Origin of the sequence: Galactobacter caseinivorans (assembly GCF_003640665.1) — a bacterium.
In the GTDB taxonomy this organism is placed as follows: domain Bacteria; phylum Actinomycetota; class Actinomycetes; order Actinomycetales; family Micrococcaceae; genus Galactobacter; species Galactobacter caseinivorans.
Genome location: NZ_QQXL01000003.1, coordinates 342075 through 385502, shown reverse-complemented (window position 1 = coordinate 385502; position 43428 = coordinate 342075). Strand labels below are relative to the sequence as shown.

43 protein-coding genes and 1 pseudogene (1 of these 44 cut by a window edge) are annotated in these 43428 nt (G+C 67.4%); 21 read left to right on the top strand and 23 right to left on the bottom strand.

The features are described from left to right. Positions 1-453: 453 nt before the first annotated feature. Together tyrS and DWQ67_RS07220 are read right to left on the bottom strand one after the other, a co-directional pair. Positions 454-1767, bottom strand: a complete 1314-nt coding sequence (gene tyrS / locus DWQ67_RS07225; protein WP_199712637.1) for a tyrosine--tRNA ligase — start codon at positions 1765-1767, stop codon at positions 454-456. 13 nt (positions 1768-1780) lie between these two features. Further along, the gene (locus DWQ67_RS07220; RefSeq protein WP_121484894.1) at positions 1781-4075 is read right to left on the bottom strand and encodes a HelD family protein; all 2295 of its coding nucleotides are present in this window, start codon (positions 4073-4075) and stop codon (positions 1781-1783) included. 145 nt (positions 4076-4220) lie between these two features. On the opposite strand from DWQ67_RS07220, the gene DWQ67_RS07210 reads away from it, so the two are divergent. Further along, positions 4221-5081: a hypothetical protein gene (locus DWQ67_RS07210; RefSeq protein WP_147433645.1), complete on the top strand. Its 861-nt coding sequence runs from the start codon at positions 4221-4223 to the stop codon at positions 5079-5081. 2 nt (positions 5082-5083) lie between these two features. On the opposite strand, the gene DWQ67_RS07205 is transcribed toward DWQ67_RS07210, so the two are convergent. After that, complete coding sequence (locus tag DWQ67_RS07205; protein WP_199712636.1) at positions 5084-5626, bottom strand: adenine phosphoribosyltransferase; 543 nt, start codon at positions 5624-5626, stop codon at positions 5084-5086. 12 nt (positions 5627-5638) lie between these two features. After that, positions 5639-7090, bottom strand: a complete 1452-nt coding sequence (argH, locus tag DWQ67_RS07200) for an argininosuccinate lyase (protein WP_121484890.1) — start codon at positions 7088-7090, stop codon at positions 5639-5641. A gap of 229 nt (positions 7091-7319) precedes the next feature. Between argH and DWQ67_RS07195 the strand changes: the two genes are divergently transcribed. After that, on the top strand, positions 7320-7787 hold the full coding sequence (locus tag DWQ67_RS07195) for an ankyrin repeat domain-containing protein (protein WP_121484889.1): 468 nt from the start codon (positions 7320-7322) through the stop codon (positions 7785-7787). Here the strand turns inward: DWQ67_RS07195 and DWQ67_RS07190 are convergent. From DWQ67_RS07190 to DWQ67_RS07180, 3 genes are read right to left on the bottom strand one after another with little or no spacing between them, the layout of a single operon-like run. Then, entirely contained in the window at positions 7784-9928 is a 2145-nt protein-coding gene (locus tag DWQ67_RS07190) for an amidase (protein ID WP_121484888.1), read from the bottom strand. The genes DWQ67_RS07195 and DWQ67_RS07190 overlap by 4 nt on opposite strands. Continuing rightward, on the bottom strand, positions 9925-11037 hold the full coding sequence (locus DWQ67_RS07185) for an agmatine deiminase family protein (RefSeq protein ID WP_233555959.1): 1113 nt from the start codon (positions 11035-11037) through the stop codon (positions 9925-9927). The genes DWQ67_RS07190 and DWQ67_RS07185 overlap by 4 nt, the downstream gene beginning before the upstream one ends. 7 nt (positions 11038-11044) lie before the next feature. After that, on the bottom strand, positions 11045-11716 hold the full coding sequence (locus DWQ67_RS07180; RefSeq protein ID WP_121484887.1) for a TetR/AcrR family transcriptional regulator: 672 nt from the start codon (positions 11714-11716) through the stop codon (positions 11045-11047). A 204-nt stretch (positions 11717-11920) separates the two neighbouring features. Between DWQ67_RS07180 and DWQ67_RS07175 the strand changes: the two genes are divergently transcribed. From DWQ67_RS07175 to DWQ67_RS07165, 3 genes are read left to right on the top strand one after another with little or no spacing between them, the layout of a single operon-like run. Continuing rightward, a complete protein-coding gene (locus tag DWQ67_RS07175) occupies positions 11921-13339 on the top strand; it encodes a flavin monoamine oxidase family protein (protein WP_121484942.1) in 1419 nt (472 codons plus the stop codon). Then, positions 13336-14298: a universal stress protein gene (locus tag DWQ67_RS07170; RefSeq protein WP_121484886.1), complete on the top strand. Its 963-nt coding sequence runs from the start codon at positions 13336-13338 to the stop codon at positions 14296-14298. Before DWQ67_RS07175 ends, DWQ67_RS07170 begins: the two co-directional genes overlap by 4 nt. Beyond that, the gene (locus DWQ67_RS07165) at positions 14295-15818 is read left to right on the top strand and encodes an APC family permease (RefSeq protein WP_121484885.1); all 1524 of its coding nucleotides are present in this window, start codon (positions 14295-14297) and stop codon (positions 15816-15818) included. Before DWQ67_RS07170 ends, DWQ67_RS07165 begins: the two co-directional genes overlap by 4 nt. 89 nt (positions 15819-15907) lie before the next feature. Here the strand turns inward: DWQ67_RS07165 and DWQ67_RS07160 are convergent, their stop codons facing one another. Next, a complete protein-coding gene (locus DWQ67_RS07160) occupies positions 15908-16399 on the bottom strand; it encodes an SRPBCC family protein (RefSeq protein ID WP_147433644.1) in 492 nt (163 codons plus the stop codon). 6 nt (positions 16400-16405) lie between these two features. Further along, on the bottom strand, positions 16406-17308 hold the full coding sequence (locus tag DWQ67_RS07155) for a VOC family protein (protein WP_121484883.1): 903 nt from the start codon (positions 17306-17308) through the stop codon (positions 16406-16408). A gap of 143 nt (positions 17309-17451) precedes the next feature. Between DWQ67_RS07155 and DWQ67_RS07150 the strand changes: the two genes are divergently transcribed. The 4 genes from DWQ67_RS07150 (at position 17452) to DWQ67_RS07135 (ending at position 20577) form a co-directional block, all read left to right on the top strand. Then, entirely contained in the window at positions 17452-18267 is an 816-nt protein-coding gene (locus DWQ67_RS07150) for a serine hydrolase domain-containing protein (RefSeq protein ID WP_121484882.1), read from the top strand. Continuing rightward, positions 18264-18917 (top strand): class I SAM-dependent methyltransferase, encoded by a 654-nt coding sequence (locus tag DWQ67_RS07145; RefSeq protein WP_121484881.1) that lies wholly within the window; start codon positions 18264-18266, stop codon positions 18915-18917. Before DWQ67_RS07150 ends, DWQ67_RS07145 begins: the two co-directional genes overlap by 4 nt. Before the next feature lie 112 nt (positions 18918-19029). Next, a complete protein-coding gene (locus DWQ67_RS07140; protein ID WP_121484880.1) occupies positions 19030-20058 on the top strand; it encodes a DUF7822 domain-containing protein in 1029 nt (342 codons plus the stop codon). 84 nt (positions 20059-20142) lie between these two features. Beyond that, positions 20143-20577: a DUF6892 domain-containing protein gene (locus DWQ67_RS07135; RefSeq protein WP_121484879.1), complete on the top strand. Its 435-nt coding sequence runs from the start codon at positions 20143-20145 to the stop codon at positions 20575-20577. A gap of 36 nt (positions 20578-20613) precedes the next feature. On the opposite strand, the gene DWQ67_RS07130 is transcribed toward DWQ67_RS07135, so the two are convergent. Together DWQ67_RS07130 and DWQ67_RS07125 are read right to left on the bottom strand one after the other, a co-directional pair. Then, on the bottom strand, positions 20614-21393 hold the full coding sequence (locus DWQ67_RS07130) for an alpha/beta fold hydrolase (protein WP_233555958.1): 780 nt from the start codon (positions 21391-21393) through the stop codon (positions 20614-20616). Continuing rightward, positions 21386-21640 (bottom strand): DUF1272 domain-containing protein, encoded by a 255-nt coding sequence (locus DWQ67_RS07125; protein ID WP_121484940.1) that lies wholly within the window; start codon positions 21638-21640, stop codon positions 21386-21388. The genes DWQ67_RS07130 and DWQ67_RS07125 overlap by 8 nt, the downstream gene beginning before the upstream one ends. A gap of 58 nt (positions 21641-21698) precedes the next feature. Here DWQ67_RS07125 and DWQ67_RS07120 point away from each other — a divergent pair, with 58 nt between their 5' ends. Beyond that, positions 21699-21812, top strand: a complete 114-nt coding sequence (locus tag DWQ67_RS07120) for a DUF2332 family protein (protein ID WP_121484878.1) — start codon at positions 21699-21701, stop codon at positions 21810-21812. A 34-nt stretch (positions 21813-21846) separates the two neighbouring features. On the opposite strand, the gene DWQ67_RS14020 is transcribed toward DWQ67_RS07120, so the two are convergent. Together DWQ67_RS14020 and DWQ67_RS14015 are read right to left on the bottom strand one after the other, a co-directional pair. Next, positions 21847-22116, bottom strand: coding sequence for a dihydrofolate reductase family protein (locus tag DWQ67_RS14020; protein ID WP_233555957.1), 270 nt, complete (start codon positions 22114-22116; stop codon positions 21847-21849). A gap of 13 nt (positions 22117-22129) precedes the next feature. Next, entirely contained in the window at positions 22130-22456 is a 327-nt protein-coding gene (locus DWQ67_RS14015) for a dihydrofolate reductase family protein (protein ID WP_233555956.1), read from the bottom strand. 71 nt (positions 22457-22527) lie between these two features. Between DWQ67_RS14015 and DWQ67_RS07110 the strand changes: the two genes are divergently transcribed. Continuing rightward, positions 22528-23109 (top strand): TetR/AcrR family transcriptional regulator, encoded by a 582-nt coding sequence (locus DWQ67_RS07110; protein ID WP_121484877.1) that lies wholly within the window; start codon positions 22528-22530, stop codon positions 23107-23109. 292 nt (positions 23110-23401) lie between these two features. Here the strand turns inward: DWQ67_RS07110 and DWQ67_RS07105 are convergent, their stop codons facing one another. Beyond that, positions 23402-24334 carry a PQQ-dependent sugar dehydrogenase gene (locus DWQ67_RS07105; RefSeq protein WP_325049618.1) on the bottom strand — a complete coding sequence of 311 codons (933 nt, stop codon included), beginning with the start codon at positions 24332-24334 and terminating at the stop codon, positions 23402-23404. 315 nt (positions 24335-24649) lie between these two features. On the opposite strand from DWQ67_RS07105, the gene DWQ67_RS07100 reads away from it, so the two are divergent. Next, a complete protein-coding gene (locus tag DWQ67_RS07100) occupies positions 24650-25471 on the top strand; it encodes an SDR family NAD(P)-dependent oxidoreductase (protein ID WP_233555955.1) in 822 nt (273 codons plus the stop codon). 3 nt (positions 25472-25474) lie between these two features. Here the strand turns inward: DWQ67_RS07100 and DWQ67_RS07095 are convergent, their stop codons facing one another. After that, positions 25475-26461: a helix-turn-helix transcriptional regulator gene (locus DWQ67_RS07095; RefSeq protein ID WP_121484874.1), complete on the bottom strand. Its 987-nt coding sequence runs from the start codon at positions 26459-26461 to the stop codon at positions 25475-25477. 99 nt (positions 26462-26560) lie between these two features. Between DWQ67_RS07095 and DWQ67_RS07090 the strand changes: the two genes are divergently transcribed. Further along, entirely contained in the window at positions 26561-27106 is a 546-nt protein-coding gene (locus DWQ67_RS07090) for a DinB family protein (RefSeq protein WP_121484873.1), read from the top strand. A 30-nt stretch (positions 27107-27136) separates the two neighbouring features. Here DWQ67_RS07090 and DWQ67_RS07085 read toward each other — a convergent pair whose 3' ends face one another. From DWQ67_RS07085 to argC, 6 genes are all read right to left on the bottom strand, one after another. Further along, on the bottom strand, positions 27137-27676 hold the full coding sequence (locus DWQ67_RS07085) for an arginine repressor (protein WP_121484872.1): 540 nt from the start codon (positions 27674-27676) through the stop codon (positions 27137-27139). Beyond that, positions 27673-28728, bottom strand: a complete 1056-nt coding sequence (argF, locus tag DWQ67_RS07080) for an ornithine carbamoyltransferase (protein ID WP_121484871.1) — start codon at positions 28726-28728, stop codon at positions 27673-27675. The genes DWQ67_RS07085 and argF overlap by 4 nt, the downstream gene beginning before the upstream one ends. Continuing rightward, on the bottom strand, positions 28729-30060 hold the full coding sequence (locus DWQ67_RS07075; RefSeq protein ID WP_121484870.1) for an acetylornithine transaminase: 1332 nt from the start codon (positions 30058-30060) through the stop codon (positions 28729-28731). It lies immediately after the preceding gene. After that, entirely contained in the window at positions 30057-31019 is a 963-nt protein-coding gene (gene argB, locus DWQ67_RS07070; protein WP_121484869.1) for an acetylglutamate kinase, read from the bottom strand. The genes DWQ67_RS07075 and argB overlap by 4 nt, the downstream gene beginning before the upstream one ends. A 17-nt stretch (positions 31020-31036) precedes the next feature. After that, a complete protein-coding gene (gene argJ, locus DWQ67_RS07065) occupies positions 31037-32194 on the bottom strand; it encodes a bifunctional glutamate N-acetyltransferase/amino-acid acetyltransferase ArgJ (RefSeq protein WP_121484939.1) in 1158 nt (385 codons plus the stop codon). 62 nt (positions 32195-32256) lie between these two features. Next, a complete protein-coding gene (gene argC / locus DWQ67_RS07060; RefSeq protein ID WP_121484868.1) occupies positions 32257-33288 on the bottom strand; it encodes an N-acetyl-gamma-glutamyl-phosphate reductase in 1032 nt (343 codons plus the stop codon). Positions 33289-33457: 169 nt separating this feature from the next. On the opposite strand from argC, the gene DWQ67_RS07055 reads away from it, so the two are divergent. The 6 genes from DWQ67_RS07055 to DWQ67_RS07030 all read left to right on the top strand — a co-directional run bounded on the left by DWQ67_RS07055 (position 33458) and on the right by DWQ67_RS07030 (position 41909). Beyond that, positions 33458-34381, top strand: a complete 924-nt coding sequence (locus DWQ67_RS07055) for a quinone oxidoreductase family protein (RefSeq protein ID WP_121484938.1) — start codon at positions 33458-33460, stop codon at positions 34379-34381. A 314-nt stretch (positions 34382-34695) separates the two neighbouring features. Then, entirely contained in the window at positions 34696-35283 is a 588-nt protein-coding gene (locus DWQ67_RS07050) for a TetR/AcrR family transcriptional regulator (protein ID WP_121484867.1), read from the top strand. 196 nt (positions 35284-35479) lie between these two features. Then, positions 35480-39376: a Pls/PosA family non-ribosomal peptide synthetase gene (locus DWQ67_RS07045; protein ID WP_233555954.1), complete on the top strand. Its 3897-nt coding sequence runs from the start codon at positions 35480-35482 to the stop codon at positions 39374-39376. A gap of 55 nt (positions 39377-39431) precedes the next feature. After that, a complete protein-coding gene (locus tag DWQ67_RS07040) occupies positions 39432-40772 on the top strand; it encodes a M1 family metallopeptidase (protein ID WP_121484865.1) in 1341 nt (446 codons plus the stop codon). Between the two features lie 10 nt (positions 40773-40782). Further along, positions 40783-41523, top strand: coding sequence for a VOC family protein (locus DWQ67_RS07035; RefSeq protein ID WP_121484864.1), 741 nt, complete (start codon positions 40783-40785; stop codon positions 41521-41523). Between the two features lie 122 nt (positions 41524-41645). Then, on the top strand, positions 41646-41909 hold the full coding sequence (locus DWQ67_RS07030; RefSeq protein WP_121484863.1) for a hypothetical protein: 264 nt from the start codon (positions 41646-41648) through the stop codon (positions 41907-41909). Here the strand turns inward: DWQ67_RS07030 and DWQ67_RS14345 are convergent. Further along, on the bottom strand, positions 41884-42198 hold the full coding sequence (locus DWQ67_RS14345) for an SDR family NAD(P)-dependent oxidoreductase (RefSeq protein WP_407645797.1): 315 nt from the start codon (positions 42196-42198) through the stop codon (positions 41884-41886). The genes DWQ67_RS07030 and DWQ67_RS14345 overlap by 26 nt on opposite strands. Before the next feature lie 38 nt (positions 42199-42236). On the opposite strand from DWQ67_RS14345, the pseudogene DWQ67_RS14340 reads away from it, so the two are divergent. Both DWQ67_RS14340 and DWQ67_RS14335 read left to right on the top strand, forming a co-directional pair. Further along, positions 42237-42359: pseudogene (locus tag DWQ67_RS14340) on the top strand (helix-turn-helix domain-containing protein); the annotation flags it as partial. Next, positions 42341-42763 carry a TetR-like C-terminal domain-containing protein gene (locus DWQ67_RS14335; protein WP_121484861.1) on the top strand — a complete coding sequence of 141 codons (423 nt, stop codon included), beginning with the start codon at positions 42341-42343 and terminating at the stop codon, positions 42761-42763. The pseudogene DWQ67_RS14340 and the gene DWQ67_RS14335, both read left to right, overlap by 19 nt. Before the next feature lie 40 nt (positions 42764-42803). On the opposite strand, the gene DWQ67_RS07010 is transcribed toward DWQ67_RS14335, so the two are convergent. Beyond that, positions 42804-43428, bottom strand: the 3' portion of a protein-coding gene (locus DWQ67_RS07010; protein ID WP_121484860.1) for a hypothetical protein. It continues 128 nt past the right edge of the window; only the last 625 of its 753 coding nucleotides appear in the window; its start codon lies beyond the right edge, outside the window; it ends in the stop codon at positions 42804-42806.

Sequence of the window (43428 nt, the reverse complement as noted above, 5' to 3'; positions counted from 1 at the left end):
AACACACAAACAAACACCACTTCAATAAATAAAACGGTGTCAACAAACTTGGCACACTATTGAGTTCTCAAACAACGGACGCTTTCCGACTCTGCATCATCCCGATGGACAATGTTTCACTCGAAAGCGCTAGATCAGCTTATCCCACCGCGTGTCGCTGCGCAAATCCACCGTTCAGGTGCTGTACGCCTCGCCGTCATCTTGTCGCCGATCCGGGACACGATGAATCCTGGACCAGAAGTCCGAGGAGGTGAGTGGTTGTCCGCGCTCCGCCGGATCTTCCCTTCCGGGTGATCCCTGCGGCCGTTGCGGCAACGAGATGGAACTCTATAGGAGGTTTTGGCCGGACGCAAATCGGGTGCACCCGCCGGACACAGCGGAGGGCGGTGACCCCTTGGTCACCGCCCTCCACTCGCGTGTTCCAGCCGGGCCGCCCAGTGCAGCCAAACAACATCAGCCCAGCCGGGCAGCCGCCAAGTTCTTCTTGCCGCGGCGCACCAGCAGGGTGCTCCCGTGCAATGCATCCGCCGTGCCAAAGGTGGCCTCGGGATCCGTGATTTTCACGTTGTTCACGTACGCGCCGCCCTCCGCGATGGTCCGGCGCGCCTCCGAGTTGGACGCGGAGAGCCCCGTCTTCGTCAGCAACTCCACGATCCCCACGCCCTGGCTCACCGCAACTGCCGGCAGCTCGGCGGTCATGGACTGCACGGTCTGCGCGTCGATGCCGGCCAGATCGCCACCACCAAACAATGCCTGGGACGCGGCGATGACCTGCTCGGTCGCCTCCACCCCATGCACCAGAGCGGTCACCTCAAACGCGAGGGCCTTTTGCGCCTCACGGGCAAAGGGACGCTCGGCCACGGCCTGCGCCAGCGTCTCGATCTCCTCACGCGAGCGGAACGTGAAGATCTTGAGCCGCTCCACCACGTCCGCATCCGCTGTATTGACCCAGAACTGGTAGAACGCGTACGGCGAGCACAGCTCGGGATCAAGCCAGATGGCGTTGCCCTCAGACTTACCAAACTTGGTGCCGTCCGAGTTGGTGATCAGCGGAGTGCCGAGGGCGCTGACGTGCTTGCCTTCCACCTTGCGCACCAGTTCGGTACCAGAGGTCAGGTTGCCCCACTGATCGGAACCGCCGGTCTGCACCGTGCAGCCGTAGCGGCGGTACAGCTCCAGGTAGTCCATGCCCTGCAGGATCTGGTAGCTGAACTCGGTGTAAGAGATGCCCTCATCTGAGTTGAGGCGCTTGGCGACAATGTCCTTCTTCATCATGGTGCCCACGCGGAAGTTCTTGCCGATGTCTCGCAGGAACTCCAGCGCCGACATGGACCCGGTCCAGTCAAGGTTGTTGACCATGCGGGCCGCATTCTCTCCCTCAAAGGAGAGGAAGCGCTCAATCTGTCCGCGCAGGGACTGCACCCACTCCTGCACCAGCTCCGCCGGGTTCAGAACCCGCTCGCTGCTCTGGCGCGGGTCACCGATCATGCCGGTGGCCCCGCCGACCAGGCCAAGCGGCTTGTGCCCGGCCAACTGCAGCCGGCGCATCAGGAGCAACTGCACCAGGTGCCCAAGGTGCAGGCTGGCTGCCGTGGGATCAAAACCGCAGTAATACGTGACGGACTCTTCGCTGAGGACTCGTTCCAGTTCCGCCTCATCCGTGGACACCTGGACAAAGCCGCGCCACTTGAGTTCCTGGAAGACGTTTGCAAAGGTCTGGTCGTTACGCTGCGCGGACAGGTCCACGGCGGATTCAGTCTTGGTCACGGGAGAAAGACTATCAATCGGCGACCGAGAGCGCGGATTGCGCCGACTGAAGCAGAGCCGCCGGAGCGTCCTGCCCCACGGACACGACGGCGAGCCGCTGGGTGGTGCGCGTCAGCGCCACATACAGATTGCCCACCACCCCGTCTGACTCGCGCACCACGGCACCCGGATCCGCCACCACCACGGCGTCGAATTCCAGGCCCTTGGCCTCGGTGGCGCTCAGCACCAGCACATCTCTGCCGCTGGCCGCGTCCCCCGCGCCCTCCCCCACGCGCCCGGCAAAACGCTCCTGGGCCGCGGCCCGCAGGGCGTCCACGTCCTGCGCAGCCGTGACCACGGCGCACAGCCCGCCAGGGACCTGCGCCAGGCTCAGCGCTACCTGATCCATGACCGCGGAACCCAACCCAGCGGCGTCGGGCACAGTCATCAGCGCCGTCTCCAGCTCCGCGTCACGCACCGCCTGCCCGCGCGAGAAGCGCAGCCCGGCGTCGCTCGCGACGCGCTCCGCCAACTCCACGACCTGGCGCGGCGTGCGGTAGTTGACCGTGAGCTCCGCCAACGTGAAGCGGTCCTCCACGAAGGGCTCCAGGGCCTGCGCCCAACTGCTCGACGCCGCGGGGGCGTCTGCCTGAGCCATGTCACCCACCACGGTGAAGGACTTGATGGGACAGCGGCGCATCAGCAGGCGCCACTGCATGGGAGAGAGCTCCTGGGCCTCGTCCACCACGACGTGACCGTAGGTCCACGTGCGATCCTCGGCGGCGGCCTCCGCCGCCGTGGCACGGCCGATTCCTACCTCGTTGTACCCGGCCAGGGACTCGGCATCGATGAAACCCTCGATGCCCTCCTCCGAGAGCTGCGCGTGCACATTGCGCACCGCCTGCTCGGCGTTTTCCAGGTCGCGCTTGCGCTGGGCCTCCAGCTCAGCCGCGGCCCGACCAGCCGTGGGATCCAGCTGGCCCAGCAGATCCGCCGCCTCATCCAACAGCGGCACATCAGACTCTGTCCAGGCGTGGCCCGGCTCGCGGCGCAGGGCGGCGCGGTCCTTCTCGCTCCAGCCCTTGGTGACGGCCTGCAAAATCCGTTCGTCGCTGAAAATCCCCTCCAGCAGGCGCTGCGGCGTCATGGGCATCCAGCACAGGTTCAGTGCCACGCGGACGTCACCCGAGGTACGCACATCCTCAGCCAAATAGGACCGATCGGCGTCGTTGCCGCCGCCGCTGCTGGCCTCCAGCGCCGCTTGCAGCTGATCCGCCAGCTCCCGCACCAGGATCTTCACGAAGGTCTCGCGCGCCTCGTTGTAGGGCTTGTGAGTCTGACGAGCGCGGTCGCGAGCCCGCCGCACCTGCTGCGGGGTGAGGACCAGCTTGGTCCCCTCCACCACCACGGTGCGCGGACCGGCCGGGACGCGCTGGCGCTGAGCCACGGCTGCCTTGATGGCCTCCGCCATGCGCAACGATCCCTTAACCCGCGCGGTGTGGCGCTCCTGCTCCGGGGCCGCATCCAGCCCGGGCCAGAGCCTGCCGAGGCTGGACATGACCACGCCGGTCTCACCGAGCGAGGGAAGGACACGATCGATGTAGCGCAGGAAGGCATCCGAGGGGCCAACCACCAGCACACCGGCCCGGCGCAGGCGCTCGCGCTGTTCGTAGAGCAAAAACGCGGCACGGTGCAACGCCACGGCGGTCTTGCCCGTGCCGGGGCCGCCCTGAACCACCAGCACACCCGGCAGCGGCGCGCGAATGATGCGGTCCTGCTCGGCCTGGATCGTGGCGACAATGTCACCCATGCGCCCCGTGCGGCGAGCGTTCAGCGCAGCCAGCAGAGCGCCGTCGCCCTGGCCTGAGCCCTCCGCCAGAGCCCGCTCCGGATCAAGGACGTCGTCCTCGATCGACACCACGTCGCGGCGCTTCAAGGTGAGGTGGCGCCGCAGGCTCACGCCGCGGCGATCAAAGGCCGTTGCCTGGTAAAAGGCGGCAGCCTCCGGGGCGCGCCAGTCCACCAGAAGCCGGGTCTGGTCATCCTCCGTCAGGCCAATGCGACCGATGTAGCGGCTGGGCTCCTGCGCGTGGTCCTGATCCAGGTCAAGCCGGCCAAAGGCCAGACGCTCCTCCACGGCGTCCAGCTGCGCCAGCCGGTCCTCATACAGCGTGGCGAAGGCATCGCGCTCCGACTGGTTCTGCCGCGAACCAATGGCCCCCGTTGAACGCACACGCTCCAACTGATCACGCTTCTGATCCCGCAGAGCGTCCAGGCGCCCGTAGAGATGGTGGACATACTCCCGCTCGTGCTCCAGCTCGTCAGCCAACGCGTTCCCCTCACCATCGAAACAAGACGCATCAGTCTACGCCCTACCCCTTGCCCCACAGAGGGAACCCGGGCGACTAAGCTTGCCGCACACCTCGTCCACGCTCATCGCGAGCCGGGCGTCTTTCACGAAGCTAGGACCCATCGTGCGCAAGTCCCTCAAGCCCCTGTCACTCGCAGCCCTCGTGGTGGCCTCCGCCGTGGTGCTCAGCGGCTGCGCCGGCGGCGGCGCGTCCAGCGAATCGTCAGCACCGACGACCTCCGCTGCATCGTCCAGCAATCCCGCCAGCGCCCCAGCCCAGTCGGGTTCGACGGGGCCCTCCGGGATGCCAGGCTCGGCGTCCGCGAACAACGCCGCCCCCAGCGCCGCATCGGCCGCCGCCCCGGCTTGGTCCAGCGTTGCTCCAGCCATCGTGGAGAACCTCAAGAACGCGAAGTCGCTGACCGTGACCGGCGGCTCCGGCAAGGGCAACCAGAAGATGGACATGAGCGCCAAGGGGGCCGTGAGCAAGACCGGGGACTTCGAGATTGTCATGAAGCAGACGGACATGAACGTGGACTTCAGGATGATGCGCGTGGACGGCAAGGCCTACATGAAAGGCAACGAGGCCGCGTACACCGAGATGATGGGCGACGAGTCCGGGACCACCGCCAAGCTGGTGGGAGATAAATACTTGCTGCTCTCCGACGAGATGCTGCGCAGCTTTGGGGAGAGCCTGAACCTGGCCGGACTCCGTGACGAGCTGGTCAAGATCACCCCCAAGCCCAGCACCAAGATGAGCGCCAAAGTGGGCGAATACGACGGCTCCCCCGCCCACGTGTACGCCGATTCAAAGGTCACGGTGTATGTGGCCACGGACGGCTCCAACCGCCCACTGGCCTACCAGGAAACCTCGGGAACACAGAGCTACGTGATCTCCGAATGGGACAAGGACTACAGCCTTGCCACGCCGGATCCGGACAAGGTCATGTCCATGGAGGAGCTGCAGAAGCAGGCTCAGCAGTAGGTCTACGCCAGCTGCAGCGCGTTGATCTCCCGGCCGGCCAACTTGGCGCGGCCACCCAGACCATCCAGTTCAAGGACCACGGCCACGCCGGCCACGGCGCCGCCGGCCTGCTCCACGAGCTGCACTGCTGCGTCCATGGTGCCGCCGGTGGCCAACACGTCATCCACGAGCAGCACTCGCGCGCCTGGCTTAAGAGCGTCCTGGTGAATCTCCAGGGAGGCGCTGCCGTACTCCAGCTCGTAGTCCCTGCGGAACACCTCCCGCGGGAGCTTGCCGCCCTTGCGCACAGTCAGTAGGCCGGTGCCCGTGGCATAGGCCACGGCGGAGGCCAGCAGGAAACCGCGGGCCTCCATGCCCGCCACCGCATCGAAACGGCCCTCAAACGGCGCCGCCAGCGCGTCCACCACCCGGCGCAGCCCCTCGCCATCGGCAAACACCGGGGTCAGGTCCTTGAAGGAGATGCCGGGTTCTGGGTAGTCCGGAATCACGGCGCAGAGCCGATCCAGCAGGGCCTCGATGGACTCTGGCACATTTTCCTTCGTCATGAGCCTCACCGGTTACGACCTGGGCCCAAAGGTCTGCGCCTGCAGCCTGGCATCCGCGTAGCCGCGCACCGCGTCCAGCTGCTGCGTGAGCGCGTCCAGCTGGGCGGCGACAGCGGACGGCGCCGTTCCGCCCTGGCCGGCGCGGGCATTGAGCGAACCCTCCGTGGAGAGCACCGAGCGCAGCGCGGGCGTGAGCTCCGGTGAGATGCCCGCATAGTCCTCATCCGTGAGATCCCACAGCTCGACGCCGCGTGATTCAGCCAGTGCCACGGCCTCACCGGAGAGCTCGTGGGCCACCCGGAAGGGCACACCCTGCTTCACGAGCCACTCGGCAATATCCGTCGCCAGGGCAAAGCCCAGCGGCGCCAGCTCCGCCATGCGGGCGGTATTGAAGGTCAGGGTTGCGATCTGACCGGAGACGGCCGGCAGCAGCAGTTCAAGGGTGTCCGCGGCGTCGAACACCGGCTCCTTGTCCTCTTGCAGATCGCGGTTGTACGCCAGCGGCAGGCCCTTCAGCGTGGCCAGCAGGCCGGCCAAGTCGCCGATCAGGCGGCCGGACTTGCCGCGCGTGAGCTCCGCAACGTCAGGGTTCTTTTTCTGCGGCATGATCGAGGACCCGGTGGAGTAGGAATCATGCAACTTCACGAAGCCCACCTCCTTGGTGGCCCAGAAGATGATTTCCTCAGAAATCCGTGACAGATCCACGCCGATCATGGCGCACACCCAACCGAACTCGGCAAACACATCGCGGGACGCGGTCCCATCGATGGAGTTCCACACGGCGGAGTCAAAGCCGAGCTCTGCGGCCACCGCGTTGGGATCCAGCCCCAAGGTATTTCCGGCGAGCGCACCAGAGCCGTAGGGGGACACGGCTGCGCGGGCATCCCAATCCGCCAAGCGCTGCACATCCCGCAGCAGGGCCCAGGCGTGGGCCAGCAGGTGATGGCTGAGCAGGATGGGCTGGGCGTGCTGCAGGTGCGTGCGCCCGGGCATGGGCGCGTCCGGGTGGGCCTTGGCCTGCTGCACCAGCGCGTCCACCGTGGCGATCACACCGCGGGCAATCAGCCGGGCGTGGTCTCGCAGGAACATGCGGCCCAACGTGGCGATCTGGTCATTGCGGGAGCGGCCGGCGCGCAGCTTGCCACCCAACTGCGTGCCCGCACGCTCAATGAGCCCGCGCTCGAGGGAACCGTGCACGTCCTCGTCGCTCTCCGAGGCCACGTAGGCACCCGAGACCACGTCTGCGTCCAACTGTTCAAGGGCCTGGAGCATGCCCTCCAGCTCCTCGTCGTTGAGCAAAGCGGCGGTGTGCAGCACGCGCGCGTGCGCCTTGGAGCCGGCAATGTCGTAGCGAGCCAAGCGCCAATCAAAGTCCGTTGACTTGCTCAGCGCGGCTAGCGCGTCCGCCGGGCCCCCAGAGAAGCGTCCGCCCCACAGGGCTCCCTCGTTTGTGCCGTGGGACATGGTGTGCCGCGCTCCTCTTCCTGTGCCGAATCCGACGCGGGCCGGGGCCACGCATCCTTTACGCCTCATCCTATCGAGACACCCCGGGGCGCCGTGACCTCGTGACGGGCGCTCTGGGCACCGGGCCCGCTGTCCCGCAGGCGGGCTGGCTGTGGGGGGCCGGCTGTGGGGTCGGGGCTGGGGTGGGGGCTGGGGGAAGAACGGTCGGCCAACTCGTTAGGCTGGGACCATGACTTCCACGCCGCATCATGACGAGTACGAACGCGCGATCACGGCCCCGGCCCAGGTGGGCGGGAGCCAGGATGGCCCGGAGCTGACGGATGATCAGGTGGCGTTTTTGAACCAGCTCTTTGACCTGGCCCGCCACGGTGACGCCCGCCTGATCGAATTCATTGGGCAGGGCATCCCCGCGAATCTGGCGGATCACAAGGGAGATACCTTCCTGATCCTGGCCGCTTACTCCGGCCAGTCCGCCCTGGTGGAGTCCCTCTTGACGGTCGGCGCTGACGTCAACGCCCAGAATCAGCGCGGCCAGTCGCCCCTGACCTGCGCTGTGTTCCGCGGGGATGAGTCCCTGGTGCGCACCCTCCTGGCCGCCGGCGCCGATCCGGAGGCCGGCGTGCAGAACGCGGTGGCGACCGCCAAGGCGTTTGGCCAGGAGGGCATGCTGGAGATCCTCCAGCCCCAGAACGGCTAGCAGCCGCCCAGGGTCCGGCTGGTGCCCAGCTCCACCGTGCTGCCATCCTCCAGTTCGAGCGCCGCTACGGCCACCACGAGGTGGCCATAGCGGGCGCGCCACTGGCTGTGGAAGCGCTGGCTTGCTGGCACCAGGGCCGCGAAACTCCCTTCTGACTGCTGGGTGGCCAACACGCCGTCCACCGAGACGGTGGCAGCACGCACCGACGCCCCGCCCGCCGCCGCAGCGACCGCCTCAGCGGCCGCCTCAGCGGCCGCCTCAGCGGCCGGCGTCCCGGCGACTCGCACAGGCTGAAGCCTGAGAACAACACGGTTCCACGCGGCGTCGAGCGCTTCCGCCGTCGCCGTGCAGCCCAACTCCCAGGCGGTCCCGCCAGCGGCGCCGCCGCCCTCAGTGCCGGGCTCAGTGCCTGCCCCAGTCCCGCCAACAAAGTGGCCCAGCTCCGGCACCCCGGCGGGCACCTGGCGCCTGGCGCCGGTGGCCTCAAAGCCGGCCGCCCAGCCAAGCAGGCGCGCGTCATCCCAGCCCCGCCCGGCCCAGGTCAGGCCAAAGGGCATCCCGATATCCGCCGCCAGCCCCATCGGAACCGTCACAGTCGGAATGCCCAGGTGACGCCACAGCAGATTGCCGTTGGCGACCCAGGTGCCATCGCGCCAGGCCAACTCGTGCCCGGCCGGGTCCTGGTCCGCGTCCGCCGGCGCAATGTCAGCGCTGGTGGGCAGGATGATGGCATCAAGGCCCTCCGCGTCCAGCCACTCGTCAAAGAGCTCACGGCGAGCGCGGTCCAGGCCGCGCAGCCCCTCATCCAGCCCGGGCAACTCGGCGGGGCCGTGCACGCCGCGCTCCTGCACAAAGCGGACGTAGTCCCCCATGCCAAAGTCCTCGCCAAACTCGTCCTCGATCTGTCCGATCGGGGTGGGGAAGACCTTGTCCGGGTCCACCTCCAGCAGGGTCTTGGGCCCGCGGGCGCCGGGCATGTCAGCGTTGGCGCGCAGGAAGTCCTCCAGCGCCCAGGCCGCCAGGTCAATGAGCTCGGTGCGAAGGTAGCCCTCCGGCTGGTAGCCCAGGTCCTCCAGCCCGCCCTGGAAGCCGCCGCCCTCACCAAGGAACGCGTGCGTGCCCTCATACGCGGTGAGCGCGGGCAGGTCGCAGTCCACCACCGTGGCGCCTGCCGCGGTGAGGTCGGCGATCGCGGCGTCCAGCAGCCCGACGACGCTTGGCCGGGTCTGCACCGCGGCCTTGCCGTCCGTGCCGTCCACGTTTTTGTAGATGCGGGGCACGCCAAGGCGCAGCCCGCTCAGCGACGCCGCGGCGCCGGGCAGCAGGCCGGTGTAGGAGGCCGGGCGCAGCTCCGAGGAGGCGGGAATCGCCACGGCCTGCTGCACGCGCCAAAAGTCGCCGCGGGTCTGCGGATCATCTGCCACCATCTGATCCAGCACCAGCAGCAGGTCCTCCATGGAGCGTGCGTGCGGCACCACCACGTCCATGGTGGGCACCAGCGGCCAGTTGCCGCGCATGGAGATGACTCCCCAGCTGGGCGTGTAGGCGCAGAGTGAGTTGTTGTTGGCCGGGGCACGGCCGGAGGACCAGGTCTCCTCCCCCAGGCCAAAGGCCCCAAAGGAGGCGGCGGTCGCGGTGCCGGAGCCGTTGGAGGAGCCGGAGGCCCACGCGCTGGTCAAGTACGCGGCGTTGTACGGGGACTCCGCGCGCCCGTGCAAACCGCGCTGCATTCCGCCGTTGGCCATGGGCGGCATGGTGCTCAGGCCGAGGCAGATGGCCCCGGCCTCTCGCAGGCGCGAGATGGAGAAGGCGTCCTCCCCCGCGATCAGTTCCTCAAAGGCCGGGGAACCGGCAGAGACGGGAAGGCCAAAGACCTTGTAGCTGTCCTTGGCTGTGAACGGGATCCCGTCCAGCGGGGAGCGAACCACACCCACTGCCCGACGCCGATCGGCCTCGCGGGCCTCACGGAACGCCGCGGGGTTCAGGACCGGAACGGAGTTCAGGACCTGCCCGTGGCGGTCATAGGCGCCCAAGCGCTCAAGGTAGGCGGCCACCAGGCGCACCGAGCTGACCCGACCCGCATCCAGCGCGGCGCGCAGCTGAGCGACAGAGGCCTCCAGCACGCCGTCGAACGCGCTCACCGGACCCCGCCCTGTGTGGTGTGCGAGGTCTGGGCGGCGGCGCTGGCGGCGCCCTGACCGTTCAGGGAAGCCAGCGCCGCCGGCCCGGAGACGGGCTGGTGCTGGGTGATGCAGTGGATGCCGCCTCCGCGGGCAAAGAGCTCGCGTGCGTCCACGGTAACGACCTTGCGGCCGGGGTAGGCGGCGGCCAGGATCTCGCGGGCCCGAGCGTCCGCTCGGTCCTCGCCGTAACCGCAGGCGATCACGCCGCCGTTGACGACCAGGTGATTCACGTAGCTGTAATCCACCCAGCCCTCGCCGTCCTGCAGGGTGGCGGGTGCGGGCAGGTCAAGGATCTCGAAGTGGCGCCCGCGTGCGTCCGTGGCCGCCTCCAGGACCTCACGGATGTGCGCCATGATGGCGTGGTCCGGGTGGGAGGGGTCCTCCTGGGAGTGCAGCAACAACACGCCCGGGGACGCGATGGTGGCGACGATGTCCACGTGGCCGCTGGTGCCAAGGGAATCCATGTCCCGGTGCAGGCCGCGCGGGAGCCAAATGGGGGTCGTGGCGCCCAGGGTGCGCGCCATCTCCACCTCCACCGTGCCTTGGGTGGCCTCCGGGTTGCGGCGCGGATCCAACTGGACGGTGCGGGTCAGCAGCACCGTGCCCTCGCCGTCCACGTGGATGCCGCCGCCCTCATTGACCAGAGCGGAGCTGACGACCTCGGCGCCGGCCATCTCAGCGACCGTGCGGGCCGTGGGGCGGTCCGGGAGCCAGTTGGCCCAATCGTGATCCCCCCAGCCGTTAAAGACCCAGTCCACGGCACCCAGGCGGCCGTCCTGGCCCAGCACAAAGGTGGGGCCGGTGTCTCGCATCCAGAACTCGCCCACCGGAGCTGGCACGGTGGCGATGTCCGCGCGCAGGTGCTGGGCGGCCGCGTCCGCTGCCACCGGGTCAACCAGCATGGTGACCGGCTCAAAGTCGGCCACGGCAGCGGCGACGGCTGACCACGTGGCGAAGCCAGCGGCGCGGTCCGTGTCCGTCTCCCCCAGCGTGACGCCAGGGCGGGGGAAGGACATCCACACGCGTTCCTGCGGGGCGGTCTCCGAGGGCATGTTCCAGGTGTTCATGTCTCTCCTAGCTTCGGGCGGGAAGGACGCCAAGCAGGGCATCCAGTCCCAGATCAAAGGCGTCATCGGCGGGGTGGGCGGGAAGCGCGGCGCGCGCGGCAACGGCACCGGCAAAAACGGGGTGGCCCTGCTGGCCGTCCCCAGAATCAAAGATGTCATCCGGCGCGGTCACATCCAGCGCGGAACCAAAGATGAAGGACTCAAAGGCCACAATCACGGACACGATGCGAGTCTGTGGGAGGCCGGCCTGGGCCAGCGCCGTGGCGACCGCCTCGTAGTGGGCCAGGGTCTGCGGCGAGCCGGCCACGGGCAGGCGGGCAATGCCAGCGATCACGTGGGGGTGCGCGGCAAAGACATCCCGGTAGCTGCGCGCCCACGCGGCCATGGCTCGCTGCAGCGGCAGGCGCTGGAAGGCGCTGGAATCAACCTCACCCATGAGCTGTTCCTGGATCGGGATCCACAGCTCCGCCTTGTTCTCCACGTGGTTGTACAGAGCGGACGCCGCGACGCCCAGATCCGTCGCCAGGGCCTTCATGGTCATGGCCTCAAAACCGTGCTGGTCAATCAGCTCCAAGGCGGCGTGCCCAATGACCTCACGGCTGAGGATGGAGCCAGCGGGGCGGCCCGAGCGGCGGCTGCTGGCCGCCTGCGTGCTCGGGGTGCTCTGTGGCTGTGGCACGGGTGCCTCCTCATAGGTGTGCGGCGTCTACCGCGGACGTTCTGAATCATATTCACTTAATGGCGCGTGCCACAAGGGAGAGCTTGCCTGATTTCTTGCGATCTTCAGGCCGTGGGATGGTGTGAGACGCGTCTCTAGGTTACCCTGAAAGTGAACGGCATTCATTTTGATGTTGTACGCAACGCAGCCCACCCGGAGGACACCATGCAGAAGATCGAACGCGACGTCGTGATCGTTGGAGCCGGCCCCGCCGGTTTGACCGCAGCTCTTGAGCTGAAGAAGGCCGGCAAGTCCGTGGCGATCCTCGAGGCTCGCGACCGCGTGGGTGGGCGCACCTGGACGGATCAGATTGGCGGCGCCACCATCGAGATTGGCGGCCAGTGGATCAGCCCGGACCAGACCGGCCTGTACTCGCTCATCAACGAACTCGAGATCGAGACCTACCCCCGTTACAAGGAGGGTGCCTCCGTCTTCATTGATCACGACGGCAAGCGCACCGTGTACACGGGAGAGGACTTCCCGGTCGGCGAGGCCACCGTTGGCGAGATCAACAAGCTCATTGCCCTCATGGACCAGCTGGCCGCTGAGGTGAACCCGGATACCCCGTGGACTCACCCGGACGCCAAGGAACTGGACACCATCTCCTTCCACCACTGGCTTGAGTCCAAGACCACGGACGCCGTGGCCGTGGAGTGCGTTGGCCTGTTCATTGCCGGCGGCATGCTGACCAAGCCCGCCAAGACCTTCTCCGCGCTGCAGGCCCTGCTGATGGCAGCCTCCGCCGGTTCCTTCTCCAACCTGGTGGATGAGGACTTCATTCTTGACCGCCGCATCTCCACCACCATGCAGGGCGTCTCCCTTGCCGTGGCGGAGCGAGTCGGCACCGAGAACATCTACCTGGAGAACCCCATGCTGCGCCTGGAGTGGAGCAAGGACGGCGTGGTGGCCCACGGCAAGGACGTGTCCGTGAGCGCCAAGCGCGTCATCCTGGCGATTCCGCCGAACTTGTACTCCCGCCCCACCTTTGAGCCGCCGCTGCCCCGCTGGCAGCAGATCACCCACCAGCACCAGTCCATGGGCCTGGTCATCAAGGTGCACGCCGTGTACGCCACGCCGTTCTGGCGCGAAAAGGGCCTCTCCGGCACCGGCTTCTCCCCCAGCTCCCTGGTGCAGGAGGTCTACGACAACACCTTCCTTAATGACCCCCGCGGCACCCTGGTTGGCTTCATCTCTGACGAGAAGGCGGACCAGATGTGGGCCCTGGGTGAGGACGAGCGCAAGGCGGCCATCCTCGAGTCCATGGCCGGGTTCCTTGGCGAGGAGACGCTGAGCCCCGAGGTCTTCTACCTCTCCGACTTTGGCGCAGAGGAGTGGACTCGCGGCGCCTACGCCACCAGCTATGACCTGGGCGGCCTGCACCGCTTTGGCCCCACGCAGAACGACGCGGTTGGTCCCATTTACTTCGCCTCCTCAGATCTGGCCGGCGAGGGCTACCAGCACGTGGACGGCGCCGTGCGCATGGGCCGGCGCACCGCGGCCCGCATTGTCGCCGAGTTTGAGGGCACCGAGTACGACGCCAGCTTTGACGGCGCGGAGTCCGCCTTCGGCGCTCTGGCTCGATGAAGTACGTCGTCGGCTACACCGCCGATCGCGGAGGCAAACTGGCGCTAGACCTGGCCAGCAACCTGGCCTACTCCACGCGTGATTCTGCGGACCCGGTGGAGCTGGACCTGGTCATGGTGGTGCGGCACGAGTCGCCCTTCACCGTGGCCGGGCCCGGCGCCGATCCGCAGGGCTTTGAGCAGATCCTTGACACCACCCTGCGCCAGTGGGCCGACGACGCTCTGGCCACGATCCCCGCCGGGGTCACCGGCCGCGTGCTCATCCGGGCAGCGGATTCCGAGGCGGAGGGCATCCTTGCCGCCGCAGACGAGGTGGACGCGCGGATGATCGTGGTGGCGCCGCGCTCTCACGGACTGGGTGGTTCGTTGGGCTCGGTGGCCAACGCCCTGATGCACTCCTCCCCCGTGCCCGTGATGCTGGCCGTGGCCAACTCCACGCCGGAGGAGCCCACGGCCCCTGGCCCGTCCCGGGTCACGGCCTTTGTGGGCACCAAGGCTGGGGCGGACGCGGTGGCGCATGTTGCCGCCGTGACGGCTCAGTATCACCACCTGCCCCTGCGCATCGTCTCGCTCCTGGAGCTGGATCAGGCCCGCGGCCAGGACGCCGCCCAGATTGCCGAGGCGCGCGAGCTGATAGAGGACATTGCCGGCCGCGCCACGCTCTCCTCCGAGGTCGTGGTGGCCCCGGGTCGCAGCCTGGATGAGGCCATCGCCGGGATCGAATGGCGCAAGCACGAGATCGCCATGCTGGGCTCCTCCCGCCTGGGCGGGCGCACCCTTTTCTTGGGTTCCACGGCGCACAAGGTGCTGCGTGCAACACCGGTGCCCGTCGTGGTGGTGCCCCGCGCCCCGCGCACGGTGCCGCACGCGTCGTCGGGCAGTGAAACCGACCCCGAGCCCCGCACCGGCGCCGGTTCCGATAGCGGCAGCGGCCGCCCAACGGCCGGAGGCCAGGCATGAGTGAGAACAGCGAAGGCGGCACCGCCGCCGAGCCCCGCATCTCTGATGAACCAAGCAAGGGCCTGGCCAAGGGCGCCGTGGGAACCGTGGGCCTGGTGGTCATCGGCATCTCCACGATTGCCCCGGCGTACACCCTCACGGCCGCCCTTGGCCCCACGGCCGCTGAGGTGGGCACGCATCTTCCTGCCATCTTCCTGGCCGGCTTTGTGCCGATGCTGCTGGTGGCGCTGGGGTATCGCGAGCTGAATAACCGCATGCCCGACGCCGGCACCACCTTTACGTGGTCAACGCGCGCGTTTGGTCCCTGGCTGGGATGGATGGGTGGCTGGGGGCTGATTGCCGCCACGGTGATTGTGCTCTCCAACCTGGCCGCCGTGGCCACGGACTTCCTGTTCATCATGATCAGCCAGATCGTGGGAGACCCCTCCATCGCGGAGCTCACCACCAATCTGTGGGTCAACATCCCCGTCACCATGGCCTTCCTGGCCGCAGCGGTGTGGATTTCTTACCGCGGTGTGCAGACCACCATGGTGTTCCAGTACGTGCTGGTGGCGTTCCAGATCATTGTGTTGGTGTGGTTCTCCATTGCCGGCTTTGTGCACTTTGGCAATGGCACCGCCTTTGACGCGACGGCGCCGAGTCTGGAGTGGTTTAACCCCTTCGGCGTGGCGGATCTGACGACCTTCACGGCCGGCGTGTCCCTGTCCATCTTCATCTTCTGGGGTTGGGACGTGACCCTCACCATGAATGAGGAGACCAAGGACCCGGCCAAGACGCCTGGGCGCGGCTCCACCATCACGGTGCTGCTCATTCTGGTGCTTTACATGGTGATTGCGTTGTCCGTGATTTCCTTTGCCGGAGTCGGAACAGAGGGGCTTGGGCTCGGTAATCCAGAGAATCAAGAGTCGATTTTCGCGGTGCTGGCCGGGCCCATTATGGGGCCGTTCGCCATCCTGATGTCCATCGCGATTCTGACCTCCTCCGCCTCCTCCTTGCAGTCCACGATGGTGGGCCCGGCGCGCACCTTGCTCTCCATGGGCTTCTTTAAGGCCCTGCCCTCCGCGTTTGGCAAGATCTCGCCGCGCTTCAAGTCCCCCACCGTGGCGACCTTTGCCGCCGGTGCGGCCGCGGGCGTCTTCTACGTGGTCACGCGCCTGCTCTCGGAGAACGCGCTGTGGGACACGGTGACGGCGCTGGGCATGATGGTGTGCTTCTACTACGGCATCACCGCCCTGGCCTGTGTGTGGTGGTTCCGCCGGGAATTCACCCAGAGCGTGCGCAACTTTGTGCTGATGTTCCTCTTCCCGCTGATCGGCGGCCTGACGCTGCTGCTGATGTTCATCAAGACAGCGATTGACTCCATGGACCCCGGCTACGGCTCCGGTTCAAGCATCGGCGGGCTTGGGCTGGTCTTCATCCTGGGGATGGCGATCCTGCTCATCGGCGTGGCCGTCATGATTTACCAGGCCATTCGCCGCCCGGAGTTCTTCCGCGGAAAGACGCTCCCGATGGATCGCTGAGACGGACGCACAAGAGACTGGCCCCTGGCTCCCCTTGCGGGAGGCCGGGGGCCAGTCTCGTGTTCCGTCCTCAGTTCAGCGCCCCGGACTCAGCGCAACGCGTCGGCCGCGAGTTTCAGCTCCAGCACCCAGGCCCGCACGTTTTCGTCGACGGCTGCCCTGCTTGCCTCCGCGTCCAGCCCCAGCCCCGCAAATCCGGTCTCGGTGATGACGATCTCCGTGCCGCGATCCGGCGGTGTGAGCTCGCGCAGGCTAAAGGTCACGATGGTGGCCGGCGCCTGGGTCTCGCCGCCGGTGTGGCTGCCCCGGAAGACGTACTGGGTGGGCGGCACCACGTCCAAGTCCTCAAAGAGAAACTCACCGTGTACCGGGTCCTGCACGTGGTGGCGGCCCGGCTCGGGGGTGGTCAGCACGTGATCCCTCAGTGCGCCGTCGTTCACAAACCATCCGGGCACGGTGACAAAGTCCCAGGCGCGCTGGATGTCGCAGGGCACCGTGGAACGCACCCGGAGCGCGTCAGGATCCCCGACCAGCTCATTCAGAGAACCCGACTGGGCTGGGGGCGGCTGCTGCTGGCTCATCTCCACTCAGAAGTCCGCAATGACGAGCTTTTTCATCTGCATCATGTGTTTGAAAGCATCCGGCCTCTGCATCAACTCGTCCATGTTCGCGGGGACGATCTGCCAGCTCACGCCAAACTTGTCCGCCAGCCAGCCGCACTGCTCCGCCTCCGGTACCGCGCTCATGGCCTCCCAGAAGCGGTCAATCTCCGCCTGATCGGCACAGTCCACCTCCAAGGAGACGCCGCAATCGAAGCCAAAGCCCTCGCCGGCCCCGTTATCCATGGCCGCGAACCACTGCCCGGCCAGTTGGAAGTCGGCGAACATCACGGCGCCTGCCTGCGCCGGGCCGGTCGGCGCCGGGTAGTCGGCAAGGGTCCCGATCCGGGAGTCCTCAAAGAGTGAGGTGTAGAACTCGATGGCCTCGCGGGCCCGGTTCTGTGCCTGAGACCCAAAGAGGATGCTGGGAATGACAAACGGGCGCGGCTCCCCAGCCGGGTCCGTCAGCATCAGCTGCCAGCTCACGCCGTAGCGGTCCTGCACCCAGCCGTAGTGGGCGCTGAAGGGGTACTCCTGCAATGGCATCAGCACGTTGCCGCCTTCAGCGAGTGCGGCCCAGAGCTGGTCAAGGCTGGCCCGGGCACGGTCCGCGTCACCCTCGAAACGGACCGGGTCAAAGTTGAGCATGAAGGAAATAGACGGGTTGGGTGTGAACTCCGGACCCGCGTTGATGAAGGTGAGTCGGTAGTCCTCGATCTCGAGGTTGACCACCAGCGCCTGCCCAGCGAAGTCCTTTTGGAAGTCAAGCAGATCCGTCTCGGGGTAGCGTGCCCCCACGGACGAGGTCGCGTTGGGGAACGCCGAGGCATAGAACTGGCCGGCTTCCTCTGCATTCTTGTTGAACCAAATGTTGGGGATGATCTTCTGCATGGTCGGCTCCTTGTGCGCGCTTCACCTTGCCTGGATGCGTTTGAGCCTACGCGCCAGGCCCCCGCGCCGCGCCCGGGTCTCCTGGAGGGCTTCTCTTCTGACGGCGAAGGACTCCGTCACAGGTCTGAGGCAGACTCAGGTCCATGAGTTGCACGGTTCCGATCTACAGCATCGCCAAGACTTTCACGGCGGTGGCAGCCCTGAGGTCACTCGATCTCGATCTGCCCGTCGGTGACTATGTCGCGAGTCTGCGACCCGACCTTGCCGCGCTGACCTGCCGCGACCTCCTGACCCACCGGTCCGGTGTGAGCGATTACGCCGGGTGGGCGGACTACCGGGCGGCGGTCAAGGCGCGCGAGACGCCCTGGCCGGCGCAGGCCATTCTGGAGCGCGCCGAGGTGGGCAGCCCCGGCAGCTTCCTCTACTCCAACATCGGCTTCCTTCTGCTACGCCAAGCGCTGGAACAGCACCACACAGCACAGTTCTTCGACGTGCTCCAAGACCTTGTCCTCACCCCGCTGGGCATGGCGGCGCGTGCCTTCGCGACGCCGGAGGACTGGAGCCACTGCAACCACCCCGCCATAGACGATCGGCTCAGGACCTACCACCCCGGATGGGTGTACCCGGGCACCTTCGCCGCGGACCCGCAGGAGGCGGCGCGCGGCCTGGCCCTGGTGATGCAGGGCGCCCTCGGAGAGGACGTGGCCCAGGCACTCCGGGCCGGCCGCCTTGTCGGGGCGCCAGCATCTCACCCCATGTCTCCGGCCGCCGGGTATGGACTGGGCGTCATGACCAGCGGCCATCCGATCGACGTGCTGGGCCACGGGGGTCAAGGCCCCGGCTTCACCCTTTTCGCGGCAACATCAGCCGACGGAGCCCGCTGGCACGGCGAGGCCCAGGGCGCAGAGGGCCAGGACACCGACCTCATCCGGCGCTGCCTCACAGCGGTCCGCCCATGAGCGGGCACTCTTGGCGCGCAAGAACTGACCACCGAGCCCGCTGGAATCACAACATCCACTACCACCAGCGCATTCTCGATGCGGTTCCCACCGGGGCCCGTACCGCACTCGATGTGGGGACGGGCGACGGCCTCCTGGCGGCCGAGCTGCGAAGAATCGTGCCCACCGTGACCGGGATCGATCCCGATCCGGTGGTACTCGAATCCGCCCGTCGCCAGAACGTGGAAGTCGAGTGGGTTCAAGGCGATGTGCTGACCCATCCCTTCGAGCCGGCATCTTTCGACGTGGTGGCCTCGGTGGCCACCCTTCATCACCTGCCCCACCTCGAGGTGGCGCTGGCCCGCCTCGCGGAACTCACCGCACCCGGCGGCGTAGTCGCGATCGTGGGTCTAGCCAGGTCAACGCGACCGAGCGATTGGCTGTATGACCTAGCGGGACTCGTTCAGCACAGGCACCTCGCTCGAACGCGCAGGCTCTGGGAGCACTCCGCCGCGACCATGCCGCCAGCCCACAGCTACAGCGACGTCCGGCGCAGCGCGGCCCGGGTCATGCCGACGGCCACGTGGACCCGGCTACCGCTCTGGCGCTATGCGTTGATCTGGACACGACCCAGCGAAGAGGGCCCGACGTCGCCCGCGCAGGACGCCTGAAACGGTCGCCTACCGCTCAGCCGGCGTCAGCGGCGGCGTCGCCCGCGCAGGACGCCTGAAATGCTCGCCCCCTGGGGTATCGGCGGCGCTCGAGCGGCCCTAGAGTGCTGGCATGGCACATCGCAGCTACCTCTACGTCGTCGACGAGATTCCCGGGGAGGCAGCCACCTCGGCAAGGGTCCGCGGGTTGTCCGAGTGGAAAGGGGACGTACCGCTGGTGCACCTGATCCTCATCACCGGGTCACCGCGACTGGTTCCCTCCACGTCGTGGAACGCGCCGACTGTGGCGATCCTTGGCGACTTTGACCAGGGCGTGGCCAACCTGGAGCGGCTCTTTGCGCAGCTGCCCGCAAACGAGGAGACGCAGCGGCAGATCGCCGAGGCGCGCGGGATACTGAGCGATCCCTCGCGGCGCGGTCGATACCTGCTCTTGGAAGTTGCCGAGATCCACCAACTGGGTGTCTCAGATGACCAGAACCCGCACCCCGAGATGCGCGAAGAGGCCGAGCGACTGCTGTACACGTCCGAGGACGAAGTGGATTCGCTCCTCACGTACGCGCTGACCCAATCCGCGGAGAACCTGGCGGAGTTGACCGGCTCGGGGTCCTGGGCCAGGAACCTGTACTACGCACCGGTTGCGCTCCATCCGCCGCCCGCCCCAGCTGCCACGCAATACTGGCAACCGTCGCCGCCTCCGGCCGCGCGGCCCCAGGCTCCCGCCGTGGTCAGCTATCCGTCGGTGCGGCCCGCCAGCGGACAGGTTCCCTGGGGGCTGGGTCTCCTGGCGTTGTTCCCGATCCCCTTCCTGAGTGCGATGTTTGCGGGAGCCCTCATGATCATTCTGGGCCGGACCAAGGCCCGCAGCACACGCATCGGCGAGCAGAACCGCGCCAATGCCGCCAGCTGGGGACTGACCTACCTGCTCTTGACGATCATTCTGGGCACGGCGCATTTCTTGATGCTGTTTCATCTCGACGATGAGTACGGTGAAACGTTTTTTCCCATCGGCATCCCGCTGACGGTCTGGCTGGTGCTTTCCGTGCTCCACATCGTGTTTTGCATCGTGGGGCTCAGCAAGGCCGGGCAGGGCACCGTCTTCACCGCCCCTGCTGTGCCCTTCTTTGGCCCGCGCGGGGAGTGACGTGGGGCCGTGGGCACGTCCGCGACTGCCCCGCCCCGCCCCGGTCCCAGGTAATTTCAAGGCAGGGTAGGAATATTTGCCCCCATGGCTGAGAACTCTGAGTACATCGACTTCGCGGATCCCAACTTCAAGCTCCTGGTCATCGAGGAGCTGATGTATAACCAGCGTGTGCTGTCCCCCATGTTTGAGTTGCAGGAATTCCTGGCCGCGAACGTCGAGCGGGAGCTTGATTTCGCTGGCGGAATCTATGAGCCCATCCCTGAAGTGCTGGAGCACTTCCACAAGCTGCCGATCCCTCGCGAGTTGGCGGACAAGGTGGAGGAGCTCTACCAAGACGGCGGCAACAAGGTGTACATGGCCATCACGCCGCAGTGGGACGGCGAAGACGACACCTTCGTCATCACCGACTTCAGCGATACCCAGCATTTCCCGAACCTACAGTCCCTGACGCTGTTTGGCGTGGACGAAGCCACCCTGGAAGCGCTGCGAAGCAAAGGGCTCGAAGCGGACCTGCTCTAGAGCTGATCTAGCTAGCCGAGGACGGCGTTTCACCGGTCAACCCGGCGAGCATTCGCGCGTTGGCGCGGGCCCAGAGACGTCGCGCCGTCCATGAATCAGCGTGCCGGGGAGATGCTTGATGGTCTCCATGCTTTCGACGAGTGGGACGTAATTGAAGCCTAGGTGCGCCCAATAGTGCGTGGTGAGCCGCGCGAACGCGTGACGATAGGCGTCGTTCTCCCACCTGGGATCGCGGGAGAATCCGCCCGCCCCGATGGACACGTGGGTGTCTTCCCAGAGCGCCCACTCCCAAGACGCGGCATCGCGAACGTCCGGGTCAGCAGAGTTCAGCAGCCGCGAAGATGCCTCCGGGAAAACCGACCCCACCCCCTCTGTCACCCAATCCACCTCTTGCTTGCTCGTCGTTGTGACGGCAACCAGAACCATGGACAGCACGCGCAGTGGGTGGGCTTGTGCATAGGCAAGGGCCAGCGTTGACCCCCACGAAACCCCGTTGAGGATCCATGCGTGTACGCCTCGGTCCCTGCGCAGAGCCTCAATGTCACGGATCAGATGCGCCGTGGTGTTTGCCTCCAGCGACGTCTCCGGCTCAGAAGCATGCGGGGTGGAACGCCCACAGCCGCGCTGTTCAAAGCCAATGACACGGGTTCGGGTCAGGTCAAAGCGCGCGCGGTATCCGCTCGCTCCCAACGTGCCGCCCGGGCCACCGTGCAGGTACAACGCCGGTACGCCATCTGCCGCACCCCATTCCTCCCAATACATGTACTGCCCATCCCCGACGTCCAGCATGCCCTGCAGGCGGGGAGTCTCAGCCACGAACGGGGAATCGATCACGGCAATCCGCGGACAGGACACGGTGCTTACTCGCCGGCGACGAGCGCAGTGCGGCAAGCGGGCGTGTGGGGCGGCGTTGCAGGTCTCCGCCGCAGTTGGGGCATGCGCGCTCCGGGAAGCGCCCCACGCAGCTGGGGCACCAGGTGCATTCAAAGGTGCAGATGTATGCCTCCGCGTCCGGGGCAAGGTCCCCGTTGCAGCACTCGCAGTTCGGCCGTATCTCAAGCATGATCCCCACCGTAGAGGAGGCGAGCACCACGGGGTAGGGCCAGCGGTGGCGGGCCGGTATGGACCTCAACCAGCTCGACCCGACTAACGAGGAGCAGGTCTCCTGGTTGGAGACGCTGGTCTGGCCGAAATACGATCAGCGAAGGCCGAACACTTCTCGCGAAGGACGATAGTCCGCTCGCCCTCGTTGGGCCCCCACGGGCAGAGCTACACGGCGCTCACTTCGTCGCCTTCCTGAGCACCCAGGGCACGCCCGTACTCCTCGATGACCACGCCGGATTCGAAGGTCCGAGACCGGGTATGGGTGAACGCGCGTGCCTCGAACGGGGCGGCGCCAAAGAGCGGAACGCCAGAGCCAAAGACGAGCGGATTCCGCTTCAGGACCAGCCGGTCAATCTGTGGCAACAGGGCTCCAGCGAGGTCCCCGCCGCCGCAGAGCCACATGTCCAGCGCGTCTTGGCTCTTGAGCTCACGCACCGTGGCGACGGGATCAGGGGTCAGGGGTCAGGGAGATGGCAGGGTCCACCGTGCGCGCCTGCCGGCTCGCCACGATCTGGTGCAGATGCGGGTAGGGGCTAGCGATCCCGACATCGAGCGCCGGGGTCAGCGTCTTCCACCCCATGATGACGGTGTCGAAACGTGTGCGTGGAGGGTCAATTCCCAGGGCGGACAGCACGTGCCCCGGAAGCGCGTCGGCGTACTCGCCCATCACCGCTTCCATGTGGTCCCCCTCCACTGGGAAGGCTTCAAAGCCCCCGCTCGGGTCGGCGATGAATCCATCAAGGCTGACGGCGACGTAATAGACCAGTTCACGCATGATGCTCCCATCACAACAGGTGTCGTACTTCAAACTACAACAGATGTCGTGGTTCAGGTAGCCTCGGGTCCATGGCTAGAAACGACGGCAGACGATCCACGCTCGCGGACGCGGGAATCCGGGTGCTCGCGGAGAGCGGGGCGCGTGGACTGACGCACCGAGCGGTCGACGCCGCTGCCGGCACCCCCCGCGGCACCGCCTCCAACTACTTCCCCACGCGGGACGAGCTGATCGCGGCGCTGGTGGACCGCATCTCGGAGCGCCTCACACCTGATCCGGCCACCGTGGCTGCACGTAGCCAGCAGCCAGCCGACCGCGCGACGTTCACCGAGTACCTGCGGGACCTGGTTGGCCGCCTCAGCACGGATCCACACGTGCCCATCGCGCTCTTCGAGTTGCGCCTCGAGGCATCCCGACGCCCGGCGGTGGCGGCGGTACTCGGCGCTTGGCGTCAGCGGGCGTTCGAGGAGGACGTTGCGTTCAACGAGCGCGCGGGCCTGCCGGGCGGGCGGACGGAGATTGCCCTGCTCCACTACGCGATCGACGGCCTCATGCTGGACCGCCTCACTATTCCGCTTGAGACGGGGCTCCCCACGGATGAGGCCGTGAACCAGTTGGTTGCGCGGCTGCTCGCCGACTCCCCGGCAAGCTAAGGTGCACGGAACTTTTTACCCCATCCTGCTCCTGCCGCGCTGGCGTACGCCGCCCTCGGCGGGCCCGTACGCCGGCTGGGGCTCATCACTCCCCCGTCGACGTGGCTCACCAGGAGTGGCGTCGACATCGCGGAGTTGGCGGCGCCACGCGCGGGTCGGCGCGAATGACCTGCTGACCGGGAATCGGCCTGTTCGCGAGCTTGCCACCCTGTTCAGCCGGGGCAGCGTTGAGATGATCAAGGACTGCGGGCACTACCCCTGGGTGGAGCGGCCGTTGCCTTGGCCGCGCCGGTCACGCCGGCGGGGTCAGCCGCAGGATGCGGTCATCGTCCGGCCCGGCTTGGCCACGGCCGTCCGTGTTGTTTGTCAGCACCCACAACGATCCGTCCGGAGCCACGGCTACGTCTCGCAGGCGCCCGTACTGACCCACGAGGTGCTCCCTCGAGGAGCCGGCGTCTGTCAGCGGGACCTGTCGCAGCCGCTCGCCGCGCAGATTCGCGATCCAGATGCTCCCGTCCGCTATGGCCATGCCGCTGGGGCTGGCAGCTTCCGGGGCCCACTGCTGAACCGGGTTTTCATAGCGCTCGTCGCTGGCGATGCCCTCCACCTCCGGCCAGCCGTAGTTGGCGCCTGCCTTAATGACATTGAGCTCGTCCCAGGTGTTCTGCCCAAACTCGGACGCGTACATGGTTCCGTTCTCCGCCCACGCCAATCCCTGGGGATTGCGATGCCCCAGGCTGTAGACCGGAGAGCCCTCAAAGGGATTGTCCTGAGGAACCTTTCCATCCGGGGTCAGGCGCAGAATTTTGCCGGAGAGGCTTTCTCGCTCCTGAGCATCGGAGCTGTTCCCCGCGTCCCCCACCGTCACGTACAGCATCTTGTCCGGCCCAAACGCGATGCGGCCGCCGTTGTGGACGCCCGCCGCAGGCAAATCCTCCACGATGGTCTCCGTCTCGCCAAGGCCCAGGTTGCCGGGCTCGCCGGTGAGATCAAAGCGCTCAATGCGATTCTCTTCTCCGGCCGTGAAGTAGGCATAGAGAGAGTCCTCGAACACCGCGATGCCCAGCAGCCCACCCTCGCCGGCCGCCGTCGAGCCCTCGATGGAACCGACCTCCCGCGCCTTGCCGTCCACGAGTTCAAGGATCTTGCCAGAGTCCCGCGCGCTCACCAGCGCCGTTTTGCCGTGGAACGCGATGGACCAGGGGGCCTCCAGCCCCACCGCCACGTCGCTGACACTCCCAGCGCTGGAGCTGCCGCCGACAGATGGCGAGCCCGCCGCCGTCGAGCCCGGACTGCCGGAGGCCTGCGGCTTCGGAGCCGTTGCGCACCCGGACAACAGCGCTGCCGCGACCCCAACCCCCGCTAGTCCCGCGGCTCCGCGGCGAAGCGCGCCCTTCCTGCTGCCGATGCTTGCCATGGTGATCCTTCCGACGGAACCTGCTTGTCCTCAAAGGTAGGGCGTTGGCGGCCCGCAAGGGAGTCTCTCTGAGTACCCCCATGAGCGCCCACCCTCCGAAACCGGCTTCGCTACGATGCACACATGAGACCACCCCAGACTTGGATGATCACCGGAGCCAACCGCGGCCTGGGCCGCGCGCTCACGCTGGCCGCGCTGGAGGCGGGACACCGCGTGGTCGCGACGGTGCGGGGCGAGCATTCACTGCCTCCACACGAACGGCTGTCGGTGCAGGTGCTGGACGTGCGAGATCCGAACGCCGCACGCGCGGCGGTGCAGCGGGCCGCCGCTGAGTCCGGGCGCCTCGATGTCCTCGTGAACAACGCCGGCTACGGGCTGATTGGCGCCATCGAGGAGGCCACGGAGGAGGAGGCCCGGGCCATCGTGGACACAAACCTGCTGGGCCCGCTGTGGCTCAGCCAGGCGGCAATCCCGATCATGCGAGCCCAAGGTGCGGGGCACATCGTGCAGATTTCCACCGTGGGGGCGGTCGGCACCATGCCGACGCTGGGTCTCTACAACTCCACGAAATGGGGCCTGGAGGCGTTCAGCGAGGCGCTGGCCGCGGAGGTCAAGGAGTTTGGCCTCCGCGTCTCCCTCATTGAGCCCGGTGCTCTCGATACCGACTGGGCCGGCTCCAGCATGCGGTTCAGCTCCCCGGATTCTGCTTACGATCCCCTGCGAACCCAGCTCTTCGGGACGGCGCAGGTGCCCTGGCCCCAGTGCGAGCCCAGCGGTGGCACCTCGCCTGCGGAGGCGGCGAGCGCGATCCTTGCCCACGTGGCGGATCCGCAGGACGAGCGGCTGCGGGTCTTGGTGGGCGACGACGCTCCGGTTCAGGTGCGCGCGGCACTCACCCTCCGTTTGGCGGACTATGCCCGCGACGAACGCTTCCCGAAGGAGTAGCACTCACCACCGTGGCGCGTCGGGGAGATCAGCGGACTCTCCCCGCCCAGCCCGGCCCACCCGATCCGCTAGCTCGCGCGTGGCGGCCAGCACCGCGTCGTCGCCCAGGACCGTGTACTGGAAGGGGATCCGGGCCAGCCACCACGCCGACTCCACCGCGTCGGTGGCGCCGGAGAGCAGTTCCGTCTCCTCTCCCCAGCCTGGGCTGAGCTGCCCGGCGCGCCGGCCAAGCTCCTGCTCCACCGCGGCGAGCGGCGCGTGGATCCGCACCCGGATCTGGTGCCTCCAGGCCGCAGGCGGGGCGGGGCGTTTTGCCCGTTCCAGCGCCTCTTGCAGCCCTGGGCGTGGCCGGAACTGCCACGTAGTGGGTGCCGCCTGATCCAGACGGTCCAGGCGAAAGGTGCGCCAGTCATTGCGGTGCAGGTCAAAGGCAGTGAGCCGCCACCCGCCGGCCGTTGACGTGAGCCGGTGCGGCTCCACCTCCCGCGCACTCTCCTCACCGTGCCGATCGCGGTAGTCAAAGCGCAACCGGACGGTCCGGCGAATCGCGTCTGCACACACCAGCAGCGCGCCCGCATCAGCACTCGGCGCGTCCGCCTCCCCCAGATCCATGGCGGCGCGCAGGCCGTTGACGCGGAAGCGCAGGGCGCCTGGCATCACGGCGTCGATCTTGCCGAGGGCGCTCAGTGCGGCCTCCGGATCCACACCGCGTTGACCGCGCGCGGCCATGCTCAGCGCCAGTGTCACGGCCGTGGCCTCGCGCTCATCCAACAGCAGCGGCGGCAGCACCTGCCCCCGTCCCAGCGAATAGCCGCCCTCCGCCCCCGCGTCAGACTCCACGGTGTACCCCAGGCTGCGCAGGCGCTCGACGTCGCGGCGTACCGTTCGCGTGCTCACGCCCAGTTTCTGGGCCAGTTCCGGCCCGCTCCACACCGCGCGCGCCTGCATCAGGCCTAAGAGCTGCAGCGCCCTGCTGGTCGGATCCGTCATGGCACCATCATGCCCCGACTGCGGACAGAATCTGTCCGCTATGGCCTGCACACTGGGCTGACGCACGAACAATCCGACTCACCAACAAAGGACACGACCATGGGCTTCCTGACCCCCAACGCCAGCGGCGAGCACGCCGTCCTCAAGACCTACACCCTGCAGCAGTTGGCACAAATCCGCACCACCGTGGTGGGCCTGAGCGACGAACAGGCGCACTCCACCCCCACGGCCTCAACGCTGAACCTCACGGGGTTGGTGCGCCACGCCGGCGAGGTGGCCGTGTTTTGGTCAGGGGCCGCTGCGGCCGCCCCCAACACCCCCACGTTCCCGGACGGTTTTGAGGACAACGACATGGAGACGCTCATGGCCAACGCCGAGTCGCTCGAGGACACGCTGGCCTACTTTGATCGCTGCGTTGCCCTCGCCACGGAACAGATCGACGCCGCGACGGACCTGAGCGCGCTGGTGCCGGTTCCGCAGGCCCCGTGGTTCCCGGCGGAGCTCACGCACTGGGAGGCCCGCTGGGCGCTGGCCCACATCGCCACGGAGGTGGCCAGGCACACGGGGCACGCGGACATCATCCGCGAGAGCATCGATGGCAAGGGCTCCTACGAGCTCAACGATCTGGCGGACGCCGAGCGCTAAACGCACGGCGATCCCGCCAGCGCAACTGGGTCACACGCCGTCGGCCCACTCCAGGAACCGGGCGGCGACATCCGCGCCGCCGTCCGCGGCACGGGTGATCACCATGACCGTGTCATCGCCGGCAATGGTGCCAAGCACGGCGGGAATGACCGAGTGATCGATGGACTGCGCCAGGAAGTTCGCGGCGCCTGGCGGAGTGTGCAGCACCACCAGATTGGCGCTGGCCTCCGCAGCCACCAAGAGTTCCCCGCAGAGTCGCAGCAGCCGCGCGTCCAGCGCCTCGGCGTCCGGCTCGCGGGAGATCCCGGCCAGTTCCTCGTCACCGCGCAGCGCGTACACATGCGCGCCGTCGCCACCACGCACCCTCGTGGCGCCCAGGTCTAACAGGTCCCGCGAGAGCGTGCCCTGCGTGACCTGAATGCCCTCGCCGGCCAAGAGCCCCGCCAGCTCCGCCTGGGAACGCACCGCCCGCGTGCTTAGCAGGGCGCGGATGCGCGCCTGCCTGGCGATCTTGGTGCTGGGAGCGGACACGATGTTCCGGGAACCCCCTGGCGAGGCGGGGAGACTCATCGCGAGCCGGCCCCGCCCGGCGCGCCCGAATCTGCCGCGCCGGCGTGCGCCGCAGAGGATTCTGCGGGTGCATCTGAGTCTGCGGGCAGGTCCGCGGACAGCCCGGATTCATCCAGCAGGAAGGTCAGCAGCGCCTTCTGCGCGTGCAGCCGGTTCTCTGCCTCGTCCCAGACCACGGACTGCGGGCCATCAATCACGTCTGCGGAGATCTCGTAACCGCGATAGGCGGGAAGGCAATGCAGCACAATCGCATCATCCGCGGCGTGCTTCATGGCCGCGGAGTCAACGGAGTACTCGGTGAAGAGCTGCTGGCGCTGCGCCTTTTCCTCCTCTTGCCCCATGGACACCCAGGTATCCGTCGCCACCACATCCGCGCCGGCCAGCGCCTGCGCCGCGTCCGTGGTGACGAGCACCGAACCGCCGGTCTGGGCGGCGCGCTCGCGGGCCGCGGCAACCACATCCTCCCGCGGCAGAAAGCCCTCGGGACCGGCGATGCGCACGTGCATGCCCGCCGTCACGCCGCCTAGCAGGTAGGAGTTGGCCATGTTGTTGGCCGCGTCCCCCAAATACGTCATGGTGAGCCCGGCCAGCTGGCCCTTGTGCTCACGCACGGTCTGCAGATCCGCCAGGATTTGGCACGGGTGGTAATCATCCGTGAGCGCATTGATGACGGGAATGCTGGAGTGCGCGGCCAGCTCCTCCAACTGATCCTGCCCAAAGGTCCGCCACACCACGGCGGAGAGCATGCGGGAGAAGACCTTGGCGGAGTCCGCGACCGTCTCCTTGTGCCCCAGCTGGGACTCGCCCGGGTTGATGATCAGCGGGTTCCCGCCCAGGTCCGCCACCCCGGCGGAGAAGGACAGGCGCGTGCGCGTGCTGGTCTTGTCGAAGATGATCGCGACCGTGCGCGGCCCGGCCAACGGCGAGCGCGCCCAGCGCTCCGCCTTCAGCGCGGCGGCCAGGTCAAGAACCTTGGCCTGCTCCGCTGGGCTCAGGTCCGTGTCCACCAAGAAGTGGCGGACGGGGCGGGTGGCGGGTGCGGGGGTGGACATTCAGGCCTCCTGGCCGGCGTTGGGGTGAGCGGCGTGTGCGATGAGTGCTGGGAGGGCATCCACGAAGGTGGAGAGCTGCTCCCGGGTGATGATCAGCGGCGGGGCGAGCCGGACGGTGTCCGGTCCGGTGGCGTTGATGATGAAGCCCGCCTCGAGTCCGGCCCGCACTATCAGGGGCGCCAGCCCGTTCTCCACGTGAATGCCCACCAGCAGGCCGCGGCCGTGGACGCCAAGCACGCCGTCCACTCCACGTAGCTGCTCCGTGAGCCAGAGCCCGGTCACCCGGGCATGCTCCACGAGCCCCTCCTGCTCAATCACATGCAAGGTGGCCAGGGCGGCGGCGGTGGCCACCGGGTTTCCGCCAAAGGTGGTGCCGTGTTGGCCCGGGGTCAGCAGGGCGGAGACCTGGGCGCCCATGGTGATCATGGCGCCAATGGGAATGCCGCCGCCCAGCCCCTTGGCCAGGGTGATGGCATCCGGAAGCACGCCCTCTGAGGCAAACCAGGAGCCGGTGCGGCCCACGCCGGTTTGGACCTCGTCCACGATCATGAGGGCGCCGGCCTGCGTGGTGACCTCTCGCACCGCCTCCAGGTATCCGTCCGGGAGCGGAAGCACCCCGGCCTCGCCCTGAATGGGTTCCACGATGACCGCTTGAACCGTGTGATCCACCGCAGCGCGCAACGCCTCCACGTCCCCGGCGGGAATCCATTCCACTCCCCCGGGCAGGGGCTCAAAGGGCTCGCGGTAGGCGAGCTTCCAGGTCATGGACAGCGCGCCGGCGGTGCGCCCGTGGAAGGCATGCTCCAGGGCGATGATGCGGGTGCGCGGGGCCTGATCGGTGCCGCGATTGCGCCGGGCCAGTTTAAAGGCCGCCTCATTGGCCTCCGCCCCGGAGTTCGCGAAGAACACGTGGGAGCCGGAGGGCGCGTGGGCCAAGGACAGCAGCCGCTCCGCGAGCGCGATCTGCGTGGGCGAGGCAAAGAAGTTGGAGACGTGGCCTAGCGTGGCCAGCTGGCTGGAGACCACCGAGGTCAGGAACGGGTGGGCGTGGCCCAGGACGTTGACGGCGATGCCGCCGAGCAGATCAAGGTAAGCCTTGCCGTCCGCGTCCCACACCGTGGCGCCCTGCCCGCGCACCAGCACGCGCTGCGGCGTGCCAAAGACACCCAACAGCGAGGCATCGTAGCGGCGCAGCAGCTCATCGCCGCGCAGCCCGGTCAGCGAGGCAAGGTCCTCGCGACGGAACGTGTCGGCGGCACCGCCGACAGCGGCGTCGGGCAGTGTGTGCTGGCCCTGATTCTCGCGAGGCTCCTGCCGGTGCGCGCCGCTCATGCCGGGCCCTCCTCGGAATCAAGCTCCGTCTCCGGAACCACCTGCGTGCCCACGCCGGCGGAGGTGAAGATCTCCAGGAGCATGGTGTGGGGCTGGCGCCCATCCACGATGTGTGCGCGCGGCACGCCGGCATCCAGGGCCGCCAGGCACGCCTGCATCTTGGGGATCATGCCTGACTGCAGGCTGGGAAGCATGCGGCGCAGTTCCCCCGCATCCAGCGAGGAGATGAGGCTGGAGCGGTCCGGCCAGTTGGCGTACAGCCCCTCCACATCGGTGAGGATCACCAACTTGGAGGCGCCGAGCGCGCCGGCCAGTGCGGCCGCCGCGGTGTCCGCGTTCACGTTGAGCACCTCGCCGGTCGGCTTGCCTGCGGCGTCAATCTCCGGTGCAACGGTGGAGATGACGGGGATGCGGCCGGCCTCGATGAGGTCCTCCACCGCGGTGGGGTCCACCCCGGTCACCTCACCCACCAGGCCAAGGTCAACGGGCTCGCCGTCCACAACAGTGCCCACGCGGGCGGCGCGCAACAGGCGCCCGTCCTCGCCGGAGAGCCCCACGGCGTAACGGCCGTGTTCGTTAATCAGGCCCACCAATTCCCGGCCCACCTGGCCGGTAAGCACCATGCGGACCACGTCCATGGCCTCCGGGGTGGTGACGCGCAGACCCCCACGGAACTCGGAGGCCACGCCCAGCCGGTCCAGCATGGTGTTGATCTGCGGCCCGCCACCGTGCACCACCACAGGGTGGATCCCGGCGTGATGGAGAAAGACGATGTCCTCCGCGAAGGCGCGGCGCAGTTGGTCATCCACCATGGCGTTGCCGCCGTACTTGATGACCATGCGGGTGCCTGCAAAGCGGCGGATCCAGGGCAGGGCCTCCACGAGCGCCTCTGCCTTGCGCAGTGCCGTGGCCAGACGCTGGGATTGTTCCAGGGGGTCAATCTCGTTGTGATTCTTCATGATGTCTTTTCCGCGACTCAGCTGGAGTACGCCGAGTTCTCTTCCACGTAGTCATGTGTGAGGTCGTTGGTCCAGATGGTGGCCTGGGAGGACCCCGCGCCAAGGTCAATGGTCACCAGCACATCCCTGGAGGAGGCCAGGTCCACCAGCGAGCGGTCCTCTCCCACGCCGCCGCGGCGGCAGACCTGGACGCCGTTGATGGCCACGTTCAGGTCCTGTGCCTCAAAGGCGGCCTGGGTGGTACCCACGGCGGAGAGCACCCGCCCCCAGTTTGGGTCATTGCCAAAGATGGCGGTCTTGAACAGATTTGAACGGGCCACCGATTTGGATACCTCCAGGGCGTCCTCCACGCTGGCGGCATTGATGGTGTTGATGGCGATGTCGTGGCTGGCACCCTCGGCATCCGCGAGCAGCTGCAGGGCCAGGTCAGTGCAGAGCCCGGCCAGCAGCTCAGTGAACTCCGCCTGGTCCGGCGTGACGCCAGACGCGCCGGAGGCCATCAGCACCACCGTGTCATTGGTGGACATGCAGCCATCGGAATCCGCCCGGTCAAAACTCACGCCGGTCGCGGCGCGCAACGCCACGTCCAACTGCCCGGGGTTCAGCGCCGCATCCGTGGTGATGACCACCAACATGGTGGCCAGCGCCGGCGCCAGCATGCCCGCCCCCTTGGCCATGCCGCCCAGGGTGTAGCCGGAGCCGGTGCGCACGGCCTGCTTGGGCACCGTATCCGTGGTCATGATGGACGCCGCTGCATCCGGGCCGCCATCCTCGCTCAGCACAGAGATGGCCTGGGTGGCGCCGCCCAGAAGCTTATCCATGGGCAGGCGCTCGCCAATCAGGCCCGTGGAGCACACCACCACGTCCGTGGCGGAGAGGCCGAGCTGCGCGGCCACCTCCTCCGCGGTGCGGTGCGTATCTTGGAACCCCTCCGGGCCGGTGCACGCGTTGGCGCCGCCGGAGTTCAGGATCACGGCGTCCACGCGGCCGTCCTTGACCACCTCACGGGACCAGTGCACGGGCGCGGCCGCCACGCGATTGGCGGTAAACACGGCGGCGGCGGCCTGTGCGGGGCCGTCGTTGACCACCACGGCGAGGTCCGGCTTGCCGGAGGCCTTCAGGCCCGCAGTCACGCCGGCCGCGCGGAAGCCCGCCGCGGCCGTGACGCCCTGCAGCGCAGCGGCCTCCGCGGCGGAGGTGTGCGGGGGCTGGGGCAGTTGTTCCGGGGTGAAGGCGCTCACGGTGCCATTCCTTCCAGTTCTAGGCCAAGGGTCTCTGGCAGGCCGAGGGCAATATTCATGGACTGCACGGCGCCGCCGGCCGTGCCCTTGGTGAGGTTGTCAATCACGCAGGTGACAATCACACGTCCCACGTGCGGGTCAACGGCCAGCTGCATCTGCGCGTGATTGGAGCCTTGGACGTGCTTGGTCTGGGGCCACTGCCCCTGCGGCAACACGTGCACAAAGGGCTCGTTCGCGTAGGCGGCCTGCCAGGCAGCGTGGACCTGCTCCGCGTCGACGCCTGGCTTAAGGCGGGCGGTTGCGGTGGTCAGGATCCCGCGCGGCATGGGCGCCAGCGTCGGGGTAAAGGACACGGACACTGCTTCACCGGCCAACGCGGAGAAGCCCTGCTCCATCTCCGGGGTGTGGCGGTGGCCGCCTCCCACGCCGTAGGGGCTCATGCCTCCCATGACCTCAGAACCGAGCAGGTGCGTCTTGGCGGACTTGCCCGCCCCCGAGGTTCCGGAGGCCGCGACGATGACCACGTCGCGCGGTTCCAGGAGCCCCGCGGCGAAGCCTGGCGCCAGGGCCAGCTGCGCGCTCGTGGGGTAGCAACCCGGCACGGCGATGCGCTTGGCGCCGCTCAGCGCGGCCCGATGCCCCGGCAACTCCGGCAAGCCGTACGGCCAGGAGCCCGCGTGCGGGGTGCCGTAGAACTTTTCCCACGCCAACGGATCCACCAAGCGGTGGTCCGCACCGGCGTCGATCACCAGGGTCTCGGGACCTAATTGCGCGGCCACTGCGGCAGACGCGCCGTGAGGCAGGGCCAAGAACACGACGTCGTGCCCTGCCAAGACCTGCGCCGTGGTGTCCTCTAACACCCGATCCGCCAGGCTGTGTAGGTGCGGCTGTAGCGACCCCAGCCGCTGGCCGGCGTTGGAGTGGGCGGTAATGGCCCCAATCCGGACCTCCGGGTGATGCGCCAGGAGGCGCAACACCTCCCCGCCTGCATATCCACTCGCGCCTGAAACGGCTACCGTCAACGTCATAAAGCAATCCTACGCCCGCGTATGCAACCCGGCTAATAACTATGTCAGTGCGTCTAGCTGAGGCCAGCCCCCGCGCCATCCGCGCCCTCTCCAGCCACCCCTTCAGCCCCAAGGAGTCCACGTGAACCACCAACACAGCATCCGGATTGACCAGCACGGCGGCCCCGAGATGCTGCGGTTCGTGGATGCCGCAGTGACCGCTCCCGGCGCCGGGGAGGTCTCGGTGAAGATGGCGGCCATCGGCGTCAACTTCATCGAGACCTACCAGCGCTCCGGTGTCTACACCGTGCCCCTGCCGTTCTTCCCCGGCGCGGAGGGAGCCGGTCACGTAGTGGAGGTGGGCCAGGGCGTCACCCAGCTCAGAGTCGGGGACCTGGTCGCCACCGCGGAGGGCAACGGCGCCTACGCCGAATACATGACCGTGGAGGCCGCCAAGCTGGTGCGCGTTCCGGACGGCATTGACCCCGTGACCGCCGCGGCCGTGCCCCTACAGGGTTTCACCGCGCACTACCTGATCCACAACAGCTACGCGGTCCAGCCCGGGGACACGGTGCTGACCACGGCAGGCGCGGGCGGCGTGGGGCAGATCCTGACCCAGCTGCTCAAGCGGGCCGGCGCCACGGTCATCACCACCACCTCCTCAGAGGCCAAGGCGGACATCGCCAGGGCCGCCGGCGCCGATCACGTGCTGCGCTACGAGCAGGTTCCGGCCGCGGTTCGCGAGTTGACTGACGGTCGCGGGGTCAATGCTGTGTTCGACGGCGTGGGGCGGGATACCTTCGACGCGTCGCTTGGCTCGTTGGCTCGTCGCGGGACCATGGTGCTGTTTGGCGGCGCCTCCGGCCAGGTCCCGCCGTTTGACCTGCAGCGGCTGAATCAGCTGGGCTCGGCGACGATCACGCGCCCCTCGCTCAAGGATTTCCTCACCAGCGCGCAGGAGCGGGCCTGGCGTGCAGGGGATGTTTTTGGGGCCGTCTCCGACGGCAGCCTGCGCATTGACGTGGGCCAGCGCTTTGAGCTGCGCCACGCCGACCAGGCACATCGATTCCTAGAAAGCCGGGCCAGCACCGGCAAAGTGGTGCTGCTCCCCTGAATTCTGGGACACTGTGATTGAGATATCCTTCTGAGTGGCGTTGCGGGGCGGGTCAGCAAACAAGTCAGGAAACGAGAGGGGCCCGCGGAATCTCGAAAGATCCCGCGGGCCCAACGCGTCCTCCCAGAACCCCCCCGGTACCTGGTTGGACGCGACCTTGAGGCAACCCCCCGGAAGCCTCGTGCCTCATATCGTAGACCAATCACAGGACTTTCCGTCAGCCGCTCCACAAATCGGTGCGTCACATTATCTAGACTGAACTGTCGCCAGTTTCTTGGCGCAACCCCAACCCCCAAAGGCAGCACAAGAATCTCATGGCTCAGGACCTGAACTCCCCCGATTTTGACCGTCCCCTCACCCCGCGAGCACAAGAAGTTGTCGCCGCGGCCAGCCAAGAATTTGCTCTACACGGCTTTGCCGGCGCCACCACCGACGCCATTGCGCGGCGGGCGGACGTCAGCCAGCCCTACGTGGTGCGCCTCTTCGGCTCCAAGGAACGTCTCTTCCTGCGGTGCGCACGCACCGCACACGAGCAGGTGTGCTCCGTCTTCCGCGACGCCATCGCGACCACCGAACAGCGACCGGTGCCTCCCATCGTCCTCGGCACCGCCTACCAGTCCATGCTCACCAAAGACTCGGTGGTGTTGCAGCTCATGGTGCAGCAGCACGCCATGGGACAGCACCCCACGATTGGCCCGATTGTTCGCCAGTGGTTCGTGGATATGTACTCCATCCTTCGCCACGAGGCCGCCTTCACCGAGGACATGGCGCGCACCTTCGTGGCCCGCGGCATGCTCATCAACACCCTGCTCTCCCTTGGCCTCACCGCGGATGATCAGGATTCTGCCGAGCTGTTGCGTTACTTGGCACCGGAGGGGCAGCGCCCGCCCACCGGCCACTGAGATGGTTGGCCCGGGCAGCCGCTGAGGCTCGCGGCGCCAGCCATCAGGGTGCTTGGAGAGGCGCCGGGTGAACAAAAGGGGCACTTTCAGGACATGTTGGTGACTTAACATGACCTGGCCCCCACTTCGGAGGAGCCAGTGAGGCGGAGGGCACGGCGTCAGCCGGTCCTCCGCTCGATTGGACAGGAGAGGCCCCGTGCCTGACGTCCCCGTCTCGCCCGCCCCCGTGCAGTTTCCGGGTTCGGAGCGTGCCACGGCCCCCCGCACTTTGGTGGACATCCTCGAGGCAAGCGCCGCCGAGCATCCGCAGGCACCTGCGCTAGATGACGGCGAAGTACCGCTGAGTTACGAAGAGTTGCTTGTCGCCGTCAACGAGTTGGCCTCCCGGCTCAGCGCGGCCGGCCTTGGCGGCACCCGCATCGGCGTGCGCCTGCCCTCCGGGACGCGCGCCCTCTACATCGCGATCCTGGCGATCCTCGCCGCAGGCGGGGCCTACGTTCCCGTGGACGCAGATGACCCGCCGGAGCGCGCCGAACTGGTCTTTGGCGAGGCAGCCGTCTCTGTGGTGTTGGACACCCTTGATGCGCAGGGAGAGGTGGTGCTCCCGCCAGCCAGCCACACGGCGTCGGGCACTGAAGCCGTTGATCCGGCCGTCCAGGCACCCACCCCCGCCTCCGACGCCTGGATCATTTTCACCTCCGGCTCCACCGGCACGCCCAAGGGCGTGGCGGTGACCCACCGCAACGCCGCCGCCTTTGTGGACGCAGAGGCCAGGATCTTCTTGCAGGGCGAGCCGCTGGGCCCCGATGACCGTGTCCTGGCCGGCCTCTCCGTGGCCTTTGATGCCTCTTGCGAGGAAATGTGGCTGGCCTGGCGCCACGGCGCCTGCCTGGTTCCCGCCCCGCGCTCCCTGGTCCGCACCGGCGCCGACCTTGGCCCCTGGCTGCTGACCCGCTCCATCACCGCGGTCTCCACGGTCCCGACGTTGGCCGCGCTCTGGCCGGCAGACTCGCTTGAAAACGTGCGCCTGCTCATCTTTGGCGGCGAGGCGTGCCCACCGGAGCTTGCCGCGCGCCTGGCCACGCCGGAGCGCGAGGTCTGGAACACCTACGGCCCCACCGAGGCCACCGTGGTGGCCTGCGCCGCCCCGCTGACCGGCGAGGGCCCCGTACGCATCGGCCTGCCCCTGGACGGCTGGGACCTGGCCGTGGTGGATCCGGCCACGGAACTTCCCGTCGCGGAGGGCGCCACCGGCGAACTAATCATTGGCGGGGTGGGGCTGGCGCGCTACCTGGATCCCGAGAAGGACGCGGTGAAGTACGCCCCGGCGCCCACGCTGGGTTGGGAGCGCGCGTATCGCTCTGGGGACCTGGTCGTGAACGACGCCGTTGGCTTGCGTTTTGTTGGCCGCGCTGACGATCAGGTGAAGGTCGGCGGGCGCCGCATCGAGCTAGGAGAGATCGACGCCGCGCTGCAGCAGCTTCCCGGGGTCTCCGGCGCCGCAGCGGCCGTACGCACCACCGCCGCTGGCAATCAGCTGCTGGTGGGCTACCTTGCCGCGGATCACGAACTGAACCTGAAGGCCGCACGGGAGGTGCTGCTCAAGGAACTGCCCGCAGCGCTGGTTCCCGTGCTGGCGCAGGTGGAGGAAATGCCGACCAAGACCAGCGGCAAGGTGGATCGCAATGCGCTCCCATGGCCACTGCCCGGTGCTGGGGACGACGACGCGGAACTTCCCGCCGACCTGCCAGAGGACGCGTTGTGGATCGCCGAGCGCTGGGCGCAGATCCTCGGCACCAGCGCGGGCGGCCTGGAGGCGGACTTCTTTGCCTCCGGCGGCGGCTCGCTCTCCGGCGCTCGGCTGGTCTCCGCGTTGCGCGAGCACTACCCCTCCATCACTGTGGCGGATCTCTACGCATACCCTCGCCTGGGGGCCCTGATTGAGCACCTTGGCGTCTCCATGGCCGCCCCTCCGCCACCGCCGCGGCTGGTGGCGCGCACCCGGCGCAGCACCCAGATTGCTCAGACGCTCTCCGGGATCCCGCTCTTTGTGCTGGTGGGCTTGCGCTGGCTCACGTACCTGCTGATCGGCGATGCGCTGCTGCGCGTGCTCGGCATCCTCAACGGGCCCGCCCCCATCCAGTGGTGGTGGCTCATCCTGTCCTGGCTCATCTTTGTCTCCCCTCCGGGGCGCATGGGCCTCTCCGTGGTGGCCTCGCGGTTGCTGCTGACCGGGGTCACCCCCGGCCTCTACCCGCGCTCCGGCTCGGTGCACCGCCGCCTCTGGTTGGCTCAGCACGTGGCGGACCTGGTGGACCCGGTGTCCCTGGGCGGCGCGGCCTGGGTGCCGCTCTATGCCCGCTCCCTTGGCGCCCAACTGGGCCGCGGCGTGACCCTGCACTCGGTCCCGCCCGTCACCGGCATGCTCCGGATCGACAACGGCGCCAGCGTGGAGCCGGAGGTGGACATGAGCGGTTACTGGATTGACGGCGACGTGCTGCAGATCGGCGCCGTGCATGTGGGCGCTGGAGCCGTTGTTGGCTCCCGCAGCACCCTGCACCCCGGCGCGGTGGTGGGACGCAATACCGAGGTGGCCCCGGGCTCCGCTGTGCTTGGCCCGTTGAAGGCCAACGCCAGCTACTCCGGCTCCCCCGCGCGCCGCGTGGGCAAGGCCAAGCCGGCCTGGCCAGAGGGCCAGGTCCCCGGGTGGCGTGCCGCCCCGATTCTCTCCGGCGCCGCCGGCTCCCTGCTGGCACTGCTTCCGTGGGTCTCCATCGTCGCCGCCGTGCTGGCGGTGGCCCCGTGGCTCACCGGCCTGGACAACCTGGTGGACGCGGGCTGGCGCCTGATCCCCATGAGTCTCATCGCCGCCGTGGTCTGGTTTGTGGGGACGGCCCTGGTGATTCTCATCACCGTGCGCCTGCTTGCCCTGGGCATTCATGAGGGCTGGCACCCGGATCGTGGCCGTGTGGCCTGGAAGGTCTGGGCCACCGAGCGACTGCTTGACTTGGCCCGCGACCTGCTCTTCCCGCTTTACGCCAGCCTGTTCACGCCCGTGTGGCTGCGCCTGCTTGGCGCCAAGGTGGGCAAGGACGTGGAGGCCTCTACGGTCCTGCTTCTGCCCAAGATGACCACGATTGGCGACGGTGCCTTCCTGGCAGATGACACGCTGGTGGCCTCTTACGATCTGGGCGGCGGCTGGATGCACGTGGCACCCGCCAAGGTCGGTAAGCGCGCCTTCCTCGGCAACTCCGGCATGGCCGGCGCCGGGCGGCGCGTGCCCAAGCGCGGGCTGGTCGCCGTCCTCTCCGCGACCCCGCGCAAGGCCAAATCGGATTCCTCCTGGCTGGGCAGCCCGCCGGTGAAACTGCGCCGCACCGCGGTGGAGTCGGATTCCTCCCGCACCTACGCTCCCCCGCGCAAGCTCAAGCTGGCACGCGCAGCCTGGGAGCTCATGCGGGGCTTGGCCGTGTTCAGCACCGTCGGAGTGGCCGTGGGTGTGCTCACCGCTCTGGACGCGCTGGTCCTGGCGCTTGGCCCGGTCTGGGCCGTGTTGCTCAGCGGCGCCGTGCTGCTGACGGCAGGCGGCGTGGCGGCCGTGACCGCGATCATCGTCAAGTGGGTCTTGGTGGGCCGGCTGCGCGTGGGAGAGCACCCACTGTGGAGCTCCTTTATTTGGCGCAACGAGGTGGTGGATTCGTTCATCGAGCTGCTCTGCGCCCCCTGGTTCGCCCGGGCCGCGTCAGGTACACCCGCGCTGGTCTGGTTCCTGCGTGGGCTGGGCGCCAAGATTGGCCACGGCGTCTGGTGCGAGAGCTATTGGCTGCCTGAGGCGGACCTCGTCACCTTGGAGGACTCCTCCACGGTGAACCGCGGCTGTGTGGTGCAGACCCACCTCTTCCACGACCGCGTCATGGCGATCGACACCGTGACGTTGGGCGCAGGGGCAACACTTGGCCCCAATGGAGTGGTGTTGCCTGCCGCAAGCCTGGGCAACGGATGTACCGTTGGACCGGCCTCCCTTGTCATGCGAGGCGAGTCCGTGCCGGCGTCAACGCGCTGGACCGGAAACCCCGTGGAGCCCTGGACCTGAGCCAGACCAACATTTCAGCCGGCAATCCCAGCCTGAGAAGGACGCAGACCACACGATGCACCGCAACCACATCACTCACCCCGTCGAGTGGGCGCCGGATCCGTACTCCCCGCATACCGGGGACTTCCGTTTCCACGTGGTGCACTACGAGCTGGAACTGGCGTGCAAGCTGGGCGGGAACCGGCTGGACGGGACCGCGATCCTGACCATCCAGGCCGCTCCCGGCATAGACCGGGCGGAGCTGGACCTGGTGGGGTTGGCCGTGAATCGCGTCAGCGTCAACGGGCGCAAGGTGACCTTCAAGCACCGGCAGTCACGCCTGTCCTTCCCCCTGCCCCCGCGTTCCGAGGCCAACGAGCCGGTGACCGTTGAGGTCCGCTACGGCGGCAACCCCGGCCCCCGGCTTGGCCCCTGGGGGGATGTGGGCTGGGAGGAGCTGGAGGACGGCGTGCTGGTGGCTGGCCAGCCGGACGGCGCCTCCACCTGGTTCCCCTGCAATGACACCCCCGGTGAGAAGTCCACCTATCGCGTCCGCCTGACGACCGACGCCGGCTACCGTCCCGTGATGCCCGGGCAGCTGATCTCACGCCGCAGAACAGCCAGCCGCGAGACCTGGGAGTTCGAGGAAAACGCGCCAACGGCCGCCTACCTCGCAACTCTGCAGATTGGACGCTACGAGCCCTTCGAGCTGACCCCAGCCGCCGGCAGCGCCACCGCCATCACGGTGTATTGCACCCCGGAGTTGCGCCAGCGCGCGTTCACCGCGTTTAAGCACCAGGGCGAGATGGTGGCGGCGTTTGAACGCGCCTACGGCCCCTACCCGTTTGAGTCCTACGGCTGTGTGGTCACCGTGGACAACTTGGAGATTCCGCTGGAGGCCCAGGGACTCTCAGTGTTTGGCGATAACCATCTCTCCACCGCGTGGGAGGCGCAGCGCCTCATTGCGCATGAGCTCTCCCATCAGTGGTTTGGTAACTCACTCACCGTGCGCACCTGGCGCGATCTGTGGATGCACGAGGGCTTTGCCTGCTACTCCGAGTGGATCTGGTCAGAGGCCATCGGCGCCAAGCCGCTCATGGAGCGGGCCTGGCAGGCGTGGGCCGGCTTGCGTTCTGCGCGCGAGGACCTGATCATCGGCCACCCCGGGCCACAGGACATGTTTGATGACCGCGTGTACAAGCGCGGCGCGCTGACCGTCTTGGCGCTGCGCCAGGAGATGGGCCAAGAGCTCTTCACCAACATGGTGCACGCCTGGACCACCGAGCACCGCTTTGGCTCGGTCTCACGCACGGACTTTGAGGAGCATCTGCGCCGTTGGGCGGCGCCGGGCAGCGACCCGGTGGCGGTCCTGGTGCCGTGGCTGGATCAGGCGGCGTTGCCGGACTTCCCGGTCTAGACTCCTGCCCATGGCTCTGCGACCCGTCCAGGTAAACATCAAGACACACGACGAGGAAGCCCTGGGCCGTTTTTGGGCGCAGGCGCTGGGGTGGGAGTCGGAGAGCGAGGCTCCCGGCGTATTCAACCTCACGCCGGCAGGCTTCACGTGGCCTCACGCGAGCGCCATCACCATCGATGTGCTGCGCACTGAGCAGCACGAGCCAGCAAGCTACCGCACGCATCTGGACCTGGCGACCACGTCTGAGCAGCACCAGGCGGCGTGGGTGCGCCGGTTGCTGGAGCTGGGCGCCACTCGGGTGGACGTGGGCCAGGGCGACGTTCCTTGGGAGGTGCTGGCGGACCCGGACGGCAACGTCTTTTGTGTGCTTGAGCCGCGCCCCGAGTACATGGACGTGGGGCCCATCGCGGCCGTTGTCACCGAGTGCGCGGACGTGGCGGCGATGAAGCGCTTTTGGGGCGAGGCGACGGACTTTGTGGTGCACGACGACGAGGCCGACTTTGTGAGCCTGCGCTCGGCTTCCGGGGTGGGCCCGTATGTGGAGCTCCTGCAGGTACCGAGCCCCGGGGAGTTCCCCACGCGGGTGCACCTTGACCTGAAGCCCTACGCGGGCGACGATCAGGCAACCGAGGCCGACCGCCTGATCGCGTTGGGCGCGACCGACACGGATCTTGGCCAGGGTGAGGTCTCCTGGCGCGTCATGTCAGACCCGGAGGGCAATGACTTCTGCATCCTGGGTGCGGATCGCTGAGCCCACCGGACTCCTCGAGGGGCTACGGTCGACGTGAAAAGGTGTCTCGTTCGCCGCAACTGGCTCAGGAGGTCACCTGCCACGCATGAGCCAATGTCCCCAACAGGAAAGAGACTCAATCAATGACGTTGCCAACTGAGAATCACCAGCCCGACGGCCCTTTGACGAGCGACAAGCACGCACAGTCATCCGTGTTCTTCGCGCTCCTGGGACTCTTCTTCCTCGGCTTCATCTTCGGCCCCATCGCGATCATGCAAGCCAACAAGGCCGACCAACCAGGCGTCGCCGCCATCTTCGGGAGGACGCTCGGTTGGTACGTCACCATTATTTGGCTCATTCTCGCCGCGCTTGCAGCGCTCTTCATCCTGCCGAATCTGGGCAACTAGAGCCCTGGTCGCCCCGCTCCCTGACCGGAACACGTACCGCACTGGGAGCTGAGACTGCTTCCTCGCTGGTCACGACCGCAACGAGCATTCCCTCCACAGCGAACTTCGACGCCGCGTACGCCCCGAGACCCGCCGCCGGCGGAGCGATGCCAGCCAGCGATGAAATCTGCACGATGTGACCGCCCTGCCGACGCCGCAGGATCGGCAAGATCCCGCGAAGCACATTGAGCGAGCCAAAGAAGTTCACATCCATCAGGCTGCGCACGTCCTCCTCCGGAGTCTCCTCCACGGCCCGGACGGCCCCGAAGCGAACGCGCCCGCCGCGCAATCCTGGACGCAGCCCTCACCCTCCTCCGCGACGAGGGGATACAGGGACTCACCGTTGATGAGATTGCTCGGTCAGCGGGAGTCAGCAAGAACACGATTTATCGATGGTGGCCAGACAAGGCAGCCGTACTGAAGGACGCCTTCTCCGCGGCCGTTGGGACCCGGCTGACCGCACCAGCAGATGGCACCGCGACCGAGCGCTTGCGGGCGCAGGTTCACAACGTGGCCCGGCTGATGAACGAGTCGGAGACACGGCTGCCTTTCGTGGCGCTGGAGCGGCCAGCCAACACGACCCCGCACTCGCGGCCGGACTCCGCGAGCGCTTCATTGCCCGTCAACGGCTGGCGGCGACCGAGCTGCTTCGACTCATCGCTGAGGAAAACACGGAACGGGAAGCAGTAGCCCCAGACATCGCCATTGACTTGATCTGCGGTTCGCTCTACTACCGCCTCTTGATTTCCAATGCACGTTTCGACGGGACCAATGTCAACAGCATTCTGGACGCCGTTCTCCACCCGGATCATTGACTGACCCCGTGTCGACACGGAATCCAATCGCGGAAAAGAATCACTGCGGTTCCGAGGGATCGCCTTCCGGAGAGTCCTGCTCGAAGGAGCCCTCGAGCGCACGATGCGGCGGTACACGCACATGATTTGCCCAGTCCTTTGGCCGGTGCGGCCATTGTTCCAGGAGCCATTTCGGGGGCTGTCGTGCGAACTCAACGACTGTCCGTTCCGCTTCAATATCCCACAGACTCTCTTGAGTCCCGAGAGAGCGAATGCCACTGAGATACAACAAGTTAAAGGGACTCAGCCGAGAAGTCCTGGGCAGCCCAGTCACTACTGAGATGCTGGTGAGGGACATTTCGCTCGGTCGCGCTTCGAGTTCTTCGGTGACAATGAGCTTGCCGCACCTTTCAATCTCGATGCTGTCCATCTGCACCGGCCAGCCGCTCAGCTCGATAGTCTTGCCGAAGTACAACGAAATGGAACGCAACCCGGGTGACACGAGACCCCTCGTTTCCTGAGGCGGCTGGTGCAATTCAAGAAACCGCAGAGAGCTCGTCTGGCACAACTTGGGAGTGGAGGTTGGCTCAAAGGTCATCATCAGATCTGACAGCGCGGGGAGCGGGTCCTCCGGAGCATCCATGATCCGCGCATCACCATGCAATCTCAGCTGCTCAACGTGGGTC

Coding starts and splice junctions, on each gene's coding strand:
- DWQ67_RS07205 (WP_199712636.1), bottom strand. CDS start 5,626: ATGACGAAGGAAAATGTGCCAGAGTCCATCGAGGCCCTGCTGGATCGG.
- argH (WP_121484890.1), bottom strand. CDS start 7,090: ATGTCCCACGGCACAAACGAGGGAGCCCTGTGGGGCGGACGCTTCTCT.
- DWQ67_RS07195 (WP_121484889.1), top strand. CDS start 7,320: ATGACTTCCACGCCGCATCATGACGAGTACGAACGCGCGATCACGGCC.
- DWQ67_RS07185 (WP_233555959.1), bottom strand. CDS start 11,037: ATGAACACCTGGAACATGCCCTCGGAGACCGCCCCGCAGGAACGCGTG.
- DWQ67_RS07175 (WP_121484942.1), top strand. CDS start 11,921: ATGCAGAAGATCGAACGCGACGTCGTGATCGTTGGAGCCGGCCCCGCC.
- DWQ67_RS07170 (WP_121484886.1), top strand. CDS start 13,336: ATGAAGTACGTCGTCGGCTACACCGCCGATCGCGGAGGCAAACTGGCG.
- DWQ67_RS07165 (WP_121484885.1), top strand. CDS start 14,295: ATGAGTGAGAACAGCGAAGGCGGCACCGCCGCCGAGCCCCGCATCTCT.
- DWQ67_RS07160 (WP_147433644.1), bottom strand. CDS start 16,399: ATGAGCCAGCAGCAGCCGCCCCCAGCCCAGTCGGGTTCTCTGAATGAG.
- DWQ67_RS07155 (WP_121484883.1), bottom strand. CDS start 17,308: ATGCAGAAGATCATCCCCAACATTTGGTTCAACAAGAATGCAGAGGAA.
- DWQ67_RS07150 (WP_121484882.1), top strand. CDS start 17,452: ATGAGTTGCACGGTTCCGATCTACAGCATCGCCAAGACTTTCACGGCG.
- DWQ67_RS07145 (WP_121484881.1), top strand. CDS start 18,264: ATGAGCGGGCACTCTTGGCGCGCAAGAACTGACCACCGAGCCCGCTGG.
- DWQ67_RS07140 (WP_121484880.1), top strand. CDS start 19,030: ATGGCACATCGCAGCTACCTCTACGTCGTCGACGAGATTCCCGGGGAG.
- DWQ67_RS07135 (WP_121484879.1), top strand. CDS start 20,143: ATGGCTGAGAACTCTGAGTACATCGACTTCGCGGATCCCAACTTCAAG.
- DWQ67_RS07125 (WP_121484940.1), bottom strand. CDS start 21,640: ATGCTTGAGATACGGCCGAACTGCGAGTGCTGCAACGGGGACCTTGCC.
- DWQ67_RS07120 (WP_121484878.1), top strand. CDS start 21,699: ATGGACCTCAACCAGCTCGACCCGACTAACGAGGAGCAGGTCTCCTGG.
- DWQ67_RS14015 (WP_233555956.1), bottom strand. CDS start 22,456: ATGCGTGAACTGGTCTATTACGTCGCCGTCAGCCTTGATGGATTCATC.
- DWQ67_RS07110 (WP_121484877.1), top strand. CDS start 22,528: ATGGCTAGAAACGACGGCAGACGATCCACGCTCGCGGACGCGGGAATC.
- DWQ67_RS07100 (WP_233555955.1), top strand. CDS start 24,650: ATGAGACCACCCCAGACTTGGATGATCACCGGAGCCAACCGCGGCCTG.
- DWQ67_RS07095 (WP_121484874.1), bottom strand. CDS start 26,461: ATGACGGATCCGACCAGCAGGGCGCTGCAGCTCTTAGGCCTGATGCAG.
- DWQ67_RS07090 (WP_121484873.1), top strand. CDS start 26,561: ATGGGCTTCCTGACCCCCAACGCCAGCGGCGAGCACGCCGTCCTCAAG.
- DWQ67_RS07085 (WP_121484872.1), bottom strand. CDS start 27,676: ATGAGTCTCCCCGCCTCGCCAGGGGGTTCCCGGAACATCGTGTCCGCT.
- argF (WP_121484871.1), bottom strand. CDS start 28,728: ATGTCCACCCCCGCACCCGCCACCCGCCCCGTCCGCCACTTCTTGGTG.
- DWQ67_RS07075 (WP_121484870.1), bottom strand. CDS start 30,060: ATGAGCGGCGCGCACCGGCAGGAGCCTCGCGAGAATCAGGGCCAGCAC.
- argB (WP_121484869.1), bottom strand. CDS start 31,019: ATGAAGAATCACAACGAGATTGACCCCCTGGAACAATCCCAGCGTCTG.
- argC (WP_121484868.1), bottom strand. CDS start 33,288: ATGACGTTGACGGTAGCCGTTTCAGGCGCGAGTGGATATGCAGGCGGG.
- DWQ67_RS07055 (WP_121484938.1), top strand. CDS start 33,458: ATGCTGCGGTTCGTGGATGCCGCAGTGACCGCTCCCGGCGCCGGGGAG.
- DWQ67_RS07050 (WP_121484867.1), top strand. CDS start 34,696: ATGGCTCAGGACCTGAACTCCCCCGATTTTGACCGTCCCCTCACCCCG.
- DWQ67_RS07040 (WP_121484865.1), top strand. CDS start 39,432: ATGCACCGCAACCACATCACTCACCCCGTCGAGTGGGCGCCGGATCCG.
- DWQ67_RS07035 (WP_121484864.1), top strand. CDS start 40,783: ATGGCTCTGCGACCCGTCCAGGTAAACATCAAGACACACGACGAGGAA.
- DWQ67_RS07030 (WP_121484863.1), top strand. CDS start 41,646: ATGACGTTGCCAACTGAGAATCACCAGCCCGACGGCCCTTTGACGAGC.
- DWQ67_RS14335 (WP_121484861.1), top strand. CDS start 42,341: ATGGTGGCCAGACAAGGCAGCCGTACTGAAGGACGCCTTCTCCGCGGC.